This is a genomic window from Chloroflexaceae bacterium (assembly GCA_025057155.1).
Classification (GTDB): Bacteria; Chloroflexota; Chloroflexia; order Chloroflexales; family Chloroflexaceae; genus JACAEO01.
Map to the genome: position 1 here is coordinate 1 of JANWYD010000012.1, position 56,504 is coordinate 56,504.

At 63.7% G+C, this 56,504-nt stretch carries 56 protein-coding genes; 23 read left to right on the forward strand and 33 right to left on the reverse strand.

Features of this window, described 5'->3' with window-relative positions:
* From NZU74_12245 to NZU74_12285, 9 genes are all read right to left on the reverse strand, one after another.
* On the reverse strand, nt 1-227 hold a 227-nt coding region (locus NZU74_12245; GenBank protein MCS6882094.1), incomplete at its 3' end, for a GTP-binding protein.
* A gap of 102 nt (nt 228-329) precedes the next feature.
* Nucleotides 330-1,250: a class I SAM-dependent methyltransferase gene (locus tag NZU74_12250; GenBank protein ID MCS6882095.1), complete on the reverse strand. Its 921-nt coding sequence runs from the start codon at nt 1,248-1,250 to the stop codon at nt 330-332.
* 57 nt (nt 1,251-1,307) lie between these two features.
* Nucleotides 1,308-3,416 (reverse strand): elongation factor G, encoded by a 2,109-nt coding sequence (gene fusA, locus NZU74_12255; protein ID MCS6882096.1) that lies wholly within the window; start codon nt 3,414-3,416, stop codon nt 1,308-1,310.
* A gap of 106 nt (nt 3,417-3,522) precedes the next feature.
* Entirely contained in the window at nt 3,523-3,996 is a 474-nt protein-coding gene (gene rpsG / locus NZU74_12260; GenBank protein MCS6882097.1) for a 30S ribosomal protein S7, read from the reverse strand.
* A gap of 138 nt (nt 3,997-4,134) precedes the next feature.
* Nucleotides 4,135-4,569 carry a 30S ribosomal protein S12 gene (gene rpsL, locus NZU74_12265; protein MCS6882098.1) on the reverse strand — a complete coding sequence of 145 codons (435 nt, stop codon included), beginning with the start codon at nt 4,567-4,569 and terminating at the stop codon, nt 4,135-4,137.
* Between the two features lie 423 nt (nt 4,570-4,992).
* Nucleotides 4,993-5,682 (reverse strand): deoxyribonuclease V, encoded by a 690-nt coding sequence (gene nfi / locus NZU74_12270; GenBank protein MCS6882099.1) that lies wholly within the window; start codon nt 5,680-5,682, stop codon nt 4,993-4,995.
* The gene (locus NZU74_12275; GenBank protein ID MCS6882100.1) at nt 5,645-6,259 is read right to left on the reverse strand and encodes a sulfite oxidase-like oxidoreductase; all 615 of its coding nucleotides are present in this window, start codon (nt 6,257-6,259) and stop codon (nt 5,645-5,647) included. Before NZU74_12275 ends, nfi begins: the two co-directional genes overlap by 38 nt.
* A gap of 392 nt (nt 6,260-6,651) precedes the next feature.
* The gene (locus NZU74_12280; protein MCS6882101.1) at nt 6,652-9,741 is read right to left on the reverse strand and encodes a WD40 repeat domain-containing serine/threonine-protein kinase; all 3,090 of its coding nucleotides are present in this window, start codon (nt 9,739-9,741) and stop codon (nt 6,652-6,654) included.
* 187 nt (nt 9,742-9,928) lie between these two features.
* A complete protein-coding gene (locus NZU74_12285; GenBank protein ID MCS6882102.1) occupies nt 9,929-11,317 on the reverse strand; it encodes an FAD-dependent oxidoreductase in 1,389 nt (462 codons plus the stop codon).
* A gap of 317 nt (nt 11,318-11,634) precedes the next feature.
* On the opposite strand from NZU74_12285, the gene NZU74_12290 reads away from it, so the two are divergent.
* From NZU74_12290 to NZU74_12305, 4 genes are all read left to right on the forward strand, one after another.
* Entirely contained in the window at nt 11,635-12,762 is a 1,128-nt protein-coding gene (locus tag NZU74_12290) for a hypothetical protein (GenBank protein ID MCS6882103.1), read from the forward strand.
* Nucleotides 12,763-13,621: 859 nt separating this feature from the next.
* Nucleotides 13,622-14,248, forward strand: a complete 627-nt coding sequence (locus NZU74_12295) for a TlpA family protein disulfide reductase (GenBank protein MCS6882104.1) — start codon at nt 13,622-13,624, stop codon at nt 14,246-14,248.
* A gap of 186 nt (nt 14,249-14,434) precedes the next feature.
* Complete coding sequence (locus NZU74_12300) at nt 14,435-15,643, forward strand: pyridoxal phosphate-dependent aminotransferase (GenBank protein MCS6882105.1); 1,209 nt, start codon at nt 14,435-14,437, stop codon at nt 15,641-15,643.
* 100 nt (nt 15,644-15,743) lie between these two features.
* The gene (locus NZU74_12305) at nt 15,744-16,766 is read left to right on the forward strand and encodes a bifunctional ADP-heptose synthase (protein MCS6882106.1); all 1,023 of its coding nucleotides are present in this window, start codon (nt 15,744-15,746) and stop codon (nt 16,764-16,766) included.
* A gap of 215 nt (nt 16,767-16,981) precedes the next feature.
* Here NZU74_12305 and NZU74_12310 read toward each other — a convergent pair whose 3' ends face one another.
* The 5 genes from NZU74_12310 to NZU74_12330 form a co-directional block, all read right to left on the reverse strand.
* Nucleotides 16,982-17,344: an STAS domain-containing protein gene (locus tag NZU74_12310; GenBank protein ID MCS6882107.1), complete on the reverse strand. Its 363-nt coding sequence runs from the start codon at nt 17,342-17,344 to the stop codon at nt 16,982-16,984.
* Nucleotides 17,345-17,467: 123 nt separating this feature from the next.
* A complete protein-coding gene (locus tag NZU74_12315; GenBank protein ID MCS6882108.1) occupies nt 17,468-17,929 on the reverse strand; it encodes an ATP-binding protein in 462 nt (153 codons plus the stop codon).
* A complete protein-coding gene (locus tag NZU74_12320) occupies nt 17,926-18,384 on the reverse strand; it encodes an ATP-binding protein (GenBank protein MCS6882109.1) in 459 nt (152 codons plus the stop codon). Before NZU74_12320 ends, NZU74_12315 begins: the two co-directional genes overlap by 4 nt.
* 378 nt (nt 18,385-18,762) lie before the next feature.
* Nucleotides 18,763-20,316 carry an acyl-CoA carboxylase subunit beta gene (locus NZU74_12325; protein ID MCS6882110.1) on the reverse strand — a complete coding sequence of 518 codons (1,554 nt, stop codon included), beginning with the start codon at nt 20,314-20,316 and terminating at the stop codon, nt 18,763-18,765.
* A gap of 436 nt (nt 20,317-20,752) precedes the next feature.
* Complete coding sequence (locus NZU74_12330; GenBank protein ID MCS6882111.1) at nt 20,753-21,514, reverse strand: WecB/TagA/CpsF family glycosyltransferase; 762 nt, start codon at nt 21,512-21,514, stop codon at nt 20,753-20,755.
* Nucleotides 21,515-21,996: 482 nt separating this feature from the next.
* Here NZU74_12330 and aspS point away from each other — a divergent pair, with 482 nt between their 5' ends.
* The 5 genes from aspS to rpmE all read left to right on the forward strand — a co-directional run bounded on the left by aspS (nt 21,997) and on the right by rpmE (nt 26,462).
* On the forward strand, nt 21,997-23,760 hold the full coding sequence (gene aspS, locus NZU74_12335) for an aspartate--tRNA ligase (GenBank protein MCS6882112.1): 1,764 nt from the start codon (nt 21,997-21,999) through the stop codon (nt 23,758-23,760).
* A gap of 315 nt (nt 23,761-24,075) precedes the next feature.
* Nucleotides 24,076-25,035, forward strand: coding sequence for a response regulator (locus NZU74_12340; protein ID MCS6882113.1), 960 nt, complete (start codon nt 24,076-24,078; stop codon nt 25,033-25,035).
* 218 nt (nt 25,036-25,253) lie between these two features.
* The gene (gene rplU, locus NZU74_12345; protein MCS6882114.1) at nt 25,254-25,568 is read left to right on the forward strand and encodes a 50S ribosomal protein L21; all 315 of its coding nucleotides are present in this window, start codon (nt 25,254-25,256) and stop codon (nt 25,566-25,568) included.
* Nucleotides 25,569-25,717: 149 nt separating this feature from the next.
* A complete protein-coding gene (rpmA, locus tag NZU74_12350) occupies nt 25,718-26,002 on the forward strand; it encodes a 50S ribosomal protein L27 (protein ID MCS6882115.1) in 285 nt (94 codons plus the stop codon).
* Between the two features lie 160 nt (nt 26,003-26,162).
* The gene (gene rpmE / locus NZU74_12355; GenBank protein ID MCS6882116.1) at nt 26,163-26,462 is read left to right on the forward strand and encodes a 50S ribosomal protein L31; all 300 of its coding nucleotides are present in this window, start codon (nt 26,163-26,165) and stop codon (nt 26,460-26,462) included.
* A 127-nt stretch (nt 26,463-26,589) separates the two neighbouring features.
* On the opposite strand, the gene NZU74_12360 is transcribed toward rpmE, so the two are convergent.
* Entirely contained in the window at nt 26,590-26,784 is a 195-nt protein-coding gene (locus NZU74_12360) for a hypothetical protein (GenBank protein ID MCS6882117.1), read from the reverse strand.
* 194 nt (nt 26,785-26,978) lie between these two features.
* On the opposite strand from NZU74_12360, the gene purK reads away from it, so the two are divergent.
* From purK to rfbB, 3 genes are read left to right on the forward strand one after another with little or no spacing between them, the layout of a single operon-like run.
* A complete protein-coding gene (gene purK, locus NZU74_12365; protein MCS6882118.1) occupies nt 26,979-28,109 on the forward strand; it encodes a 5-(carboxyamino)imidazole ribonucleotide synthase in 1,131 nt (376 codons plus the stop codon).
* Nucleotides 28,110-28,145: 36 nt separating this feature from the next.
* Nucleotides 28,146-28,667: a 5-(carboxyamino)imidazole ribonucleotide mutase gene (purE, locus tag NZU74_12370; protein ID MCS6882119.1), complete on the forward strand. Its 522-nt coding sequence runs from the start codon at nt 28,146-28,148 to the stop codon at nt 28,665-28,667.
* Nucleotides 28,668-28,700: 33 nt separating this feature from the next.
* Entirely contained in the window at nt 28,701-29,717 is a 1,017-nt protein-coding gene (rfbB, locus tag NZU74_12375; GenBank protein ID MCS6882120.1) for a dTDP-glucose 4,6-dehydratase, read from the forward strand.
* Nucleotides 29,718-29,826: 109 nt separating this feature from the next.
* Here the strand turns inward: rfbB and NZU74_12380 are convergent, their stop codons facing one another.
* The gene (locus NZU74_12380) at nt 29,827-30,054 is read right to left on the reverse strand and encodes a hypothetical protein (protein MCS6882121.1); all 228 of its coding nucleotides are present in this window, start codon (nt 30,052-30,054) and stop codon (nt 29,827-29,829) included.
* A 109-nt stretch (nt 30,055-30,163) separates the two neighbouring features.
* On the opposite strand from NZU74_12380, the gene NZU74_12385 reads away from it, so the two are divergent.
* Nucleotides 30,164-30,745 (forward strand): thymidine kinase, encoded by a 582-nt coding sequence (locus tag NZU74_12385; GenBank protein ID MCS6882122.1) that lies wholly within the window; start codon nt 30,164-30,166, stop codon nt 30,743-30,745.
* Nucleotides 30,746-30,829: 84 nt separating this feature from the next.
* On the opposite strand, the gene NZU74_12390 is transcribed toward NZU74_12385, so the two are convergent.
* The 8 genes from NZU74_12390 to NZU74_12425 form a co-directional block, all read right to left on the reverse strand.
* Nucleotides 30,830-31,492 (reverse strand): PspA/IM30 family protein, encoded by a 663-nt coding sequence (locus tag NZU74_12390; GenBank protein ID MCS6882123.1) that lies wholly within the window; start codon nt 31,490-31,492, stop codon nt 30,830-30,832.
* Between the two features lie 211 nt (nt 31,493-31,703).
* Nucleotides 31,704-32,420, reverse strand: coding sequence for a 16S rRNA (guanine(527)-N(7))-methyltransferase RsmG (gene rsmG, locus NZU74_12395; GenBank protein ID MCS6882124.1), 717 nt, complete (start codon nt 32,418-32,420; stop codon nt 31,704-31,706).
* Nucleotides 32,413-33,063 (reverse strand): nicotinate-nucleotide adenylyltransferase, encoded by a 651-nt coding sequence (gene nadD / locus NZU74_12400; protein ID MCS6882125.1) that lies wholly within the window; start codon nt 33,061-33,063, stop codon nt 32,413-32,415. The genes rsmG and nadD overlap by 8 nt, the downstream gene beginning before the upstream one ends.
* Nucleotides 33,045-33,290 (reverse strand): hypothetical protein, encoded by a 246-nt coding sequence (locus NZU74_12405; GenBank protein MCS6882126.1) that lies wholly within the window; start codon nt 33,288-33,290, stop codon nt 33,045-33,047. The genes nadD and NZU74_12405 overlap by 19 nt, the downstream gene beginning before the upstream one ends.
* A 65-nt stretch (nt 33,291-33,355) precedes the next feature.
* The gene (locus tag NZU74_12410) at nt 33,356-34,243 is read right to left on the reverse strand and encodes a hypothetical protein (protein ID MCS6882127.1); all 888 of its coding nucleotides are present in this window, start codon (nt 34,241-34,243) and stop codon (nt 33,356-33,358) included.
* Nucleotides 34,244-34,305: 62 nt separating this feature from the next.
* Entirely contained in the window at nt 34,306-34,878 is a 573-nt protein-coding gene (locus NZU74_12415; protein MCS6882128.1) for a hypothetical protein, read from the reverse strand.
* 524 nt (nt 34,879-35,402) lie between these two features.
* Complete coding sequence (locus NZU74_12420; GenBank protein ID MCS6882129.1) at nt 35,403-36,191, reverse strand: DUF4397 domain-containing protein; 789 nt, start codon at nt 36,189-36,191, stop codon at nt 35,403-35,405.
* 202 nt (nt 36,192-36,393) lie between these two features.
* The gene (locus NZU74_12425; GenBank protein ID MCS6882130.1) at nt 36,394-37,068 is read right to left on the reverse strand and encodes a hypothetical protein; all 675 of its coding nucleotides are present in this window, start codon (nt 37,066-37,068) and stop codon (nt 36,394-36,396) included.
* 337 nt (nt 37,069-37,405) lie between these two features.
* On the opposite strand from NZU74_12425, the gene NZU74_12430 reads away from it, so the two are divergent.
* From NZU74_12430 to NZU74_12460, 7 genes are all read left to right on the forward strand, one after another.
* Nucleotides 37,406-38,227, forward strand: a complete 822-nt coding sequence (locus tag NZU74_12430) for an ABC transporter permease (protein ID MCS6882131.1) — start codon at nt 37,406-37,408, stop codon at nt 38,225-38,227.
* A 169-nt stretch (nt 38,228-38,396) separates the two neighbouring features.
* Nucleotides 38,397-39,194 carry an ABC transporter ATP-binding protein gene (locus NZU74_12435; protein ID MCS6882132.1) on the forward strand — a complete coding sequence of 266 codons (798 nt, stop codon included), beginning with the start codon at nt 38,397-38,399 and terminating at the stop codon, nt 39,192-39,194.
* Nucleotides 39,191-40,009: an ABC transporter permease gene (locus NZU74_12440; protein MCS6882133.1), complete on the forward strand. Its 819-nt coding sequence runs from the start codon at nt 39,191-39,193 to the stop codon at nt 40,007-40,009. The genes NZU74_12435 and NZU74_12440 overlap by 4 nt, the downstream gene beginning before the upstream one ends.
* Nucleotides 40,010-40,208: 199 nt before the next feature.
* A complete protein-coding gene (locus NZU74_12445) occupies nt 40,209-41,267 on the forward strand; it encodes an ABC transporter substrate-binding protein (protein MCS6882134.1) in 1,059 nt (352 codons plus the stop codon).
* Nucleotides 41,268-41,411: 144 nt separating this feature from the next.
* Nucleotides 41,412-42,407, forward strand: coding sequence for a TIGR03842 family LLM class F420-dependent oxidoreductase (locus NZU74_12450; GenBank protein MCS6882135.1), 996 nt, complete (start codon nt 41,412-41,414; stop codon nt 42,405-42,407).
* Nucleotides 42,408-42,613: 206 nt separating this feature from the next.
* A complete protein-coding gene (gene hydA / locus NZU74_12455; protein MCS6882136.1) occupies nt 42,614-44,014 on the forward strand; it encodes a dihydropyrimidinase in 1,401 nt (466 codons plus the stop codon).
* 195 nt (nt 44,015-44,209) lie between these two features.
* Entirely contained in the window at nt 44,210-45,460 is a 1,251-nt protein-coding gene (locus NZU74_12460; GenBank protein MCS6882137.1) for a Zn-dependent hydrolase, read from the forward strand.
* 209 nt (nt 45,461-45,669) lie between these two features.
* Here NZU74_12460 and NZU74_12465 read toward each other — a convergent pair whose 3' ends face one another.
* From NZU74_12465 to dnaX, 6 genes are all read right to left on the reverse strand, one after another.
* Nucleotides 45,670-47,208 carry an N-6 DNA methylase gene (locus tag NZU74_12465; GenBank protein ID MCS6882138.1) on the reverse strand — a complete coding sequence of 513 codons (1,539 nt, stop codon included), beginning with the start codon at nt 47,206-47,208 and terminating at the stop codon, nt 45,670-45,672.
* Entirely contained in the window at nt 47,195-48,151 is a 957-nt protein-coding gene (locus NZU74_12470; protein MCS6882139.1) for an AccI family restriction endonuclease, read from the reverse strand. Before NZU74_12470 ends, NZU74_12465 begins: the two co-directional genes overlap by 14 nt.
* A gap of 186 nt (nt 48,152-48,337) precedes the next feature.
* Nucleotides 48,338-48,700 carry a hypothetical protein gene (locus NZU74_12475; GenBank protein ID MCS6882140.1) on the reverse strand — a complete coding sequence of 121 codons (363 nt, stop codon included), beginning with the start codon at nt 48,698-48,700 and terminating at the stop codon, nt 48,338-48,340.
* A gap of 21 nt (nt 48,701-48,721) precedes the next feature.
* Nucleotides 48,722-49,339 carry a recombination mediator RecR gene (gene recR / locus NZU74_12480; protein MCS6882141.1) on the reverse strand — a complete coding sequence of 206 codons (618 nt, stop codon included), beginning with the start codon at nt 49,337-49,339 and terminating at the stop codon, nt 48,722-48,724.
* A gap of 84 nt (nt 49,340-49,423) precedes the next feature.
* Nucleotides 49,424-49,735: a YbaB/EbfC family nucleoid-associated protein gene (locus tag NZU74_12485; GenBank protein ID MCS6882142.1), complete on the reverse strand. Its 312-nt coding sequence runs from the start codon at nt 49,733-49,735 to the stop codon at nt 49,424-49,426.
* A 234-nt stretch (nt 49,736-49,969) separates the two neighbouring features.
* The gene (gene dnaX / locus NZU74_12490; GenBank protein ID MCS6882143.1) at nt 49,970-51,763 is read right to left on the reverse strand and encodes a DNA polymerase III subunit gamma/tau; all 1,794 of its coding nucleotides are present in this window, start codon (nt 51,761-51,763) and stop codon (nt 49,970-49,972) included.
* Between the two features lie 280 nt (nt 51,764-52,043).
* Between dnaX and NZU74_12495 the strand changes: the two genes are divergently transcribed.
* The 3 genes from NZU74_12495 to NZU74_12505 are packed head-to-tail and all read left to right on the forward strand — an operon-like array spanning nt 52,044 to nt 53,545.
* A complete protein-coding gene (locus tag NZU74_12495) occupies nt 52,044-52,364 on the forward strand; it encodes a hypothetical protein (protein MCS6882144.1) in 321 nt (106 codons plus the stop codon).
* Nucleotides 52,365-52,382: 18 nt separating this feature from the next.
* Nucleotides 52,383-52,808: a DsbA family protein gene (locus NZU74_12500; protein MCS6882145.1), complete on the forward strand. Its 426-nt coding sequence runs from the start codon at nt 52,383-52,385 to the stop codon at nt 52,806-52,808.
* Nucleotides 52,809-52,852: 44 nt separating this feature from the next.
* Nucleotides 52,853-53,545, forward strand: a complete 693-nt coding sequence (locus NZU74_12505) for a hypothetical protein (GenBank protein ID MCS6882146.1) — start codon at nt 52,853-52,855, stop codon at nt 53,543-53,545.
* 254 nt (nt 53,546-53,799) lie between these two features.
* Here the strand turns inward: NZU74_12505 and NZU74_12510 are convergent, their stop codons facing one another.
* The 3 genes from NZU74_12510 to NZU74_12520 all read right to left on the reverse strand — a co-directional run bounded on the left by NZU74_12510 (nt 53,800) and on the right by NZU74_12520 (nt 56,412).
* Nucleotides 53,800-54,456, reverse strand: coding sequence for a response regulator transcription factor (locus NZU74_12510; GenBank protein MCS6882147.1), 657 nt, complete (start codon nt 54,454-54,456; stop codon nt 53,800-53,802).
* Complete coding sequence (locus NZU74_12515) at nt 54,444-55,730, reverse strand: GAF domain-containing sensor histidine kinase (GenBank protein MCS6882148.1); 1,287 nt, start codon at nt 55,728-55,730, stop codon at nt 54,444-54,446. The genes NZU74_12510 and NZU74_12515 overlap by 13 nt, the downstream gene beginning before the upstream one ends.
* A gap of 244 nt (nt 55,731-55,974) precedes the next feature.
* On the reverse strand, nt 55,975-56,412 hold the full coding sequence (locus NZU74_12520) for a tetratricopeptide repeat protein (GenBank protein MCS6882149.1): 438 nt from the start codon (nt 56,410-56,412) through the stop codon (nt 55,975-55,977).
* Nucleotides 56,413-56,504 lie beyond the last annotated feature (92 nt).

Genomic DNA, 56,504 nt, shown 5'->3' on the forward strand with positions numbered 1-56,504 from the left:
TGGCGCGCGTCGGTCTGGTACTCGACGTGGCGAATGGCGATGGTGATGCCGCGGGCCCGCTCTTCGGGGGCGTTGTCGATCTGGTCGTAGGCCATAAACTGGGCCGCGCCCTTGAGCGCGAGCACCTTGGTGATCGCCGCCGTCAGGGTCGTCTTCCCGTGGTCCACGTGCCCGATCGTCCCGACGTTCACGTGCGGCTTGGTCCGCTCAAATTTCTGCTTGGCCATAATCTGTCCTTGTTTGCTTGCGGCTCGCGCCGTAGTCATTCTCAGGCACGAACCAGCGTATTCTCCGGAGGGGCATACCCTCGCAAACACCGAAATCTTCTATCAAGAATAGCCCTGATGACGCCTCTGATCCAGCGACGCATGGCTGGACCAGCAGGCATACAGGGCCGCCGGAAGCAGGCGCTGGCGCTGCCGTTCGGGCAGCACCAGTTCACCGACGCTGGTGGTTCCTCGGCGCCCGGCCAGGGCCGCGTCGAGGAGGTTCCCGAGGGTCAGCGCCGACATACTGGTGGCGTAGGCGCTGATAAGCACTCCAAGCGGCGCGTCGCTCAACAGGCTGGCGACCTGCGCCACCAGGGCGGGCAGGTGCTCGTGCAGGCGCCAGATCTCTCCTTTTGGCCCCCGCCCGAAGACGGGCGGATCCATCAAAACCAGGTCGTAGCGATGCCCGCGACGGATCTCGCGCGCCACGAACTTGCCCACATCATCAATCAGCCAGCGGATGGGCCGTTCACCTAGATCCGACAACTGCTGATTCTGCCGGGCCCAGAGAACGGCCGGTCGCGAGGCGTCTACGTGGGTCACACGGGCGCCGTGCGCGGCGGCATAGAGGCTGCTGAGCCCGGTATAGCCAAAGAGCGCCAGCACGGTCGCCTCAGGCCGTGAGGCGACCTGCGTTTTGAGCCAGGCCCAGTGGGCACTGTGCTCAGGGAAGACCCCGGTGTGGCGAAACGGGGTCAGGCGCACCCAGAACCGCAGGCAGTCATAGCGCATCTGCCACTGGTCGGGCAGGGGGCGGCGCTGCCGCCAGACGCCCGGCCCCTCGTCGCCGCCCCGGCTCTTTTCAAAGACCGCATCGGCGCGCTGCCACTCGCGCTCCGGCAACCCGCGGGGCCAGAGCGCCTGGGTCTCTGGCCGCACGAGGGTATACGGTCCAAAGCGTTCCAACTTTGCGCCGTCGCCCGTATCGAGCAATTCATAATCGCTCCATTCGGGCGGGGCCAGGAGGCGCAACTCCTGCATCACCTCACGTGAAGGAAGCGCGCTGCCGCACAGGAAGGCGTTCTCTTCACGCTCCTCTCAGTTGGCGCCGCGCTTCTCGATAATCTCTTTCGCGAGCGCCTCGGGCAGCGGTTCATAATGATCGAACTCCATAGACGACGTAGCCCGGCCCTGAGTAGCGGAGCGCAGATCGGTCGTATAGCCGAACATCGTGGCCAGGGGCACATAGGCGCGCACCACCTGGGCGTTACCCCGCGCTTCCATACCCTCGACGCGGCCACGGCGCGCGTTGAGATCGCCGAGCACAGTGCCGAGGAAGTCCTCGGGCGTGGTCGTCTCGACCTTCATAATCGGCTCGAGCAACTGGGGGCGGCCTTTGCGCACGGCGTCCTTCAGGGCCATCGAGGCGGCGATCTTGAAGGCCATTTCCGACGAGTCGACCTCGTGGTAGGAGCCGTCGTAGAGGGTCGCCTTGAGGTCTACCACCGGGTAGCCGGCGATGACGCCGGTCTGCATCGCTTCTTTAAGCCCCTGTTCCACCGCGGGGATATACTCCTTCGGAATGACGCCGCCCACGATGGCATTGGTGAACTCGAAGCCCGCGCCAGGGGCATTCGGCTCAAATTTGATCTTCACGTGGGCATACTGGCCCTTACCGCCGGTCTGTCGCACGAAGCGGGTCTCGACATCCACCGGCTGGGTCAGAGTCTCGCGATAGGAGACCTGCGGTTTGCCCTGGTTGGCCTCAACCTTATACTCGCGGCGCATACGGTCAACGATCACCTCCAGGTGGAGTTCACCCATGCCCTTGATGATCGTCTGACCCGTCTCCGGATCAGTATAAACTCGGAAGGTGGGATCCTCTTCCGAGAGGCGGTTGAGGGCAATGGCCATCTTATCCTGGTCGGCCTTAGTCTTGGGCTCAATCGCCAGTTCGACCACCGGCTCAGGGAAGCGAATGCTCTCGAGCACGATCGGGTGATCGGGATCGCAGATGGTATCGCCAGTAAAACTGTTCTTCGGGCCGACCATGGCGGCGATGTCGCCGGTGTAGACCTCTTCGATATCCTCGCGGTGATTGGCGTGCATTTGCAGGATACGACCAAGCCGCTCGCGCTGCCCGCGGGTGCTGTTGAGCACGTAGCTGCCCTTGGCGATCTTCCCGGAGTAGACCCGGAAGTAGGCCAGCTTGCCGACGTAGGGGTCAGCCACGATCTTGAAGACCAGGCCGGTAAACGGCGCATCGTCGCTCACTTCGCGGGTGATCACCTCCACGCCCTCATCGCCAAGGTTCTGGCCGGGGAGCGTCCCCTGGACAGCAGGGCGATCAAGGGGCGAGGGCAGGTACTCAACGACCGCATCGAGGAGCTTCTGCACGCCCTTGTTCTTCAGGGCGGCGCCGCAGAGCACCGGCACGAGCTTGCCTTCGATGGTAGCCTTGCGCAGGCCGCGCTTCAGTTCCTCGACGCTGAGTTCTTCTCCCTCAAGGTAGAGCAGGGTCAACTCATCATCAGTCTCAGCGATGGCCTCGACCAGTTCAGCGCGAGCCTTCTGGGCCGCTGCGACCAGATTGTCAGGAATCTCCACCTCGCGGATATCCTTGCCCAGATCATCAAGATAAACGGTGGCTTTCATGGTCAGCAAATCCACCGTGCCCTTAAAGCTATCTTCGGCGCCGATAGGCAACTGAATAACCGCAGGCTTCGCGCCGAGGCGGCTGACAATCATCTCCACGCAGCGCTCAAAGCTGGCGCCGGTGCGATCCATCTTGTTAACGAAGCAGATGCGCGGCACGTTATACTTGTCGGCCTGGCGCCACACCGTCTCAGACTGAGGCTCCACGCCAGCGACGCCGTCGAAGATCACCACGCCGCCGTCAAGGACGCGCAGGGAGCGCTCCACCTCGACCGTGAAATCCACGTGGCCGGGCGTATCAATAATGTTGATCCGGTACACCGTATTCCCCAGCCGCCACTGAGCCGTGGTCGCCGCCGCGGTGATGGTGATGCCGCGCTCCTGTTCCTGGGGCATCCAGTCCATCGTCGCGGTGCCCTCGTGGACCTCGCCGATCTTGTAGGTGCGCCCGGTGTAGAACAGGATGCGCTCGGTGGTCGTCGTCTTGCCCGCATCAATGTGGGCAATAATGCCGATATTGCGTACTTTGTCGAGTTCAAACTGGCGTGGCATACCCGTCACTTGCTCCTGGCAGTCGAGCAACCGGTGAAGGTTGCTTGCTGGTATCTCGCTTCTCTTCTCTCTCCCCGTCTGCGAGGGCGCGGCGGGCAGCCTGCCCTCACAGCCGACCGTAGTGGGCGAAGGCGCGATTGGCCTCCGCCATCTTATGCACATCTTCTTTGCGCTTGATGGTGCTGCCCGTGTTGTTATACGCGTCAACCAGTTCAGCGGCGAGGCGTTCGTACATCGGGCGGCCGGTGCGGCTGCGCGCCGACATGAGCAGCCAGCGCATCGCCAGAGCATAGCGACGGTCGCTTTTTACTTCGACCGGCACCTGGTAGGTGGCGCCGCCGACGCGCTTGGGCTTCACCTCAATCGAGGGACTGGCGTTACGCAACGCCTGTTCAAAGACCTCCAGCGGCGGCTTTTTGGTGCGCTCCGCGGCCAGGTCGAGCGCAGTGTAGACGATGCGCTCGGCCACGCTCTTCTTGCCCCGTTGCATGACCTTGTTGATAAACTTCTGCACCAGCACGCTATCATACCGCGGGTCGGGCGGAATGACGCGTTTTTCAATATTTCCACGGCGAGGCATAGCAACGTTCCTTCATGCGCCTGCGCCGGAGACCCGGACGCTCCGACGCGCTTCACTCAATGCCTATCTTACGAACCCGCCACCAGCATATACGCCGGGCCCCGCTTGCACGGATGCGTTCCCCCGGGCGGTCGCCCGTCAGCGCTTCTTGGCAACCGGCTGCGCGCTGCGCTTGGTGCCGTACTTCGAGCGGCCCTGCTTGCGCCCGCTGACCCCCTGGGTGTCGAGCGTTCCCCGAACGATGTGGTAGCGCACCCCGGGCAGGTCCTTGACGCGGCCGCCGCGAATGAGCACCACCGAGTGCTCCTGGAGGTTGTGCCCCTCGCCGGGAATGTACGCCGTGACCTCAATCTGGTTTGAAAGCCGAACGCGGGCGATCTTGCGCAGCGCCGAGTTGGGCTTCTTGGGCGTGACGGTGGAGACCTTTGTGCACACGCCACGCTTCTGGGGCGAGCCTTTGCCGCGCGTCAACTTCCCTTTGAGTGAATTGTACGTAAAACGCAACGCCGGGGCCTTGGTCTTTTTCTCTACTGGCTTGCGCGGCTTGCGCACGAGTTGATTAATGGTCGGCATCCAACACTCCTGGAGCTCAGGCGTCTCTCCCGTTAGACAAAATAATATCCGGGCCGCCCTCTGGTCGTAGCACTGGCTACGCCTTAGAGTGGGCCGGTAGAACACACACTAATACGGCACACGCGAGCAGCGCGGCGATACTGAAGTATAGCACTCGCCGGGAGGCTTGTCAAATTGCGCCGCGCGGGACGTACAGCAAATCCGGCTCCCATGGGGGTATGGGCCGGCTGAGCCGGCCCATACCCCCCGTAAAGCAGCAGCGCCTACCTCTGTAATTAGTCTGTAAAGTAAGTTTCCTGGCATTTCCGCTCCCCTCCCGGCCTCCCCCCGTTGGGAGGAGGAGCCGGCCGCCCTCCTCCAGCAGGGGGGAGGGTTGGGGAGGGGACGGGAGTTTAGCGAAAGACTTTGTTTACAGACGAATAATTATAATTTGCCGTGCGATGCCAGGTTGTGGGCGCAGCGGATGGGTTCGGGCAGGCGGTAGCGGGTGACCAGCCGCAGCGTCAGTTCGACGCTGCTGTCCAGGCCCACGCGGTGGCCAGGCGAGACGTAGACCGGCTTTACCCCAGGGCGCGTCCGCAGGACCCAGCCGATCTGTTCGCGCTGGTGCACCAGGGGCGTGCGAGCGCCGCGCGCATCGGGCACCGGGGCGTGCGTTCCAACCAGCAGCGACTTGGCGCAGCCGATGGCCGGCAGGCCGCTGAGCAATCCCAGGTGGCAGGCGATGCCGAAGCGCCGGGGATGGGCGATGCCCTGGCCATCGCAGATCAGCAGGTCGGGAGACGCGGGAAGACGGGCGAGAGCGTCGAGAATGGCCGGGGCCTCGCGGAAGGAGAGCAGCCCCGGCACGTAGGGAAAGGCGACGGGGCGCCGCGCCAGGGCATGGGCGATGGGGGCGAGAGTCTCGAAGTCAAGCGCCACAACGGCGGCGCGGGCGACTTCCCCGTTTTCCTCGAAGCCAACGTCTACGCCGGCAACCGTCCGCAAGGGGCCGAAATCGTCGGCAAGCAGCACCTGGCGGCGCAGGCGCTCCTGAAGAGCCACGGCTTCATCAATGGTTTCGGGCCAGAGGGGCTCAATCAGCGTAGCGCTCCTCTTTCCAGGGGTCAGCATTGTTATTGTAGCCGTAGCGTTCCCAGAAGCCGAGCTTGTCGTGGCTGAGGAACTCGATCCCGCGCAGCCACTTGGCGCTCTTCCAGAAGTACTTGCCGGGCGTGAGCAGCCGCAGCGGGTAGCCGTGCTCAGGCGTCAGTTCCTCGCCCTCGTACTTGTAGGCCAGGAGCGCGTCGGGATGCAACAGCACTTCGAGCGGCACGTTAGTGGTGAACCCTTGCTCGCAGTGCGCCAGCACATACTTCGCGGTCGGTTTCAGCGAGGGAATATGTTTGAGAAACTCGCTGAAGCGCACGCCTTCCCAGCGGGTGTCAAGCTTGCTCCAGCGGGTCACGCAATGAATATCGGTCACCACCTCGACGGTGGGCAGGGCGCGGAACTCGGCGAAGCTCAGCCGGGCGGGCTGTTCGATTTCACCCCACACCCGCAGATCCCAGGTGTTTTCAACGTCGTGGTAGTGAGGCACCGAGCCGTAGTGCAGCACCGGAAACTTGTCGGTGACATACTGGCCGGGGGGTACGCGCCCCTCTAACCCTCTGGGGGTGCGGTCGTGTTTCTGTTTAAAAATGTCAAACATTTCCGGGTTCCTTCTAGTTTGATGGCTGCCCAAGGGGAGGGTCCGGGAAGGCTGCGCCTTTCCAGTATAGTCCCTATTTTATCGCAGGTCGGAAAGAGATGCGAGGAAACCGGTTTTCTCCACGCCCCTGCCCGACGGTTCTCAGGTGCAGGGTGTTCCGAGCGAGAAGCGGTTTTCGGCATTCCAATGCGCTTACGATCCTCACCCCCCCGCCCCCCTCTCCCGCGCGCGGGAGAGGGGGGCGGGGGGCGTCCCAATGCCCCGGATGGCGCGTGCGACGCGAGGATGCGCCGGAACACCCTACACCTGAGAACTGCCCGACGGGGAACCGGCAGTCGCGCAACCCTCGTGGCTGCGCGCGGGATTCAGGAGAGCCGCGCCCTCCCTGGATCTCATTCGACCGGTTCGAGCAGGAACACGCCACGGTCGCGGGTGGCAACCGCCACCTGCGACCCGTCGGAGCGAAAGGCGATGGCGAAGACGGCGCCTCCGTCGGTTGCAAAGTGACTCAATCGCTCACCTGTGGCGGTGTTCCAGAACTCCACCTCGCCGCTCAGGGCGCCGGTTGCCAGGACCGAAGCGTCGGGTGAAAAGGCGAGGCTGAAATACGAGCCTTGTTCCGACCCCGCTTGCAGGCTGCGCACCTCTTCGCCGCTCGAGGCTCGCCAGAGCTTCAGAGCGCCATCGGTGCTGGCGCTGGCGACCAGGTCATCGCGGGCAGCTACGTCAATCGAAGTAACCGGCGCGCCGTGGCCGCTGAAGGTGGAGCGGCGCTGGCCGTTCTGCGTATCCCAGACGATGAGCAGGGGACGATCAGAGGGTTCGTTGGTGACCGCGACGAGCGAACTCCCGTCACGGTTGAAGGCCAGGGCGGCGACCGGCCCGCCGATGCCGCGCAGGGTGCGCAGGCGCTCAAAAGTGCGCGCGTCCCAGAGGGCCACGTCGCCGCGTTCGTTGCCCGCAGCGATCAGGCGCCGGTCGCGGCTGACGACGACGCTGAGGGCAAAGCCGTCGAGACCTTCCAGCGCGCGAGGTTCGACGCCGCCGGTCAGAGCGACGACCATCACCTTGCCGGAGTCGTTCACCACGACCAGTTGGGTATCGCTCAGAAAGCTGAGGTACTGGCTGGTCGGGGCGCCCCCGCTGAGGGCGATGGCGCGCCCATCTTCGAGCAGGTGCACCCGAATGGAGCCATTGATCCCGCCGGTAGCCAGGGCCTGGCCCGAGTCGGAGTAGCTCAGAGCGGTGACGCTGCCCTGGGCGAGCAAGGCCATCTGCAACATCTCCTGGCTATTCACGTCCCACAGGGTGACGCTGCCGCTCATATCGCTGCTCGTAGCGATCCGCTGGCTATCGGCGCTCCAGCTCAGGCCGAGGAGGCGCAGGCCCTGCCGCTGCAAGACGCCGCGTTCCGCGCCCGAGGCGGGGTTCCACAGGTGCACGGTGCCATCAAGACTGGCGCTGGCGAGCAGCCGCCCGTCGGGGCTGAAACTTACGCCGCGGATGACCACCCAGCCTTCGTGACCCTGCAACTCACGCTCGAGCTTGCCGGTGCGGGCGTCGAGCATGTAGACGCTGCCGCTGACCGAGCCGACGGCCAGTTGCTGCCCGTCGGGGCTGAAGGCGATGCCCGTGAGCCAGTAGGGAGCGCCGGTTGCGGGATTGGTCGGCGCGGTGTAGGCGAAGCCATCGCGGGGGGCGCCGCTGTCCACGTCCCAGAGACGAGCCGTACCATCGCGGGAGGCCGAGACCAGGCTGGACCCGTCCGGGCTGAAGGCGATGTTGCCGAGAAAATCGGTGTGGCCCTCAAGGGTGCGCAAACGCCGGCCGCTGGACACATCCCACAGCATGATTGTCGTATCAGTGCTGCCAGAGGCGAGGATGCGCCCGTCGGGGGAGAAGGCCAGACTGCGGATCCAGCCGCTGTGGCCGCGCAGGCGGCGCAGTTCCTGGCCGGTGCTTAGATCCCAGAGGATGATCTCGTTCTCGTCCTGAGCGCCGGAGGCGAGAAGTTGCCCGTCGGGGGAGAAGGCCAGGGCGCTGATGTCGCCGTTGTGGCCGGTAAGGGTGCGCCGGGCTTCGAGGCTCTCAGGATCGCGCAGGTGGATGGCGCCGCCAACGCCGACGGCGAGGGGGCCATCTCCGGGGGCGAACTGCACAGCGCCAACCGAGGCGTCTTCAAGCTGCGCGGTCTGGGTAAAGACGGCGCTCTCGGCCAGGAGCGGACCGGACGGCGCGGTGGGGGCCGCGGCGCCCTGGGCCCCGGTCCCGCTGGAGGCGGAACCGGCGTTCCCGGCGGGAGAGGTGGCGATTGTGCCGCCGCTGGAAAAGAATGGCAGTGATGCGCCGGGGTTGGCGAGCAACCAGGCCAGGGCGGCGCCGACCAGGCAGACGCCCAGCGCCAGCACCGTAAGCAGGGCGACGATAGCCACCAGACATCCCGTGCTCAAACGTGGAGCGGTTCGCGGCGGAGCGGCAGCGGGCGCGGCCTGCCAGCCAGCGACCTGGCCCTGCGGCGTCACCGGCTGGCCAGGTTGGGGCGCGCCCGTCCAGATCGGAGGGGGCGCAGGCGGCGGCGGCCCTGCGGGCGCGATCGGACCGGCAGGGCTTCCCGCCGCAGGCGCACTCACGCTTGCGGAAGCCGAGCCAGGCGGCACGACCCTGTAGGACTCAGCCGGCTCGCTGGCGCCGAGGGGTCGCCCGGCCATCAGGCGCACTGTATCGAGTGCCCGGCGCATCTCGCGGGCCTGCTGATAACGATTGGCCGGTTTCATCTCCAGGGCGCGCAGCACCAGTTGTTCGGCGAGCGCCGAAATGCGCGCATTGAGAATGCGGGGGGCGTTTAGCGGCGCACCTGCCTGGCGCTGCGCCGACGTGGGCGGCGCCCAGCCGCACAACAACTGGTAGAGAACCGCGCCCATGGCGTACAGATCGCTCGAAGTCGTCAACTCAGCGCGGGGGTCGTTCAACTCAGGGGCGCGGTAGGGTGAGGGTTCGGCGCCGAGGGGACGCACCAGAGGAAAGGGGGCCAGAAACAGCCCGCCGTCGAGCGAGGACCATAGATCGGTGGGGCGCAGATCGCCGATGAGCAGCGGCGGAGCGTGCCCATGCAGCACCTCCAGCGTGCCCAGCAGCCGGTCGAGGTAGTTAAGCACCTCGTTTTCGGGCAATGGTCCGCCCCGGTCACGGGCGACGCGGTCGAGATCCTGGCCGCCAGGATCGTCGGCAACCAGGTAGTAGGTCAGATCACGGGCGAAGTGATCGCGCAGGCTGAGTAAACCGGGGGCGACAACGCGGGCGACCTGCTCGGCAAGGGCCCGGGCGTCGGCGAGGGCGCTCTCTGAAGGTTGGGGCAGTTCAGCAATCATGACGCGCAGCGATCCCTGCGCGTCGATGGCGCGGTAGAGCACGCAGTCGGGACGCTCTTCGACCACGTAGGTGATACGATAGCGGTCGTTGAGGATGGTCTCAGGAGCGAGCATGAACACCTCGGAAACGGTATGGCGCCTGTTCGAACACCTCCTGGGAGAGGGTCCGGGCGGGCCTGGCCCTCCTGGAAATCCCGCTGGAGGAGGACATGGAAACCCGGTTTCCCCACGCTCCTGCCTGATGCGAAGGGCCTGACCCTCCCGGAACGAAGTCGAATAACCAGGCTATGCAAACAGGCGTTTAATCGGCGGCGACCACCTCACGAGCAGGGGTAATGACCCCGCGGGCCACCGCGTCGGTGATACGCTCCACGCACTGCTTCGCGCTGATGGTAGCGCCTTCGATGGAAGCCAGGAAGTGCTGCCGGGTGTAATCGCCGGCCAGAAAAAAATTGCTCACCGGACTGGCCTGGTCAGGACGATACTTATCCACGCCGGGCAGGGCCTGGTAGACCGAATTGGGAATGCGCACAATGGTGTGCTTGAGCAGGCGCGCCTCGCGGGCCACCGGGTGCAGACGCACGAACTCCTGCATCACGCATTGTACCAGTTCATCGTCGGGCAGGGTGATCAACTTCTCGGCAGGAGCGACGACGAACTGCATAATGCTTTTACCACCCCGATGATACTCCGGCGCAACCATGGCCATGTCGGCGTAGACGCTCAGATGGGTGCCCGCGCTGAAGAGCAGGTTATCCACTCCGGCAATCTGCCGGTCAAAGAAGAGTTGCATGGTAATAACCGGCGCGCCCTTCAGGTGCTTGAGGTTGTCGAAGTAAGGAAACTTACGCCAGGCAGCGGGAAGCACCTTACGCAGACTGTGCACCGGCATCGCCGAGACGTAGATGTCGCCAGTGACCAGGCTGCCATCGTCCATCTGGAAGCCGGTGACGCGATTGGCGGCTTCATCATACTCGATGCCGACCACCTTGCGCCCGAGTTCCACGCGGCTCCCATGGGCCTCGATCTGCCGCATCAGCGGGCGCCAGATATTTACGTCGGGCGAGCCTTTGACCAGGGCCATCATCGGGGCCTGCTTTTCGTGAGCAAAGTGGAGCATAGCCGTCAGGGGCAGCTTGGCCGAGACCTTATCGGCGGGCAGAAAGTTCAGCGCCAGGCACATCGTGTGCATGACCTCATCGAGGGAACGCTGGCCCATCCCGTGGCGCAGGTGCCATGAAGCATACGTCTCATCGTCCTGCTGGTCAACGTACTGTTGATCGCCGAAGATCGGGCGCAACAGCCCCAGGCCCATGCGCAGCTTGTCGCCGAGGGATAGCGGCTTGAACCTCGCTACTCCAGCCAGCCCGTTGAACGGCGGAGGCAGCCAGGGCACAAAACGGATAGCGGCCAGACCGTGCCGCTCCGAGGCGAAGATCATCTCGGCGGGCTTCCAGTTAAAGGTATCGCCCAGACCGTAGCGGTTCAGAAAATCAAGCAAATGGTGATAGGCGCCAAAGAACACGTGCAGACCCGACTCGATCCAGTCGCCGTCGGCGTCCTGCCATGCCGAGACCTTCCCGCCGGGCACATCGCGCTTCTCAAGCAAGACAACTTCGTGGCCCCGTTCGACCAGCGTGCGGGCCGCAACGAATCCCGCCGGGCCGGCGCCAGCAATAACCACACGCATTGCAGGTGCTCTTTCGCATACAATATGAATCCGACCTGTACCGTTATAGCACGGGTTGAACAAACGGCGCAAGGCAGGGGTGGGGAAACCGGGTTTCCCCACGCCCTTCCAACCGGCGCCGGACCGCCCCGGCGCCATCCCCTGGGCGCAGGCGCCGTGAACCTGGGGGACTCTGCGCCCCTATGACCTTGCCGCATCAAAATGGGACAAAGAGTTTTCCTGGGAGGGTCTCGACCTCCCAAAGCCTCCGATAATCGGATAAAGTAGCGTTTGTCTCAGGAGGGCCTTGACCTCTCAAACCCTCTAATGCGGAGCTTATGTTCACCTCGCGCCAGATCCCGCTACTTCTGATCATCGCGCTCATCCCGCTCCTGGGCCTGCAATTCTTCGGCCCGCGGCTGCCCCGGCCCATGAACCTGCCCGCGCCGCAGACGGTGGAGACCCGTAACCCGCTGATCGGCGTGCACACGCGCCTGACCGGGGTCGGCGACGAGGCCTACATCCGGCGCACCCTGGAGCAGGTGCGCGAGATGGGCGCCCCCTGGATCGTCGAACTGTTCCCCTGGGCCTATGTGCAGCCCCGCTCGCGCTACGGCTACGACTGGGCCGGCGCCGACATGGTCATCGCCCACGCCCGGCGGCAGGGGCTGACCGTCGTGGCCCGCCTCGACCTGGTCCCTGCCTGGGCGCGCCCCCCGCGCACCACCGACCGTTACCTGGACCCCGAGCACTACGCCGACTACGCCGCCTATGCGGCCGCCTTCGCCGAACGCTACCGCCCGCTTGGCGTGCGCCACTTGATCATCTGGAACGAGCCGAACCTGCGCTTCGAGTGGGGCGAGCGCCCGCCCGACCCGGGGGCCTACGCCGCGCTGCTCAAGGCGGTCTACCCGGCGGTCAAGGCGGTCGTGCCCGACGCGATCGTGATCGCCGGCGCCCTCTCGCCGGGCGGCGCCCTCGATGGCGGGCAGACACGCATGGACGATATGCAGTACCTGGCCTCGCTCTACGACGCCGAGGCCGGCCCCTTCTTCGATATGTGGGCCGTCCACGCCTACGGCGGCCAGGAACCACCCGACGCGCCGCCGGCCCCCGAGAAGGTCAACTTTCGCCGCATCGAACTGGTGCGCGCGCTGATGGACCGCTTTGGCGACGCGGCGAAGCCGATCATCGTCACCGAGGGGGGCTACAACGACCATCCGCGCTGGCAGGCCGCCGTGCGCCCCGCTGACCGCATCCGCTGGACGATCGCCACTTACGAGCAGGCGCGCAGCTACCCCTGGCTCGAAGCCGTGGCCCTCTGGCAGTTCTCCGCCCCCTACGCCACCCGCTCCTACCCGGACGCCTGGAACTTTGTGGCCCCCGATGGCACACCGCGGGCGATCTACGACGCCGTGCGCGAGTATGCGCGGGGGAGGCAGGGGATTGGGAATTTTGGATTTTAGATTTTGGATTTTAGATTTTGGATTTTGGGTTTGATGGGGCTGGTGCGGATGCTATGATTTTTAGCGTGGAGGGGGGAGGGGTTTGACTTGCCGCCTGTCCTCGGCATTCTCTGCGTTCTCGGCGGTGATTTCCAGTACACTTGACTTGTTGGCATATGCGAAACAGCTATGTGTCAGGTAATCGGATTTTCACTTCCCCTTGTCGCCGATGGTATGGCTGCGGTGCTATACTTTCGCTTAGCAACACTATACCCAACCCACTTCAAGTTCCAGAGCCTGGCCCAGTGTCAGGAAACATGTTCGGGCATCAGTGCTCTGGTCTTCTCCTCCCTTTCCCGCCAGGCGGGAGAGGGGGTTCTCAGGTGCAGGGTTTTTCGAGCGAGAAGGGGTTTTCGGCATTCCAATGCGCTTGCGATCCTCACCCCCCGCCCCCCTCTCCCGCGCGCGAGAGAGGGGGGAGTTGGACGTCCCATTGCCCCGGATGGCGCATGCGAGGCGAGCAGGCACCGGAAAACCCTTCACCTGAGAAGCGTGGGAAACCGGGTTTCCCCACACCCCTGCTCGAGGGAAGGGTCGGGGCAGAGTCGCGCCCGGCAGCGACCGCCATGCCGTCGCGCCCGGGCGCGACGAATGGTATAATCTCGTACTGGTTGGGGCGAAAAACCTCGCGGCCCCCCGTTGGGCCGAAAAATCTCTCACCTACCGGACAACCCGGTCTTCCCGGCGCGCCGTGAGCCGGAGGGTTTCCGCCCCCCGACCTCGCCGGTCCGGCACACCTGTGGGGTTCGGGTTATCTGCAAAACGAGCATGATATTTCGTGCGAGGGCTTCGCCCTCCCAGCTCCTCCTGTGAGGAACGTATGCGCCCGATCTCCAGTGTTGCATTGATCACGCTGATGACCGCACTGCTTGTGACGGGTTGTAGCGCGGGGTCCGGCAATACGAGCCGCGGGGTCGCCATTGGCCAGCCGCTGCCCCACGCCGAGTTCACCACCGGGCGCGGCGAGCGGGTCAGTGTGGCCGATCTGCGGGGCAATCCCGCAGTGATCAACTTCTGGGCCACTTGGTGCGCGCCGTGCCGCGAGGAGATCCCCGTGTTGCAGGCCGCGCACGCCGCGTATGGCCAGAAGGGGGTGGCCTTCCTCGCCGTCACCGATGAACTGCCCACCACTGTGCGCCCGTTTATGGAGCAGATCAATATGACCCTCCCGGTCTGGTACGATCCCGGCGGTCGCGCCGGACAGCGCTACGCCATTCAGAGCATTCCCACCACCTTCTTTCTCGATGCCGAGGGACGACTGGTGGCGCGCCATATCGGCGCGTTGACCCGCCGCCAGCTCGAAGCCTACCTGCAGCAACTCATGGCGGAGCGCCAGGAGCAGCGGGAGACCCCTCCCGGCGATCCCCCTCTGCCGACGCGCATCCCCGCCCCCGGCGGCGCCGATACGGTTGGCTGGCGGCGCGCCGAACCGTCCGCCACATGGTAAGGCCCATCGGAGATATGGGGAAACCAGGTTTCCCCATACTCCTGCAGACGGCAGCCAGGCGCCGCTCCTCACCCTCCCCCGCCTCGCTGCGCTCGGCGCCCCTCTCCTGCTCCACCGTTGGTGGAGCGGGAGGGGGAAGGGGGAGGGTGAGGACCTCAAACCTGAGAAGCAAGAGGAGACTCCGGCATGTCCTCCCAACCGCAGTACCGCCTGGCCCGGCGCCTGGCCCAGCTCGAACCGTCGGCCACCACCGCGATGAACGCCCGCGTGCAGCAGTTGCGCGCCGAAGGCGTCAAGGTGATCTCGTTCAGCGTCGGCGAACCCGACTTCAACACTCCCGAGCCGATCAAGGCCGCCGCGATTGAGGCGATCCACAAGAACTACACCCACTACACCCCGGCCGGCGGCATCGCCGAGTTGCGTAAAGCCGTGGCCGCCCGCGTCAGCGAGGACCAGGGGCTGACTTACGGCGTCAACCAGGTGACGGTGACGACCGGAGCCAAGGAGGCGCTCTACCTGGCCTTCCAGGCCCTCTGCGACGACGGCGATGAGGCGATCATCCCCGCCCCGTACTGGGTTAGCTACGTTGAGCAGGCCAAACTGGCGGGCGCGGTTCCCGTCACGCCCATGGCGACCGAGGCTACCGGCTTCAAGCTCACCCCCGAGCAGTTGCGGGCGGCGCTCACCCCCCGCACGCGGCTGATCGTCCTCAACTCGCCCTCGAACCCCACCGGAGCGGTGTACAGCGCCGAAGAACTCCAGGCCCTCGCCGAGGTGATCCGGGACAGCGAGGCGCTGGTGATCACCGACGAGATCTACGACGCCATCAGCTACGTGCCCTACGCCAGGCTCCTGCGGGTGGCCCCCGACCTGGCCGACCGCACCCTGGTGGTAAATGGCGCCTCCAAGGCCTACGCGATGACCGGCTGGCGCGTCGGCTATGTGGCCGGGCCGCAGGCGATCATTACGGCGATCAAGGATATTCAGAGCCATTCCAGCACCCATACCGCCTCGATCTCGCAGTACGCGGCCCTGGCGGCCTACACGCCCAACCCCGAGCTTGACGAGACGGTGCGCGAGATGGTCGCCGCGTTCCGCCGGCGCCGCGATTTGATTCTGGAACTGCTCGCCGAGATCCCCGGCGTCACCTGCAATGTGCCCGATGGGGCCTTCTACGTCTTCCCCAATGTCAGCGCTCTCCTGGGGCGGCCGCTCACGAACGGCATCGTGTGCGACAGTAGCGACGCCTTCAACAATTACCTGCTCGACCACGCCCACATCGCCTGCGTGAGCGGCGAGTCGTTCGGCGCGCCGGGCTTTCTGCGGCTCTCCTACGCTACCAGCGAGGAGGAAATCGTTGAGGGCATGCGGCGCTTCCGCGCCAGCCTGGGGTGAAGGAGGGCCATAGCGCTGGCTGCGCTAATGCTTCGGTCTTACAGGGCGAGGGCCTGCTCATCACGTGCGCCTGGACCGGTCATGTGACAACCTGGTTGTAATGGACAGTCTTTCGCGGAGAGAACCGCGCCCTCCCACCGCCCTCTCTCTGGCCGCGCTGGTCCCGCGCCTGGCGGGGCGGCGCGTGCTGGTTATCGGCGATCTGACCCTCGACGAGTACCTGTACGGACGGGCCACGCGGCTCTCGCGGGAGGCGCCGATTCCGGTGCTGGAGTTCCTGCGGCGCGAGGTGATCCTGGGCGGGGCGGCCAATCCGGCCCGCAACATCGTGGCCCTGGGCGGTTTCGCCACCCAGGTGGGGATCGTCGGCGCGGACAGCGAGGGCGAGCAGGTGCGCGCGCTCTGCGAAGCAGCGGGCATTGACGCCGCCGGGCTGATCGTCGTTCCCGAACGGCCCACGACGCGCAAGACGCGCATCCTGGCCGATGAGGCGCCGCGCCTGCCGCAGCAGGTGGCGCGCCTTGATCGGCTGGAACGCGCTCCGCTGGGGCCGGAGGACGAGGCGCGAGTGGTGGAGATGCTCCACGCCCTTGTGCCCGGGCACGCGGCGGTGCTGTGCTCTGACTACCAACTGGGGTTGTTGACGCCGCGGGTGGTGCGAGCGGTCCGGACGCTCTGCCAGGCGCATGGGGCGCTCTTCTGCGTGGATGCCCAGGGCAACTCGCACTACTACGCCGGGGCCGACCTGTTTCGCTGTAACAACCGCGAAGCCGAGGCGGCTCTGAACCAACCGCTGCGCAGCGAAGCCGACTTCCAGCGCGGGGTTGGCCGGCTGCGCGCCGAGTTGAACGCGCGGCTGATCATGGTGACCCGCGGACCTGAGGGTTTATCGCTGGAAGGTGATGAAGTGGCTTACACTCGCGTGCCGGCGCTGCAGATCAGCGAAGTGTACGACACGACCGGGGCGGGCGATACGTTTGTGGCCGTAGCGACCCTGGCGCTGGCCGCCGGCATTGCGGCGCTTCCGGCGGCGCAACTGGCCAATGCCGCCGCAGCGCTCGTCGTGCGGCGATTCGGCAACGCCGTGGTTACGCCCGAAGAGTTGCGCGACGCGCTGGGGTGAACTCAGACCCTCACGGGTTTAACCGGTCACCGCAGAGGGCGCGGAGAAGCGCGGAAGGTTTGGTAACGTTCATCCTCTGCATGCTCCGCGGTAAACCTGAACAAGCACACCCGATTTCCTTCCATTCACATCGGTCCCGACGGAAGAGCAAGTTATACCAATCCTTGTCACTACACATCAACCGCTATAAATCCAAAATCCAAAATCCAAAATCCTCATGACCGGGCTTTAAACGCCGCCAGGGCCTCCTGCTCATCCTGATAAATCTCGGCGTACTGGGCCAGCCCGACCATGCGGAAGATTTTCTGGAAATGCTGTGAGAGACCGCTGACGGCGAGTTTCTGATCGTTCCGGGTGACCTCGGTTACAATCCCGATCAAAATAGCGATCCCGGCGCTATTAATGTAATCATTCTGGCGAAAGTTCAACAGCACGTTGCGCGCGCCCTTGCTCGTCACCTCGCGATAGGCGTTATTGATCTTCTCCTCGGCAAAGGTAGTGACATCACCGGAGAGATCAATAATGGCCACCCCATCGCGCTCACGGGTGCTGACCGTCAACTCATCTTCAAGCATCATAACGCCTGTCCTCCCTCCCCTGGCCGCCAGCAACTCAGTGGCGTCCACTTGTCCGACATCAACGGCCGGGGCTACGCATCGCTCCCTTCACGGACTGCGCAGCGCTCCGCTCCGCGTCGCGCATCAGCCGGGCAGGCTGTGCCCTGCCTGGCGATGAAACGCGAAACGAAACCGGTTACCCGGCCCGGACCATGGCACAAAACCGGCCTCGTCACACAACTGGCTGATGAGGATCAGACCCATACCGCGCAACGACCCCCGGCCGGCCACCTTCTCGCCGATGCTGAGCGGCGTAGCGCCAGCGGTATACTGGCGCACTCCCTGGTCAAGCACTTCAACCACCAGACGCTCATCCTCGACCCGGCAAAAAATCTCCACGCGCAGGCCCGGATCGAGCGAGTTGCCGTGCTCCATCGCATTGATGCAGGCCTCGCACAGGACCGTCTTGAGATCCTCAATACGGTCAGAGGGGAGGCCGAGACGACGGGCAAATGCAGCAACCGCATCGCGAGCGATCACTTCATAGCCAAGCTCGCTGGGCAGAGAAAGTTCAAGACTGGCGTAAGAGCAGGCAGAAGCGCTCATTGCTCGAGATGGATCACCATACGTATCTGGTTGCCCCCGCTTGGCGCGGTAGAAAACTCGACTTCGTCCATCAGTTCGCGGATCAGCCATATACCCCAGCCGCCCTTATCGTTTTGTTCCAGGACCTCTTCAATAATCGGGCGGCGGATGGCCCGACTCTGGTCGAAGGGCTTACGCCCCTGGTCGGACACATCAACAATCAGCTCCTCGGCGCGCGCAGTGAGCAGAACGACGACCTTCGTGGCCGCATCGTATTCGTTGCCATGCTCAATGGCATTCGTTACTGCCTCGCTGACCGCGGTTTTCAGGGACTCGACGCGATCAGGCTGAAACCCCATCCGGCGGGCCAGCGAGGAGGCGGTATCCATTGCGACACGCTCGTAACCGAGCTTACTCGGCAGTCGCAGTTCGATCACTCGTTCGACTGGCTCGCGCAGAGGAGTTTCGCCACTCATGCGTCTAAGTTCTACTGCTGAATAGCAGCTCAGATGGCCAACTGCCGGGGCGCAGATGTAAGGGGGCTGTGCGGGCCTGTGGCCCTGGCAAGTCTCCTGGTTCTGGCACGAGGCCAGTGTTGCTGCAATACCGGTGAGAGCCGAGGACCATCCCGCACCGAAAGGCGGGCAGACGAACAACAAATAGCGTGTAAGATACACGCGATCTGTTGGGAATCATAGCACAGGGAACGAAGGCGACGCAATAGGACGGACGTTCGAAATGTTGCGTTGATGGAACGTCTCCGAGGCAAGTCCCGGAGACGTTCCATCAGCCCTGAGATTGAACGACGATGGAGGAAGAAGTCTGCAAGCGCCGGCCCCTCCCGCTTCTCCAGGTTACAGCGGAATGTTCCCGTGTTTGCGCGCAGGCATGCTCTGGCGCTTGGTGCGAGCGATGCGGAGGGCGCGGATCAGGGCCGAGCGCGTCTCCCTGGGTTCGATCACGGCGTCAATATAGCCACGCTCGGCGGCGACATAGGGATTGGCAAAGCGGTTCTGGTAATCCTCGACCAGTTCAGCCAGGCGCTGCTGCGGGTCGGCGGCCTCGGCAAGCTCTTTGCGGAAGATGATGCGCACGGCGGCGTCCACACCCATCACGGCAATCTCGGCAGTAGGCCAGGCGAAGTTAAAATCGGCGCGGATATGTTTGGAGGCCATCACATCGTAGGCCCCGCCGTAGGCCTTGCGGGTAATCACGGTGAGCTTGGGCACGGTGGCCTCGCAGTAGGCGTAGAGCAGCTTGGCCCCGTGACGAATGATGCCGCCGTACTCCTGCTGCGTGCCCGGCAGGAAGCCCGGCACGTCCACGAAGGTCACCAGGGGGATGTTGAAGGCGTCGCAGAAGCGCACAAAACGCGCCCCCTTGACCGAACTGTCAATATCCAGCGTGCCGGCGAGATGCATCGGCTGGTTGGCGACCACGCCGACGGCATGGCCATCGAGCCGGGCGAAGCCGATGACAATGTTGCGCGCCCAGAAGGGCTGCACCTCGAAGAACTCGCCGTGATCCACTACCGCCTCGATGACCTGAACCATATCGTAAGCCTTGCGCGGGTTATCGGGGATCAGGGTCTGCAGATCCTCCTCGGCGCGTTCGGGATCATCGGTGGGGGGGATGGAGGGCGGGTCGTCCATGTTATTCGACGGAATGAACGAGAGCAGGGTGCGCAACTGGTCGAAGCATTCGTCCTCGCTATCGGCGGCGAAGTGAGCGACGCCGCTGCGGGTGTTGTGGGTCATCGCTCCGCCCAGTTCTTCAAACCCCACTTCTTCTCCGGTAACCGTTTTGATCACGTCCGGGCCGGTAATGAACATCTGGCTGGAACCCTTAACCATGAGGATAAAATCGGTCATGGCCGGAGAGTACACGGCTCCGCCAGCGCAGGGGCCGGCAATAATCGAGAGTTGCGGGATTACGCCGCTGCTGATCACGTTACGGTAGAAGATCTCGGCATAGCCGCCAAGACTGACGACCCCTTCCTGAATGCGCGCGCCGCCCGAGTCGTTGATGCCGATGCAGGGCACGCCCATCCGAAGGGCCAGATCCATCACTTTGCAGATCTTCTCGGCAAAGACCTCGCCCAGACTGCCGCCAAAGATGGTGAAATCCTGGGAGAACAGGCAGACCGGACGCCCATCAATGGTGCCGTGACCGGTAATCACGCCGTCGCCGAGGGGTTTGCGCCGTTCCATGCCAAAGGCGGACGTGCGATGGACGGCGAAGGCATCCAGTTCGACAAACGATCCGGGGTCGAGCAACCGGTCAATCCGCTCCCGCGCAGTGAGCTTGCCGCGTTCGTGTTGCTTCTGAATGGCCTGGGGATCGCCGGTCAGCACCTGCTGGCGGCGGCGGCGCAACTCTTCGATCTTCTCGGCAGTCGTCTGGGACATAGAACTGCTCCTTAGCAGAGACTACGAACCTATCCAGATAACCAGGTTATCAGATGACGTTCTGGAAGGGCGTAGCCCTCCCAGACCCACCCCTTTCCATTCCCCACGATGCTCATCTGGCGATTGAAACCGCGCCTGCCCAGGCTGAAGCCGGCTATTCGCACCGATGAATAACGGCGACTACACAGCAAGATGACCGGCCCTCCGCCCCCCATGCGCGACCTATGGTTAAGAAATAAACCCGGTATAGCCCGCGCAGGCGGGCTTCCCATCGGCAGCCCGCGGCTTCGGCCGCCGGGCTGCCGGGAGAATGCCCGTTCATATGCTTCTTCGTCATCAGTCGCCAGCCGCGGCTGCCCTTACAACCTGATGCGACACGCGGGTAATGCATAGGACCCTCACGGAGGGTCAGGAGTCATCGGGCGCGCAGGCAAGTTTATCCTCGGCGCCCCCGCGTCACCACGGCCCAGGCAAAGCGGGGCACGGCATCAACAATGCGCGGCCAGCGCTGAGGCTGTTGCAGAAGACGATAGAACCACTCCAGCCCCGCGCGGCGCATCCACGCCGGGGCGCGCGGCACGCGCCCGGACAAATAATCGAACACGCCGCCCACGCCAATCGCCAGCGGAACGTTCAGATAGGGCTGGTTGCGGGCGATCCAGATGTCCTGGCGCGGATGCCCGTAGGCCACCAGCAGAATATGGGGTTGCGCCGCGACGATCAATTGGCGCAGGAACGGCTCGTGACGCGGATCAGGCGAGCCGTCGAAGGTTCCCGCGATGATCAGCCCCGGATAGCGGCGCTGGAGGGCCAGCGCTGCAGCCTGCGCCACGCCGGGGGCCGCCCCGAGCAGAAAAAGCCGGTAGCCGCGTTGCGCGCTCAGGGCGGCGAGGCGGTGCGTCAGCTCCACCCCCGTGACGCGGCCTCGCAGCGGCGCACCCAGGTAGCGTGCCGCCAGCAACAACCCCACCCCGTCGGGCGTGGCCAGGTCGGCATCCTCCAGCGCCGCGGCAAAGACCGGATTGCGCTGCGCCTCGATGACGAACTCCGGGTTCACGGTGACGACCTGATGCCGCCCGCCGGCGCGGATCAGCGCGTCGGCGAAGAGCACCGCTTCATCTTCGGTGACATCGTCAATGCGCACCCCGAGAATACGCACCGAGCGCCTCACGCCGGCCGGCGCTGCTGTTGTCGCCATGATGCACCGTCCAGTTACAACCGCTAAGACATGGCTTCAGCAGACCAACACCTGCATTACGGTCGCGTTCCGCTTGCCCTCCCTGACCCTCCTCCGCCTGGGGCGGGATCAGGCGGAGGCCGGGGGAGGGGCGGAACCCTGCAAGCGGGACCGTACCCGTGCAACCGCTCTCTCAAACCCGAAACACCTCCGAGCCGCCGCGCGGCGCTTACGCTGATTATCCAAGACGTGCAAGGTCGCCGGGTCTGCCCCGGACCCCAGGTTTTTCGCTGGTTCTGGCGGCTACGCCGGCCCGATCTCCTCCCCGGGGCGGACTTCGCACTAGTGTTACGCTGATTATAGCGTAAGAACGGCGTCAGGGCTGCGCCGTGTTATAATGCCAGGGATTGCGCATCCTCGAGCTGCTCGGGCCTGCAAAGGTTGCGTACGCCCAGAACTATCTCGAAGTGGATTAAGGTTTTTTCAGACTGTCAGGAGAGCGTATGTTCCGCTCGCACACCTGCGGCGAGCTGCGGCAGGAGCACATTGGCGCCACGGTCACCCTGGCGGGATGGGTGCACCGCCGCCGCGACCATGGCGAACTGATCTTTATTGACCTGCGCGACCGCTACGGCATTACCCAGGTCGTCTTTGACAGCGCCGTTGCCGCGGCCCACCGGGTCGCCGATGAGGCGCGTTCCGAGTATGTGTTGCAGGTGCGAGGGGTGGTACGCCCACGGCCCTCTGAAGCCATCAACCCCGAACTGCCCACCGGGACGATTGAGCTTGAGGCGCTTGAGGCCAGGGTGCTCAACCCGTCCCGCACGCCGCCGATCTACATCGCCAAAGAGGGCGGCGAGGACGAGGCGCTGCGCCTCAAGTATCGCTACCTCGATCTGCGGCGCGAACGCATGCAGCGGAACCTTATCCTGCGCCATCGGGTCGTCAAGTTTATGCGCGATTTTCTTGATCGCGAGGGCTTTCTTGAGATCGAGACGCCCATTCTCATCAAATCAACTCCCGAGGGCGCGCGCGACTACCTGGTGCCCTCGCGCCTGCATCCGGGCAAGTTCTACGCCCTGCCGCAGAGTCCGCAGCAACTCAAGCAGTTGCTGATGGTGGCAGGCTTTGACAAGTACTTCCAGATCGCCCGCTGTTTCCGCGATGAAGATCAGCGCGCCGACCGGCAACCCGAGTTTACCCAGCTCGATCTCGAAATGAGTTTCGTGGAGCAGGAGGACGTGCTCAACCTGATTGAGCGGCTGTTCATCGCCCTGTGCCAGACGATCACCCCGCACAAGGCCCTCCCCACGCCGTTTCGGCGCCTGACGTATGCTGAGGCGATGGAACGCTACGGCTCCGACAAGCCCGATTTGCGCTATGACCTCGAGCTGGTCAACCTGGGTGATGTGCTTGCCAACACGCCCTTCCAGATGTTCCAGGGCGCCCTCGAGCGCGGCGGGCAGGTCAAGGGCCTGCGAGCGCCAGGGTGCGCAGGCTTCTCGCGCAAGCAGATTGACGAACTGGCTGAACTGGCCCGTGTGGGCGGCGCGCGCGGCCTGGCCTGGGCGGCCCTGCCCGCCGACGGCGGCGAGGTGCGCTCGTCGTTCGCAAAGAACCTGGCGCCAGGCGAGCTTGAAGCGATCATCGAGCGTATGGGCGCTCGCCCTGGCGATTTGCTCTTGATCGTGGCTGATACGCCCTCCGTCGTGGCCGCGGCCCTTGACCGGTTGCGCCGTGAACTGGCCGCGCGCCTCGGGCTGATTGATCCCAACATTCTCAGCTTCGCCTGGATCGTTGATTTCCCCATGTTCGAGTGGAATCCCGAAGAAGAACGCTGGGACGCCGTCCACCACCCCTTCACCTCGCCCCGCGACGAGGACCTGCCGTTGCTCGACAGTGATCCCGGCAAGGTGCGCGCCAAAGCCTACGATCTGGTGCTCAACGGCTATGAGGTCGGCGGCGGCTCGATCCGTATTCATCGCCGCGAGGTGCAACAGAAGGTCTTTGACCTGCTCGGCATCAGCCGTGAGGCGGCCATGGCCCAGTTCGGGCACATGCTCGAAGCCTTTGAGTACGGCGCCCCGCCCCACGGCGGCATCGCTCCCGGCGTTGATCGCATCGTCATGATCCTGGCCGATGAAAGCACCATTCGCGAGGTCATGGCTTTCCCCAAGACCCAGCAGGCCGTCGATCTGATGACCAACGCCCCTTCGCCCGTAGACGAACGGCAACTCAAGGAATTGCATATCCAGTTGCGCCCATAACATCGGGCTGGCGGGGCAGGGGCGCGAGTTTCGTCCTGCCAGCTCCTTCCCTTCCCCTGCGGATAACAATAAGTAAACCCGGAAGTCCGCGGTTGTCGTTGGTTCTGGCGGCTACGCCGCCAGAACCAACGAAACCCCGCCTGTGGTCGGGCGGCTGCGCCCCCCACTTCCCGCCGCTGAATGCGGACGCCGCACCAGGCTCGGAGATAATCAGGGCGCAGACCTCCCTTCGTACCAGGAATAGGGTATACTACAGCAACCGCCAGTGATCAGCGGCGGCAGGCGTAACCGACATCCCGCAACAGGGAGCTGATCATGGAGAAACGCATTCTGGTCGTAGATGACGACCCGAACGTTCGGCGCGTTGTCAGCCTGGCCCTGAGCCACGACTCACCGTATATCGTTCACGCTGTTCCCTCGGCGGAGGCGGCGTTGCTGCAGATCGCGCGCCAACCGGTTGATCTGCTCTTTACCGACATTCGCATGCCGGGTATGAGCGGCCTGGAACTGGTGCAGCGGGTGCGCGAACTGGACCCGAAGACGGCGGTGATCGTCTTTACAGTTGGCCCCGAAGATCTGACCCCTGAACGGGCCGCTGAATTGAAGATCGACTGTCTGCTGGAGAAGCCGGCTTCGCCTGAACGGTTACGCCTGGCCGTTGATCTGCTGCTCGACCCGATCAAACTGCTGCCGCGCCCCTCACAGCGTAGCGAACCGCCACCTCCTTCCGCGCCAGCGCCAGCCCAGACCACCCCCCTGTCGCCGCAGACGGGACCGCTGGGGCAGCGCCTGGCGGCAGCCAGGGCCCGCCGGCAGACGATGCCGCTGCAAGGCGCCCCTGTGGCTGTTCGGCTGACATCCGGCCCCGCGGGGCGAGGCAGTCGCACCTACACCGAAGGGCAGATCGAGGCCATGCGCCAGGCGCTCAAGGAACTGGCCCTCGAACCTGACGTCCACTGCGCCGTGCTGGCCGATATCAGCGGCATCGTCCTCACGCACTGGAGCCGCCGGCGCGATATCAATGTCACGGTCATTGCCGCTCTGGCAGCGGGCAATACCATGGCCCTGGCAGAGATAGGGCGCAACCTGGGGCAGCAACAGCCGGGCTACCTGGTGATCCAGGAGGGTCACGACCAGAGCATCATTATGGCCACGATGGACGACCTGCTGCTGCTCGTGGCCATCGGGCCAAATGCCTCCCTCGGCTGGGCGCGCATCGCCACCCTGCGCGCCTGTGAAGAGGTGTTGCGCATCGCCCAGGGGCCAGCCGCCTAGTTTGACACTGCCCCCTCGCTCTGCTATAATCACCAGAGTTAAGGGCGGTTCAGCCGCTCTGTTTTCTTGTTGTCTTTGGTATGGTCGGGGAGGGTATGCAGGAGGGCCAATGCCCGCCACACGCTCCCTGAGGTGCTGCAACATGATTTTTCCGGGAGAGCTGCGTCCTCCCGGCTCCTCCTGCGAGAGCGGGGGTGTGGAGCATAAGGAGCACGTTCGTGTATGCGATTATCCGTGACCGCGGGATGCAGTACCGCGTCGAGCAGGGTCAGGTCCTGCTGCTCGATCTGATCGAACAGGCCGCGCCTGGCAGCCAGATTGAAATTGGCGAGGTCCTGCTGATTGGCGATGGGGATAACGTACAGGTCGGTTCGCCTACCCTGGCCGGGGCCAGGGTGCGCGCCGAGGTGCTCGGCGAAATGAAGGGCGAGAAGATCGTGGTGTTCCGCTATCGCAATAAGAAGCGCTATCGCCGCCGGACCGGGCATCGCCAGCGCTACACCCAGGTCAAGATCACGGAGATCCTTGCCTGATGTTAGTTCTCGCTATGGGGAGAGGGCGAGCAATCTGCACTCCCTGCGAAAATGCTTTGCCGGGGCCGGGCGAAACCGGATGCGGTCCGGTGTGAAACAAAATGTGGCATTGGCGCGCCGAGCGTGCGCCGTGAGAGGAGATAGCGACAATGGCACATAAAAAGGGTGTTGGCAGTTCACGCAATGGTCGCGACAGCAACCCGAAGATGCGCGGGGTCAAGGTGTACGGCGGCCAGCGCGTCGTGCCTGGTAATATTATCGTCCGTCAGTGCGGCACAAAGATCCGTCCGGGCATGAATGTCGGCCTGGGCCGCGACTACACTATCTACGCCCTGGTGGAGGGTACAGTCAAGTTCCAACCGTACTCGCGGACCCAGAAGATGGTCAGCGTCATTCCCCTTGAGCCTTCGGTCGAGGGCGCTGCCGGCAACTGAGAGCCTGTTCGGATAATCCGGTTATCGGGTTGCCCGGCGGGAGGACTACGCTTCCCCTCAAATCTGCAGTCAACCCGGAGGTTTGCGCGCACATCAGGCTCGGTACGCAGCGTATTTGTCAGTCCGCGCACGCTCGCGGCTTCACACGAGGAGCACGCAGGTGAAAAAGGGTATTCACCCCCAGTACCATATGGACGGGATCGTCTGCACGACGTGCGGCACGCGCTGGGCCATTGGTTCGACGCGCCGCAATCTGCGGGTCGAGATCTGCTCCAATTGCCACCCGTTTTACACGGGCGAACAACGGATCGTGGACACCGCCGGGCAGGTTGATCGCTTCATGCGGCGGTTGAGCACCGCCCAGGCGCATCAGGCCGACAGGGAGAAGCGCCGCGAGGCCCGCAACCAGCAGCCGAAGAAGCCGAGCCTGCTTAAAGAACTGTACGGGGAAGACGCGTAGTTCGCCGACCGTGGTGATCAGAAGGGGGCGCCGTCGCCGGTCGCCCCCTTCGTGCTTGCCGAAAGGCGAAGTTCTCTCCCCTCGCCCGGTCTTCGTGATCTCCGGGTCGCAGTGATGGATGCACGCTTCAAAGGACGAACGAGGCGCCGACCATGAGCGCCAGGAGGATGCCGCCAATAATCGCGATACGGATCAGATCCTGTTGCACATAGGCATAGTCGCGCGAATAATCCGGCGGCTCGATGGCGCGCGTTACTGCAGGACGGCGCTGGAGGCTGCGAACGGGTTGACGGCGACGGGCGCCGCGCGAGGAACTGGCCATACCGAACCCTTCTGATCAGGCCGCTCTGAGCAGCCCACGTCGCTAACGCGCATAAAGACGGCTGGAAGTGGCGGGACCCGCTTTTCCTGCCTGCCCGCTGGCAAGGCTATACTCTCCGGCGCACAGGCTGTCTCACTCAACCGTTGCGCCATAGTGACAACTACAGTGATTATACCATTCCTTCCTGCATAGTTATGAAGCGCATTGGAATCTTTGGCGGGGGCCAGCTTGCCCAGATGCTCACCCAGGCGGCCATTTCACTGGGCGTGGAAACGACGATCTTCGAGCGCGCCGCCGATAGTCCTGCCGGGCGGCTGACCCAGCGCGAGATCGTCGGCGCATGGGACGACCCTGCGGCCCTCGAGCGTTTTGCCGCTCTGAGCGATCTGGTAACCCTGGAGAACGAGTTCGTTGACGCGGCCATTCTTGCTCGCCTTGAACAGCAGGGGATGGCCGTAAGGCCTTCGTCGGCGACTGTGGCAGTGGTGCAGGACAAGCTGCTTCAGAAAGAGCGTATCGCCGCAGCCGGACTTGCCCTGCCGCCCTTCCGCGCCGTGTCCAGTCCGGAGGAAGTGGTGGAGGCAGGAGCAGCTTTCGGCTGGCCAATGGTGCTGAAGGCGCGCCGCAATGGGTATGATGGCTATGGCAACGCGACGGTGCGCCATGCCGACGAGGTGGCCCCGGCGTGGGAACGCCTGACCCGTGGCGGCAGCCCGTTGCTGGTGGAGTCCTGGGTGCCATTTGCCCGCGAACTGGCCGTGATGGTGGTGCGCGCCCGTGACGGCGAGATGCGCGCCTATCCCGTCGTCGAGACGGTGCAGCTCAATCACATCTGCCACATCGTGCGGGCGCCGGCCCCCGTGCCCGCTGCAGCTTCGGCGGCGGCCACGGAACTGGCCCTGCGCGCAGTGCAAGCCGTAGACGGCGTCGGCATCTTTGGCGTCGAGTTGTTTGAACTGCCCGATGGGCGCGTGCTCTACAATGAAATGGCCCCACGCCCCCACAACTCCGGCCACTATACCATTGAAGGGTGCGTCACCTCGCAGTTTGAAAATCACCTGCGCGCAGTGCTAGGCTGGCCCCTCGGTCCGACTGACATGCGCGCCCCCGCGGCAGTGATGGTCAACCTCCTGGGCCGGTACCACGGTCCGGTGCGCGGCGACGTGCTGCGCCAGGCGCTGGCGGTGCCGGGGGCGCATGTGCACCTGTACGGCAAGCGTGAAAATCGTATCGGCCGCAAGATGGGTCACATCACCGCGCTTGGCGCCACCCTGGCCGAGGCGGAGGCGGTGGCGCGCCGCGCCGCCGAGAGTGTGGAGCTTTGACAGGGCGATCCGGCAGGCAACTTCGTGGAGCAAGCTATGACGCCAGTAGTCGGCATCGTGATGGGGAGCGACAGCGATCTGCCTACGTTGCAGGGCGCTATCGAGGTGTGCGCGGAGTTTGGCGTGCCCTGCGAGGTGCGAGTGGTCTCGGCGCATCGCACCCCGCATGATATGATTGAGTACGGACGCAGCGCCCACGAGCGCGGCCTGCGCGTGATCATTGCCGGAGCGGGAGGTGCAGCGCACCTGCCGGGCATGCTCGCCGCCTGCTCGCCACTGCCGGTGATCGGCGTGCCCGTGCCGAGCAAGGCCCTTAACGGGCTAGACTCGCTCCTCTCCATCGTGCAGATGCCCGCTGGCGTGCCGGTTGCCACAGTGGCCATCGGCGGCGGGCGTAACGCTGGCCTGCTGGCGGTCCAGATCCTCGCCACGAGTGACCCGGCCTTGCTGGCCCGATTGCTCGAATACAAGGCCCGTCTGGCCGAGGAGTCGCGGGCGAAGAATATCAACCTTCTCCGGCCTTTGGATGGAGATCTTACTCCCGGCGACCGTTCATGATCAACGACGCTTTACTTTCGCTATGGAGCAACTATGCGCAATCTACTCATCACCGGCGGCGCGGGCTTTATCGGTTCGAATTTCGTCCACTACATGCTTGAGACCCATCCCGACTACCGGATTGTGGTCTTCGATAAGCTAACCTATGCGGGACGTCGCGAGAATCTGGAACGGGTTGCGAACAACCCGCAGTTTCATTTCATTCAGGGGGACATCTGCGACATGCAGGCGGTGCGCGCAGCGGTGCGCGAGCACAAGATTGACACCATCGTCAATTTTGCGGCCGAGACCCACGTGGATCGCTCGATCATGGCCCCGGATGCAGTCATAACTACGAATGTCAATGGCGCCTGGACACTGCTCGAGGTGGCGCGCGAAGCTGGTCTGGAGCGCTTTCACCAGATCAGCACCGATGAGGTTTACGGAGCGATCCCCGCCCCGCGGCGCTCGCGCGAGGGCGATCCGCTGGAACCACGCAGCCCGTACTCGGCGAGCAAAGCCGGAGCGGAACATCTGGTCTACGCTTACTTTATTACCTACGGCCTGCCGGTAACAACGACGCGCGGCTCGAACAACATTGGTCCCTATCACTACCCCGAGAAGGCGGTGCCTCTCTTCACGACGAATGCGATTGACGACCTCCCGCTGCCCATCTACGGCGATGGCTTGCAGGTGCGCGACTACCAGTACGTGCTGGACCACTGCGAGGCGATTGATGTCGTCCTGCACCGCGGGCAGATCGGCGAGGTCTATAACGTCGGCACCGAGGTCGAAACGCCAAATATCGAAATGGCCCACAAGATCCTTGACCTGCTGGGCAAGCCGCGCAGCCTGATCAAGCACGTGACCGATCGCGCCGGTCACGACCGGCGCTACGCGCTCGACTGCTCGAAGCTGCGCGCCCTGGGGTGGCGGTCGCGACACACCTTTGACGAGGCGCTGGAGAAGACCGTGCGCTGGTTCGTCGAGAATGAAGCCTGGTGGCGGCCCATCAAGTCGGGAGAGTATCTGGAGTACTACCGCCGACAGTACGAGGAGCGCGGGGCATAGCAAGGCAGCGCCATGGTTATGGGGGGAGCGGGGAGGACCACCCCGCTCCCTGCCCCTGATGGCTTGACGCCGTGGTTCGCCAGCGAGCGGGATGACCGCACCGGATGCCCTAGAGGCCCGTCAGGTACTCCTCGGCGTCCTCGATGATAACCTCATAACCGCTCTCGATGCGGCGAAAGCGCAGGTGGCGCGGGACGACGGCCAACCCGCGGTCCATGAGTTCCCGATGAACGATGGTTTGCACCTCGCCCCAGAGTTCAGCCTCACCATCGTAGTAGCGCCGCAACAGCGCGGCCAGTTCCGGGCTGGCGCTCCAGCGGATCTGCCTGGTGCTCATGAGGGTCTCCTGCCCGCAATGAAGGTTTCACAGATCGTGGGGGCTTGTGTCTGGCTCGACCAGGAGTATAACACGGCAGTGGACTTCTGCAAGCAAGGACAGAACGGTAATGACACGACCCAGTAGCAGTGGCCGGATCGAAGTAATATGCGGGTGCATGTTCAGCGGAAAGACGGAGGAGCTGATCCGGCGCATGCGCCAGGTGATGATTGCCCGCCAGCCCTGCCGCATCTTCACACCACGGCTGGATACCCGTTACAGCGCGCGGCACGTCGCCAGCCATGCCGGCGCGCGTCTGGAGGCCGTGGCGGTCAGCTCGATCCGCGAGGTGCTTGCCGCAGCCGATGACGTACAGGTGATCGCCATTGATGAACTGCACTTTCTGAGCGACGAACCAGAGGCGATAGTTGGCGCCTGCCAGGGACTAGCCGATCGCGGCTTACGGGTGATTGTCGCCGGCCTGGATCAGAATTACCGGGCCGAGCCGTTTCCCGCGATGATGCATCTGATGGCGATCGCCGAGCAGGTGGACAAGCTATATGCGATTTGCGCCCGCTGCGGAGCCTATGCCACTCGTTCGCAACGGCTGATTAACGGCAAGCCGGCGCCTGCCGACGCGCCAACGATCGTCGTTGGCGGCCTGGAGTTGTACGAGGCCCGCTGCCGCGCGTGCTACGAGCCGGCACGTTAGCGGCACGAACAGCAGAGGGTGGGGAAACTGCGGTTCCCCACCCTCTATTATGGTTATGGTGTTGACCATAGGGCCGGCGACTGATCAGGACATGCCCAGCTTGCGCTTGAGTTCGGCCAGTTCGGAGTCGACCGCGGTCTGCTGCTCAAGGTTCTGGAAGCGGGCCTCGAGGGAGCCCTGCTCGAGTTTGGCCATCGCCTCGGCGCGGGCAAGCCGGTCGTCCACCTTCTCCTCGAGCTGCTCGAGCTTCTCAATGCTCGAGATGCGGCCCACGCTCTGGGCGGTGCGCTGCAGGGCCTCCTGGGTCTGGGCGCGGTTCTTCTTGGCAATGATCAACTCCTTCTTGGCCCGCACCTCGGCAATGCGGGTTTCGAGCTGCACCAGCGCCTCTTGCATGGCATTAACTTGCTCCTCCTGGGCCTTCTCCTGGGCCAGGTACTGTTCGGCGAGCTTCTGGGCGTGAACCTTGCGGGCCAGGGCGGCCCTGGCGAGTTCTTCGTCGCCAGCGCGAAGGGCGGCCTCAGCTTTCGCTTCCCACTGGGTCACCTCGGCCTGGGCGGCAATGCGGCGCTGCTCCAGTTTGGTCTCATCGGCCATCGCCGCGGCCACGCCGGTGCGCACCTCGTACAGTTCATTAGTGAGCTGGCGCAGGTATTCATTGGCCATCTTCTCCGGATCCTCGGCCTTGTCGAGCATCGCATTGACGTTGGCGCTAATGAGATCGCTGATGCGGCTCAGGATGGACATGGTCGACTCCTTCTTGCGACTAGGTCATATCAAATGCCATTGTTGAAACCTGCTGTGGACCTTCGCGCTGCACCCGCAGAGCCTGGACGGGCCGGCGAGGGACGCCTCGCTTCCGCAACCTCTAAAGCGTTGACGACGCTGCGGAAGGGATCACGTAGAACGCCCAGGACATTCTATCACGCCTCCCGTACCGCATGCCAACCAGCGGCGATTACAACGGACGACGAGCGGGTATGCCGACGGCGCGGGGGTAGCGCGGGTCGGTGGGCGCCACTTTGCGCGCCACCACCAGGGTGCGCGGTTCGACGCCCGGCAGTTCAATGGGGACGACCCGTTCGATGGTTCCGCCGAGGAGCGCCATGGCGCGCCGCGCCTCTTCGACTTCTCCGGCTACATCGGCGCCCTTGGGCGCCAGCAACAGGCCGCCGACACGCAGGAGCGGCATGGCGTATTCCGCCAGCACGCGCAGGTCGGCCACCGCCCGAGCGGTGACCACATCGTAGCGTTCACGTTCGCCCGGATCGCGCCCAAGGGCTTCCGCGCGACCGGTAACGACCCGTACCTGCGTGAGTCCCAGCGTGGTGATCAGGTGGGTCAGAAAGGCGGTCTTTTTGCCCACCGACTCGATCAGGGTCAGGGCCAGCGGAGGATGCAGGATCTTGAGGGGCACACCAGGAAATCCGGCCCCCGTGCCGATATCGGCCAGGGTTGCGGGAGGCGGGCCCCAGAAGCGGGCCAGCGCCAGGGAGTCGAGAAAATGGCGCACGTAGATAGCCGGGCGGTCGGTGATGGCGGTGAGGTTGGTACGGGCGTTCCAGGCCAGCAATTCGTCGGCGTAGCGCGCGAACTGGCGGAGCTGGTCGGCATTGAGGGGCAACCCCCAGGCTGTGGCGGTATCGGCCAGGAGCCGTTCGGCGGGGTCAGCCATAGGCGGGGTCCTCGCGGTACAGCCCCTGGTCGGCGATGTAGCGGCGAACGGCTTCAGGCAGCAGGTAGCGCACCGGCCGACCGGCCGCGATACGGCGGCGGATCTCAGTGCTGGAGAGGTCGAGGCGCGGGCCGTCGAGAAGGACATAGCGCCCGGCGACTTTCGGCACTGCCTGCTCGAAGGCGCCGGGATCAAAGGCATGGCCCGGACGTGCAACGATTGCCAGACGGGCCAGAGTCACCAGCTCGGTCACACGGCGCCAGCGTGGCAGATCGCGGGCGGCATCGGCGCCGATGATGAACCAGAGTTCAGCGGCGGAACCAAACCGCGCGCGCAGGTGTTCGAGCGTCTCGACCGTATACGAAGGCGGCGGGCGGCGCAGTTCGAGGTCATCGGGGACGAAGGCGGGATTATCGGCGCAGGCCAGGTTGAGCATCGCCAGGCGCTGGGCGGGGGTGGCGCCGGGAGAGACGTCCTTGAGCGGCTGGCGAGCAGCGGGAACGAAGCGCACCTGCTGAAGATCGAGGGCCCAGCGCGCCTCTTCGGCAATTGCCAGGTGGGCAATGTGGACCGGATCGAATGTGCCGCCATAGACGCCCACGCGGATAGGTTCATCAGCGGCGTCTACCCGCGCAGCTCCCACTCGCAGCCCTCCTGGAAGAGATGCCAGACCATCCAGGCGACATCCTGCTGATCCTCCAGCAGCAGATCATCAACAAACGGCTCCACAAGCTGGGCGACATCGGCGCGCGTGAGCAGGTAGACGCGCGCGCCGAGCGTCTCGTAGAGATGCAGCGCCAGCGCATCGGACAGTTCGAACAGGTCACGCTCGGAGAGGCGCCGATCAGCGCTGAAGTGGAAGCCGTTCATGACGATGACCTCTGGCCTGGCGACGGCTGGCGTATGCTTTGATCAAACAGGCGCGCCGCTGACGATCACCACGAGCGGCCAGGACGGAGACGCTGGCCTTCATGGCCGGGATCATCAAAGCGCTCATCATCATAGGAATGAACCGAATGCGGCTCGGCCTGGTTGGTCAGGAGGGCGCTTTCGGTGAGGCTTTCGCTGATATACTCCAGATACCCGCGGATATCCTCATTATCTTCCAACGAATTGAAGGGGATCGTCGCGCCGCTGACCGTTTTGACCGAATCCCGAATATCACGGAGCGTCTGATCAATGCCCCTTACCAGACCGCGCATCACGCCGGCCAGTTCTTCGCGTTCCTGGATGGTGAGATTGGCGAAGCCGCGAAGGGCCTTTTCCTGCGCGCGAAGCAGCGTGGCGCGCAGAATGGCGATATCGGCCTGGGTTTGCAATTCATAGCGGCGCACCAGATGGGCCTGGCGCACCTGCTCGAACAACTCCTCGCTGGTCACGGGCGTCCACAGCAAGGCGGGAATGATAATGAAACCGATAATGCCGATGATCACCTGTTGCAGGATCAGCCCGGTTTCGGCGACGGCGGCCTGAGCCGCCCACCAGGAATACTGGATTTCGAACGAGTAGTACAGGAGATAGAGGGCCGCGCCGATAATGACCGTATAGCCGATCGTTCGCGCATTAATGCGCTGCAACAACATGCCCCCGGGCGACCAGGGGATCAGAAACGATGTCAGGCTAGGGGGGGCCAGCACGAGAATAGCGGTAAAAGCCGCGGCGACGATCCAGTTGCTGGTCAGTTGGCTCTGGACGCCCCACCAGTAGACCGCCGAGCCTATCATGGCGATGAAGGCGAGGATGGCCAGCAGCGTTTTGGCGGAGAACTGCCAGCCGCTGCGGCGGCGTTGACCGCGCACAAGATCAAGGTATCTGCTGCTCACGTTCGGGCGACCCTTTCAGGCGAATCGCAACCAGACCTGCCGCTCGCCGATTAAGCAGGGCTTTAGCGGGGATGCACATCGGGAGAAGCGAGCACATATGTTTCGACCCAGTCAACGTACCCGGCAGCCTTGAGGCGCTCGATATACGCTGGCGAGAGGGCGGTCAGCCCATAACTGACATTGATGCGATAGGGAACCTCCAGGGCCGGCAAGCCCCTATCGCGGAGCACAAACGTCGCCTGAACCAGAAAATCGCCCCCGATACGCCCCAGCACGACGTGTTGCTGGTTAAGCGGGTCATACCAGCATAGCTCTGCATTCCGGGTAGTATACAGACGCGGCGCAGGGAACACCTGGCGATCAAGTTGCTGCTCGCGCCATCTTTGCTCGTTCGAGCGTTCGGGCGCCGGTGCGATGAGCAGCGGCGGCGCTTCAGCGGCCGCAGACGTCGCCAGGGGCAACACCGAAACTGCTGGCATAGTCGGCGTGGGGGCGATTGTTGCCGGGTCGAGCGCCATACTACCAGCGGTCGTTGGAGTGGCCGGCACGTCTGGCGCCCCGAACGGCTGCGGGGAGGCTACGGAAGCTACGAGCGGCGCCTGAACAGGGCGATGCTCGCTTTGAAGGGCCTCCATACATCCGCCGAGGGCCACAACCAGCACCACGCTGACCGCTATGCGTATAAACCGACTTTCACCTCCACGCTGGCAGTGGCTCGCACGCGGCGAACCTGTCTCAACACGCGTCCGATGCACGGTTGCTCACTTCGCGCCGCCGTTTCGATACCCTATAGCTCACATAGCGCGCCGCTCAGGTCGTAAGAAAGAGCAACGCCTATAGCCTCTCCGCCCGCCAGGTATATGAATGTGCACTAACGGTGCGACACCGGTCAAGTAACAGTAAAGTTAAAAATCTATCCACAAAATAGTATCACGCTGTCGAACATGTGTCAAGATTAATCCTTTACCGGCAGGGCCTGCGCGCCGTCTGTCTGGCGCAATCAGATGCGCCAGGGCGGGTCATGAGACATCGGGATTACAGCTAGCGCCGGGGAACAGTTTAGCAGGCTGGAGACCAGGCGGGCGTGAGAACGGCCTGGAAAAACGGCCGGGAGGGCCTGGCCCTCCCGGCGATGGTCAGACGATCCAGCGCGCCGATTTCAGAGAGCGGCGCGGCGGCGCAGCAGCACGGCCGCGCCGAGAAACACGGCCGCCACGACCGCCAGCAGGGCCAGGGGCGCAGTTGGACCCTCAGAGGTGGCGGGCAGCGTGCCAGGCGTGGCGACGGGAGTGGTCACCGCCACCTGCGGGGTAATGCTGGCGACGACGTTGGTGGCGAAAACGCTGTAGATCTTGCCGGCCTCGAGAGTGGTGTTGGCAAGGTCAATCACCACGGCGCTCCCGCCAGCAGGGGTGACCTGCAAATTGTAGGTTCCGGCGGGAACATTGAGGTAGGCGCTCGCGTCGGGGAAGGCCAGGCTCGAAATCAGCGTGGCGCCATTGGCGACTTTGACGTCAACCGCGGGCGCGTCGGGCGAGAAGTGATACACGCGCACCTTGGCGTTGCCGCTCGCTGGCGCGCTCAGATCGTCTTCGATCACCGTCGGCTTGATCTGAGCGACCAGGCCGGTTGCAGCGACGCTGTACGCCTTGCCCGCCTGGAAGGTCGCCGTGGCGTCAATCACCGCCGCGCTGACGGGCTGGCCGGTCGGAGCGATCTGCAGGCGGTACCTGCCAGGGGCGAGATCCAGGTAATCACTGGCGGTGAAGAAGGGGACATTGGTCAGCGTGCGGTTGCCGTTGACAAACACGTCAACTGCCGGGGCGTCGGGCGAGGCGTGAATCACCCGCACCTTCGCCGTGCCACTCTGGGCGAATACGGATGGAACGAGCGCCAGCGCCAGCGTCAACGCCGCCAGCGAGCGCCAGATCAGGCTCAGAACGTTCACAGCGTACCTCCTTAGCATCGATCCGTCGGGTACTGCGTGTATGCAAAGGTCATTAAAAGATTTTGCACACACTTTTCTTACGCAGCAGCGCCGATCGTGGATGTGTGCCAGCGGCCTCTGTTGCGCTCCGACGCTACGGAAAAAAAAGTTGGGGAGAACCGAGTTCTCCCCAACCCTCCCGTGAGACTGGCGCTGACGGATATTACCCGGCGCTGCGCGCGCCGAAGATCGGCGGGCGCACCTTGAGCATCAGCCCGATGTCAACCAGGACGTGGAGGAAGACCACCGTCCACACATCGCGTGTCAGCCAGAAGCACAGGCTCCAGCCGATCACCAGCGCCACCTCGGCGAATGGGCGGAGCTGGCGGATCTTGCGCGAACGGGGCGAGTCGTCGAGGTGTGGAGGCAGCATTGACAACCAGAAGAGGCTGTGGATCAGGCCGCCATACCCGATGAAAAAGAGCACCCCCAGCAGGAAGCCGGCAAAGCTGGCGATTGACGGGGCGAACAGGCCCGCCAGGCCCGCGCCTATCAACTCTCCGATACGATAGACGACGCCAAAGGCCAGCGCCTCGGCTATGCCGTTGCCAAGCGCGAACACCACCGTCGCGCCCCAGTGGATCGGTCGCCCATCGTAGCGCGCGACCAGCATGTAGAGCACCTGGCTGAGCGCGAAGGTGACCACGAGATAGAGAGGCAGACCAGGAAGCTGCAACGTAGCGGGCACATTCCAGGCGCTGATCCAGTCCCAAAGAACCAGAAGGCCGAGCGTCGCAGCGATCGCCCAGTAGGTCAGGAGCATGCGCTCCACCTTGAGCGAGCCCTCCCTGGCGGCTTTCCTGGTTGCGGCAAGGCGCTCGTTGAGCTTGAGATCCACGGGTGGCTCCGGGTACAGATGGGCGCCCAACCTGAAGCAATTACTTCTTGTCAAAAAGAACAAGAGATTTGTTTATAAGCAATAGAAGTATACCATAAAGCCTCCTCCGGTGCAAGGGAGGATGTACCTGTCAGCCTGGCATTGACAAACGTATCGCTCCAAGCTACACTTTTTATAACCCAGAGTTCCTGACAACCCCCGTTGTGGAGTGATGCTGCTACGAAAGCAGCCTCTCCGGTAGCCTATCCCGTCGGTCGTGTGACACTGCCGTCTGCGACCCCCGTTCCAGCGTTAACTCAGACGGTTGTCGTCGCGCCTCAACTGATGGAGGCCTGATTTGACGCACCCTGCTCAAGGCGCTCCCGAAGCTCTCGTTCGGCGCGCCCTGCCGATTATTGGCGTGATCGCCACCCTGCTGCTGCTCTGGGAAGGGGCCCGGCTGCTGTTTGGCCTCTCCGAGCAACGTCTGCCGTCGCTCGGCTCGATCATCGAGACGATGTTCACCCCCACTCGCGGGGGCGCAGGGCCGCTATTGATCGTGCAGATGCTGGCTAATGGCTGGGCCACCTTTCGCGTGGCCCTGGGGGGCTTTGTCATTGGCGGCTTGCTGGGCTTTGGTCTGGCGGTGCTGTTTATGCGCCTGCCGATACTGGAACGGGGCCTGATGCCCTACGTCATCGGCTCGCAGACCGTCCCTATTCTCGCTATTGCGCCTATGGTCGTTGTTGGCTTCGGGCGCATGGGCGCGCCGGCCTGGCTGGCCAAGATGGTGGTCGCCGCCTATCTGACGTTCTTTCCTGTAACGATCGGCATGTTGCGCGGGCTGCGCGCGGCCTCCCCCCAGAGCCTTGACCTGATGCACTCCTACGCCGCCACGCCGTTCCAGTACTTCTGGAAGCTACGGCTGCCGGTTTCGCTGCCCTACCTGTTTACCGCGCTCAAAATCGCCGCCTCGGCAGCGGTGATCGGGGCGATTGTGGCCGAGTTGCCCTCAGGCGCCCAGGAGGGCATCGGGGTGATGATCCTTAACGCTGCTCAATACTACAACTCGCGACCACAGGCCCTCTACCTGGCGATCCTGGTCGCCGGCCTGGTGGGGGTCAGTTTCTATGGTCTGGTAGTGCTGGCCGAGCACCTGATCGTGAAACGGCGCGCGTAGCCACGGCACCACTCTGTCAGTTGCCCGTGGGCGCAACCCTCCGGGTTGCGCGCAACCCTCCGGGTTGCGCCCATGCCTGTTCCCGGCAGGCAGAGACCTGGGGAACTCTGGTTTTTCCATAGTTCGGTTGGCGTCAAAGGTTTCCCCCGATACGGGTTCGAGGTTTTTGATGAACACTGCGCCCATCATCGAATTCGATCGCGTCAGCAAAGTCTACCAGAGCGGCGGCGGGCCGGTAACCGCCCTGCTCGATGTCAGCCTGAATATTGCCGCTGGCGAATTTATCGCCCTGATCGGTCCAAGCGGCTGTGGCAAAAGCACCCTGATGCGCCTGATCGGCGACCTCGAGCGCCCCAGTTCGGGCACGGTGCGGGTGAAAGGGAAAACACCGGAACAGGCCCGTCTCGATCGCGACTACGGCATCGTGTTCCAGGCGCCCGTGCTCTACGAGTGGCGCACCGTGCGCCGGAACGTGGAACTGCCGCTGGAGATCATGGGGCGCCCCCCGGCGGAGCGCCGGGAACGCGCTATGAGCCTGCTGCGCATGGTCGGCCTGGGCGATTTCGGCGACGCCTATCCGCACCAGCTTTCGGGCGGCATGCAACAGCGGGCGGCGATCGCTCGCGCCCTCTCCTTCGAGCCGTCCATTCTCCTGATGGACGAGCCGTTCGGCGCGCTCGACGAGATCACCCGCGAGCGCATGCAGACCGAGCTGCTCGGCCTCTGGTCGAGCGCCGATCCCCGCCCCACGGTCATCTTTGTCACCCACAGCATCCCCGAAGCGGTGTTTCTGGCCGACCGGGTGGTGGTTATGTCGCCCCGACCGGGCCGCGTTCAGCGCATCGTGCCGATTGATCTACCGCGCCCGCGGGTCTTCGAGACCCGCGAGTCGCCCGCATTCTTCAGTCTGGTGACCGAGGTGCGCGAGGCCCTTCGCGCCACCGAGAACGAACGGGTGCAGGTATGAGCGCGCCGGTACGGGCAGCCGCCGCAGCGCCTCAGGCGGGTCGGGCGGAGCGCAGGGGCTTCAGTGTGCACGACCTGTGGCCGCCGCTGCTCACCTTCGCGCTGGTGATCGGGCTATGGGAACTGGCAGTGCGGCTGTTCCAGATCCCCATCTACCTGCTGCCCGCCCCGAGCCAGATCCTGGAAACCTTCCTGGCCCGCCCGGCTTTCCTGCTGCGTATCGGGCTGGTCACATTCACCAATGCGGTGGTTGGATGCGCCATCGGGGTGAGCCTGGGCTGCCTGGCGGCGGCGCTGTGCGTGCGCTGGCGCGTGGTCGCTGACGGATTGGTGCCGCTGGCGGTGGCGGCCAGCGCGGTCCCCATCATCGCTCTCTCGCCGCTGATGGGCATCTGGCTGGGAAGCGTCAGCCCGCTCTCGAAGATCGCCGTGGTGGCGGTGATGACCTTTTTCCCGACCCTGGTGAGCGTCTACCGCGGCCTGGTCTCACCCGCCGCCGACGCGCTGATGCTGATGCGCTCCTACGCCGCGCCGCAGCGGGCGGTGTTCGCCAAACTGCGGGCGCCGGCGGCGCTGCCATTCCTCTTTGGCGCGCTGCGGGTCTGCGCCACGCTCAGCATGATCGGCGCCGTGGTGGCCGAGTTCTTCGGCGGCCCGCAGAACGCTCTGGGGGTGTACATCAAAACCCAGGCCGGCATTCTGCACACCCGTGAGGCCTGGTCGGCCATCCTGGTCGCCTGCCTCTTCGGGCTGGCCTTCTACCTGGCAGTGGTGCTCGCCGAGCGCGCCGCCATGCCCTGGAAACGGAGTCGCTAACGCGATAACGCTGAAGGAGGATCTGACGCCAGGCGTTCTCTTTTCTCCCGACACCCCCGCCGCGCAGAAGGGTTCGGGAGGGCAAAGCCCTGCCGGGAAAATCTTTTCCATCGCAGCCGGGCAGCGCCGCCCGCCGGCAACGGGGCAAGGGTTGATCGTTCGTGTTCGGGATGGTTGACTAAGGAGGATGACCGTGCAGATGTTCAGACGCTTCGGATGGATCGCCGCCCTGCTGCTGATCGGCGCCTTGCTGAGCGCCTGCGGCCAGGCCCCCGCCACCGCGCCCACTGCCGCCCCCGCCGCGCCCACCACCGCCCCGGCTGCCCTCGTTCCCGTGCGGCTACAGTTGAAGTGGGTGACACAGGCCCAGTTTGCCGGCTACTACGCCGCCCTCGACCAGGGCTTCTACGCCGAAGAGGGACTCGATGTGACCATTCTGCCCGGCGGTCCTGACATTGTGCCGGAGCAGGTGGTCGCCGCCGGCCAGGCCGAGTTCGGCATCAACTGGATGGCCAGCCTGCTCGCCACTCGTGAGCAGGGCGTCCCGCTGATCAACATCGCCCAGGTCTTCACTCGCGCCGGGATGCGCCAGCTCTCCTGGAAGGACAGCAACATCACTTCGCCCGCCGACCTCAAGGGGCGCAAGGTGGCGGTCTGGTTCGGGGGGAACGAGTACAACCTGCTGGCAACCCTCAGCAAGTATAATATTAATAAGGATACCGATCTGACCCTGGTGCAACAGCCGTTTGATATGAACCTGCTGCTCAACCGCGAGGTTGACTCGGCCGCGGCGATGACCTACAACGAGCTGTACCAGGTGCTCAGCGCAGGCCACACCATCGAAGAATTGAACATCCTCGATTACAACGCTGAAGGCACCGCTATGCCCGAAGATGGCATCTTCGTGACCGAGGACTGGCTTAATGCCGATCCGCAGCACAAGGACATCGCCGCCCGCTTCCTGCGGGCCTCGTTCAAGGGTTGGGCTTACTGCCGCGATAATCCCGAGAGCTGCGTTGACATCGTGCTGAAGCAGGATAGCGGCGGCGTGATGACCAGAGAGGCCCAGACCTGGCAGATGAACGAGGTCAATAAGCTGATCTGGGGCGATCCGATTGATCCGAACACGAAGATCGGCTACCTGGAGCCATCGCTGTTCAAATTTGCGGCGGATACCGCCCTGCAGTTCGGGGTAATTAAGCAACCTGCCGATGAGTCGGCATATACTCACGAAATCTGGGAAATGGCAACGAAGTAGGGCCGAAGCATTGGCTGCGCCAATGCCTTGGCCTGGTTCCGGTGCAGTAGTAGCCAAGATCCCGGTATGGGGGAACCGGGTTCCCCCATACCGCCACCGGCAGGCGACGCCGTGGGCGCCTGAAAAGGTCGTGAAAGGTGCTTTATGGATTTTGCCATCACCCTGAAACTGGATATGCCGCCGGCTCGCAGCGTGGCCCTGACCCGCCAGGCCGAGGCGGCCGGCTTTAGCTACGGCTGGGTCTTCGACTCCCACGTGCTCTGGCAGGAACCCTATCCGCTGCTCACGCTCATGGCCGCCAACACCGAGCGCATGCGCCTGGGCACCTGTGTCACCAATCCCGCGGTGCGCGATGTCACCGTGACTGCCAGCGCTCTGGCGACCCTCAACCTGATCTCCGGCGGGCGCATGGATCTTGGCATCGGGCGCGGCGATAGTTCCCGCCGCGTCCTCGGCAAAAAGCCCGCCACCCTGGAACACCTGGAGATCGCCACCCGCAAGATCCAGGCTCTGGCGACCGGCGTCGAGGTCGAACACGAGGGCGCGCCGGTGCGCCTGACGTGGGCCAATCCGGCCTATCAACTGCCGGTCTGGGTGGCGGCCTATGGCCCGAAGGCCCTGCGCCTCACCGGCCGCATCGCCGACGGGGTGATCCTGCAGTTCGCCGATCCCGACCTGATCCGCTGGTGCCTGACCTTCGTCCACGAAGGCGCCCGCGCTGCCGGGCGCGATCCTGCTTCAATCAAGGTGATGGCCGCGGCGCCCGTATGGGTTTCCGACGATCTGGCCCTGGCCCGTGACCGGGTGCGCTGGTTCCCCGCCCTCGTGTCCAACCACGTGGTCGATCTGCTGTCACGCTACGATCCCGCCGAACTGCCTCCGGCGCTGACCGCCTACGTCCAGAACCGCGCGGGCTACGACTACCGCCAGCACGCCGAGGTAGGCTCGTCCAACGCCGCCTTTGTGAGCGATGAGGTGGTGGACCGGTTCTGTATCGTCGGCCCGCTGGAGGAACACCGCCAGCGTCTGGAGGAACTGGCGGCAATTGGCGTCAATCAGTTTAATATCTATCTCATGTCCGGCGATGAGGAGGGATGTCTGGAGCAGTACGCGCGTCTGACGCCGGAGTTCTGCGCGTAGAGTCAATACCTTCGAGACGCCGCTCACGGCAGGGCCCCCCTCCCAGCCTCCCCCCGCTGGGGGGAGGCTCATGGTTCCCTCCCCCACTGGGGGAGGGTCAGGAAGGGGGCGAGTCGGCACGGTAGTGCAACCCTCCGGGTTGCGCGCCGGGGTTGGGAGGGCTCACCCCCCCCAGAACATCATCGAATTATCAAAGGAGCTAACCCGTGTCAACGCTGATCAAAGGTGGAACCATCGTCACGGCCAGCGACACCTTCGCTGCCGATGTCTTGATCGAAGGCGAGCAGATCGTCGCCGTGGGCCAGGGTTTGAGCGGAAACACGGTGATTGACGCCAGCGGCGCCTACGTCATTCCCGGCGGCATTGATGTGCATACGCACCTGGATATGCCCTTCGGAGGCACAGTCTCGTCGGACGATTTCTTCACCGGCCAGCGCGCAGCCGCGTTTGGCGGCACCACCATGCACATTGACTTCGCCATCCAGCCTCGCGGCGCCACCCTGCGCGAAACGCTCGACCTGTGGCACGCCAAAGCCGAGGGCAAGGCGGTGATTGACTATGGCTTCCACGTAGCCATCACCGATCTGCCCGACAGCGTGCTCGAGGAGATGCCCCGCTGCGTTGAGTACGGGGCCACGAGCATGAAGCTCTTCATGGCCTACAAGGGCGCGCTGCAGGTTGACGATATGACCCTCTTCCGCGCCATGCAGCAGGCGGCGCGGCACCGCCTGCTGATCATGGTCCACGCCGAGAATGGCGACGCGATTGACGTGCTCATTCGCGAGGCAGTGGCCGCCGGGCAGCTTGCCCCGAAGTACCACGCCCTGACGCGCCCCCCTGAGCTTGAAGCTGAGGCTACTGCTCGCGCCGTGCGTCTGGCCGAAGTGGCCGGCGCGCCGCTCTACGTGGTGCACCTGACCAACGCCGGGGCGCTGGAAGCGGTGCGCCTGGCCCGCGCGCGAGGCAGGGCGGGGCAGATCTTCGCTGAGACCTGCACCCAGTACTTCTTCTTCACCAAAGACGACCTGGCGCGCGAGGGCTTCGAGGGGGCCAAGTGGGTCTGCTCGCCGCCTTTCCGCTCGCCTCACGACCAGGAGGCCCTCTGGCAGGGGGTGGCCGACAATTCGCTCCAGGTGGTCTCCACCGACCACTGCCCATTCTGGTTCCAGGGGGGCATTGAGGGGCGCCCTGCCGGCAAGGAACTGGGTCGCGAGAGCTTCGCCAAGATCCCTAACGGCTGCCCGGGCATCGAGGAGCGGATGATGCTCCTCTACACCTACGGCGTGCGCGCGGGCCGCATCTCCCTCAACCGCTGGGTGGAACTGTGCTGCACCAACCCCGCCAGGCTCTTCGGCTGCTACCCCCGCAAGGGCACCCTCACTCCCGGCGCTGACGCCGATATTGTAGTGTGGGACCCGGAGGCCCGACGCACCCTCAGCGCCGCCACCCTGCACCAGCGCACCGACTATACGCTCTACGAAGGCTGGGAGGTCACCGGCGCGCCACGGGTGGTGCTCTCGCGGGGCCGGGTGATCGTCGAGGGCGACGCCTGGACCGGCGAGGCCGGCACGGGGCGCTTCGTGCATCGTGCGCCGTTCAGCGTGTGAGGTGCGTTTCAGACCTGGGCGTTTCAGTCTGACCGTTGCTCCATACGTTCACGTAACCAATCCGTGGAGGCGGGGAGGTGGAGCAGACAAGCAGCGTGCGACCAGCCTTGCCGTTGCTCTACAACTCCACACCTCTACACCTCCACACCTCCACCAAGACGAAGTCTCGTCGCAGCACCATCAAAGGGCATGGCCATGACAACCTCAACCCTCAACCCGGCCCGCACCATCGCCGAACTGAAAGAGTTGCGGGCCCTGACGGGCAACGCCGATGGCGCGCAACGGGTGGCCTGGACCGACACCTGGGCGGCGGCGCGGGACTGGTACCGCGGGAAACTGGCCGACCTGCCGGTGCGCGTTGAGACCGACGAGGCCGGCAACCTCTGGGCCACCCTGCCGGGCGCCTCGGAACGGGCCCTGCTGATCGGCGGCCATCTGGACTCGGTGCCGAACGGCGGCTGGCTCGACGGCTGCCTGAACGTGCTCGCCGGCCTCGAAGTGCTGCGCCGGGTCGCCGCCGAAGGCACGCCGCCGGTAACGCTGCGCCTGGTAGACTGGGCCGACGAAGAGGGGGCCCGTTTCGGGCGCAGCCTGCTCGGCTCCAGCGCCTTCTCGGGCACGCTCGACCCTGCGAGCGTCGCCGATCTGCGCGACCGCGATGGCGTTCTGTTGCCCGAGGCCCTGGCCGCCCACGGCGTGAACCTGGAAGGCATGCTGGCCGCCCGGCGCCAGCAGGCCAATGCCGCAGCCTACCTGGAACTGCACATCGAGCAGGGGCCAGTGCTTGAGGATCTGGGCCTGCCCCTGGGCGTGGTGATTGGCACCTTCGGCGTGGAGCGCCATCGCATTACCTTCACCGGCCAGGCGGCCCACGCTGGCTCAACGCCAATGAACCGGCGCCGCGACGCCTTCGCCGCCGCGGCGAAACTGGGCCTGGAGATCCGCGCGATCGCCGCGGGGCACGGGGGGGTCTGCACCATCGGAAGCTGCATTACCCGCCCGGGGATTGTGACGGCAGTGGTGGGAGAGTGCACCGTCACGCTGGATCAGCGCCATATGGACGCGGCGGCGCTGGCGGCAATGCTCCAGGAGGCCCGGGAGGCGGCGGGGCGCTTCGCCGCCGAGGAGGGCTGCACGGTGGCCTGGGCGCCGATCTGGAGGATCGATCCCATTCCCTTCCACCCCGACCTGATCGCCATGGGCGAAGCGGCGATCCGCGAAGTGGCCGGCGCGGCGCATCGCCTGCCGAGCGGCCCCCTGCACGACGCGGCTGAGGTGGCCCGGGCGGGCATCCCCACTGTGATGCTCTTCGTGCAGAGCCTGGGAGGCATTTCGCACAACAAGATCGAAGACACTCGCGAAGAGCACATCGCCCTGTCGGTGCAGGCCCTCGACCGTCTCGCCGATAAGGCGATGGCGTGGATCCAGGGGGCGACGGGGGTGTAGCGCCCATCCGCCCTCTCCTCGGAGAGGGGCGTGGGGAAACCAGGCTTCCCCACGTGTTTCAATGCAGCGCGGCGATGGCGCACTGCACCAGGAAGGGAAGATCTTCGGGGACCTGCAGTCCACGCCAGGGGCAAAGTGACAAAGTAGAGGTAAAGCCGTTTGTCGAGTTTGTTGAGACAGCGAAGGGCTTGTCATTCAACAAACAGAGTTCAAATCTTGTAACAGGATTCGCTTTCAAATAAGCGCATTTGCAGTTGCAATACTGAACGTTCAATCAGATATTCAGGGATCGGCAACTTTTCTAGAGCGCGCGGTTCGACTTTCACGGCGCCATCACCATACGACTTTCCGATCATTGCGAGATTGGCAACCACATCACTATGATTCAAAATCCGCCAAAGATGATCCATATACTCATCTGTATTTATTTTAGGATAGACGCACAGAAAGCTTGTCAGAGGGACAACCTTTGCCGTATTACGGATAAATCTCAAATTTCGACGTCCTAGATATGCAAATAAGAAAGGCGGAGGGATCCGTGACTCCATTTTATACCAGGGCTTCCGCTGAGAGATGAGCGGTTTTTGTGGCAATCCAAGAGCCTCGCCTTTTCGCAGATAATCCCTTAAACTGTCAGGATACTCCTCTAAGGACTCGGCATCCAGGGAAAGCAGATAGGTGGGTCTCCCTTTAGCTTCAAGTGAGTCCAAGGTTTCCTGAATAATTTCACTACCGGGCACATCTCTTGTGCGTCCAATCGCTCTTACGAAGTAATGAACCGGGATACGAGTACGTCGGACCTGTTCAGCGGTCATAAAAAAGAAATCATTAGCTCCAGTCGCGACTCCGCGGATTATCTGCGCGAAATCGCCAAGAACATACTTGCTTACACTCCCTGTTACTGGTGGTCGTGATAGACCTGTAGTCAAAGCCTCAGAAAGTTCGCGTTGAGTTACGCTCAAACCGTCGAAAGGCTGAATTGCAAACCCCGAACGAACCCACGTTTTCAGAATATCAGGCCGAGGCTCGTAGCACTTTGCCCAAAAACAACTTTTTTTAGGCGGCGCATTGCGAATAAAGAATACGATCGGATTCGTGTCCACACTTGGAAAAGGAGAAGCATCCGGAGAGAAGGTGAGAACGGCATCCAGAGCATAACTTGATAAAATCCAACGCCATAGATCATATGCAAATTTACCTTCGCAAGTGTCAGCAGGCATAATAAAAGCCAAACGACCGTCTTCATTAAGCAAAGTCAAAGCGCGAATCAAGAAATATACATGCAAACCGGCACGACCGTCCAAGATTTTACCCAGAGTTCTCAAACTCAACTGCTTAAGAGACTCTTTGGTTTCATTTGACAGGCGATGATGCCGAATGTAAGGAGGATTAGCCACTATAGCAGACAACTTCTCAAGGGGGGGATGAAAAATAAAATCACCAATCCTAACACCTCTAAGGTCATTATGACTTAATCCCTGCTCTATCGCCTGATGTAGCGCCATCGGATCAATATCCATTCCCATCAGGATGACAGATAATTGTTTTTCTTTTTCGATGGCTTTTGCCGCCCGAAAGAAGGCTCCTGCTCCCACAGCAGGATCAAACAATGTGCGGCTCTGGTCAGCGAGCACATATTCAACCATCGCTTCAGCAACCCAATCGGGCGTCCAGAACTGCCCTTTCTGGCGCAGCAATTCTCTAGCCGCACCTGACGAAGGAATTTTATAGTAGTTAATCTTTTGCATTCGCCAACTCCCTTAGAATATGCAGCGCTTCTTGGGTTAAAGACATTGCCCCACCCTCGAAGTGAATGTATGGCAATATATGACCGTTTTTATCTATGATATATTTGGCGATAAGATTTGGCTCATCATGAGCATCACTGACCTGATAACCATAGTGGTAATAAAATTTATAAATCATCTTTCTAGTTATTGCGCCTCCAGGAGCTTGAAAAGTCTGTTCTACCGGCTGGATATAACCTTCCTCTATTAATCTTTGACCTTCATCGAAAGCAATTCCAAATGCCATATCGTAGAACACATGCCAAATGTGAACAGGGACATTATTCGTATCTTGCCAGATCTGTAACTGTTTACGGTCCTCTTCTTTCAAGATAATCGTAGGCAGAACTGCATTCTTTCTCAAGCCTTTTTTACCGCCTAATCTTTTTTGCGGCTTCAAATCAGCTCCATAATCCGGCATGAGCTTCGCCTTCCAGAGGCTATTCTCGCATTCTACTGCAACAATAGCTTTCTGCAATAACATTTGCATATCCTTGCCGTCTTCCGTAGTAAAAGGCAACTCAGAAACGCCGCCAAGATGCTCAACCACTTTCTCGATGAATCGTTGGTCTGCTTTGTTGAAAACTAACAGGTCCGGGCGCTTTATTTCACCTAGTCCGGCCTTTTCTAAACGCTCAAAATAGAGTTCGAACTCCCTGACATCATTATCCGGCGCGGTCCCGCTGGGACCATATCGTATTGCAAAGAAATCATTGGTTTCATTGACTGCCTGAACGATACGTTCTTCACTCCATAAACCTTGTGACCACCGCATAAGAAAATCACTGCCTCGCAAGCGACGAGGATTGAGCAGAAAACTTGACCACTCGACAGAGGCATGTCCCTTGAGTTCAAACTCGATATCCTCAACGCATGCACTAAATATGTCATCAAAGAGGCGCATCCGGTGTAGATCTGGATCTGTCTCTCTGAGGAACAGTCGTTATTAAGGAGATCTTGAAAGCGGGCTGGCGCTGGGAACGCCGGCAGCAGCGTCTCACTGGTCCGAAGGCGACCAGTTCAAATCCGCACAGCGTTTGCGGCGCAAAGCAGCATAGCCTAAGCAAAGAATCCTGGATACGCCCTACAACTACAACTCCGCGCGCATGCGCTCAACCATCTGCTCCAGCACGCTGCGGGCGTGGGCCGCATCGGCGCCGGCGGGGAGGCCGAGGACGGCGAAGTAATCGGGAGTAATCAGCAGGGCCAGGAAGGTAAAGGCATCGGTTTCCAGAGTCAGCGCGCGCGCCAGACCGGCGCCCATGCGGCCCGAGGCAGAGGTGGCCAGCGCGGCCAGACTGGACAGTTCGATCTCCGCGAGTTCCAGATCGTAGGCCGCGGCCTCGTCCACAAAGACCATCTCAATGCCCAGCCCATCGGTGCCGACCACACCCGCGAACTTCGCCTGGTTTACCAGATCGAGGGTGTTATTGAGGATCGTCGTCAGGCTCATTGGGCGAAGCTCCTTCCAGCTCTACAACTCGCGGCGTCCTTCCAGCGCCGCTCCAAGGGTGTCAGGGTCGGCCCATTCCAGATCGCCGCCCGTTGGCAAGCCGCGGGAGAGGCGCGTCACACGCACTCCCAGCGGCGCCAGGTCACGCAGGAGCAAAAATGCGGTCGCTTCGCCCTCGGTGTTGGGATTGGTAGCCAGGATCACCTCGTCCACCGGTTCGGCGCGCACGCGGGCAAGCAACTCATCAATCTTGAGGTTCTCGCGGTAGACGCCTTCAAGAGGCGCCAGATGGCCGTGAAGCACGTGGTACAACCCGCGATACACGCCGGTGCGCTCGATGGCCAGCACATCAAGCGGCTCTTCCACCACGCAGATCTTGGTCTGATCACGGGCAGGATCGGCGCAGACAGGGCACAGTTCGCCGACAGTGATGTTGTAACACCGGGTACAGAGGGTGACACGCTCACGCAGATCGAGGAGGGCCTGCGCGAGGGCGCGCGCCTGTTCTTCCTCGGCGCGCAAGAGATAGAAGGTCAGCCTTGAGGCCGTCTTCGGTCCAATGCCCGGCAGCTTGCTGAACTCTTCGATGAGCCGCGCCACTGGCCCGGCAATCAGGCTTTCACTGCGCGAAAAGGTCATAACAGCAAAGGTTGCCGCTGGCAACCAGAAAACAACGCGCCAGGGCCTCGCAGGCGGTCTGGCGGCCCGGAGGGCGTCAGGACGTCAAAACAGACCGGGCATGCCTTTTATCCCGCCCATGAGCGGCCCCATACGCTGTTCGGCGAGATCCTGGGCCTTCTTCGTCGCGTCGTGGATGGCGGCCAGCAGCAGATCCTGCAACATCTCGACATCGTCGGGGTCCACCACTTCGGGAGAGATGGTAATACTCTGCACCTCGCGATGGCCATTCATCTGCACCGTAATGGCGCCTCCGCCGGCCGTTCCTTCAACCGTCGCGGCGGCCAGTTCCTCCTGGATCTTCTGCATCTGGCGCTGCATCTGCTGGGCCATCTGCTGTAGCTGGCGCGGGTTCATGGATGCTCCTTAGTTTGATGCGCGCGGCGCGCGCCCTTGCAAAGGGGGAATACTCGCTGCTAGCTTACCACACAGCCAGTGTTGGCGCAAAGGAAAGCTGCGCTTTCTCCAGGGCTAGTGCAAAATCCGCCTCCACCGGGGGATGGGAGCGGCTGCGCCGCCTGATGCCGCCAGAACCAGCAAAAAACCCCCATACCTACATCCAAAATCCGAAATCCAAAATCCAAAATCGCCTTACTCCGGCGGTTCAATATCCACAATATGGGCCTCGAAGATATTCATCGCCGCACGGACGAGTTCGTCTTTGCGCGCTTCGCGGATCTGGCTGCGCAGATCGCGCGACTCGGCGCGGGCCTCGATAGTGCAGCGCAGCGCCACCGTGACGCCCAGGCGCCGCTGGATGACCTCCTCGACGATGCGGCGGTTCTGCGCCTTCTCCAGATTCTCCTTGTGGAAGGGCGAGGCGGCCAGCAGCACCACCGTGTTGCCCTCCACATCAATCGGGCGCACGCTGTGGAGCAGCGCCTGCACCGTCGGGCTGCGGGGCCGCACATCGCGCTTGATCTCCTCCCAGTGGGCCTCCACCAGTTCGAGCAGCGAGAAGTCGGCGTTGGCGGCCGCCGCCGCCTCGGGCGAACGGGCCACCGGCGCGGCGGGAACGGGACGACTTATCCGATCATCAGAGCTGGCCGGGGCGGCCTCTGCTGCCAAGGCAGGCTCGGAGCCGCCCGGCGGCGACGAGAAGCTCATCGGCGGCGCAGCCTCCTCTGGAGGGGGCGCCGGGGCGGTCGGAAGCGTCGTAGGTGAAGAGTCCAGACGAGGAGCGGGGGCCTCGGTCTGGACCGGAGCGGGGGCGCGGCGCGCGGGTGCGGCGGCCTGGCTCGGCGGGACCCGCGCGCCGGAGGCTTCAGGACGCCGCGCGGGGGCGAGGGGCTGCGCGGGCTGCTCCAGCAGCGCCTCGACAACCGCCAGTTCGAGCGGCAACTGGCCGTAGGGCGTGGCGCGCAACTGGTGATCCAGGGCGCTGAACAGCTTCACCCAGTGCAGCAGGCGCCCGGTCTCGGCTCGTCGCGCCCAGGCCGTCATCATCTCACGCTCATCATCGCCGATATCGGCGAGCGCATGGTCGCCGGCGGCCAGCAGCAGCAGCAGCGAGCGCAGGCGCTCCACCAGGTCGCGGGTGAACTGGCGTAGATCGGCGCCCTGATCGGCTACGGCGTTAACCGCCCGCAGCGCCGCCGCCGCGTCGCCATCGAGGAGCGCCTCGATCAGCGCGGCCACCTCGGCGGACGAGGTCATTCCCAGCAGGCTCTGCACCTGGGCCACACTGATGCGGCCGCTGGTATAGGAGGCCAGTTGTTCCAGCACCCCCAGAGCATCGCGCAGGCTGCCTGTGGCGGCGCGGGCGATGGCCTCCGCCGCCCCCGGCTCCAGTTCCAACCCTTCGGACGCGGCGACACGGCGCAGGTGCGCGGCAGTGCTGGCGACGCCGTGGCGCGTAAAGGTGAAACGCTGGCAGCGCGACAGAATGGTGGCCGGAACCTTGTGCACCTCGGTGGTCGCCAGGACGAAGATGGCGTGCTCGGGAGGCTCTTCCAGGGTCTTGAGCAGGGCGTTGAAGGCGGCGGTGGAAAGCATGTGCGCCTCGTCAATGATGTAGACGCGGTAGCGCCCGCGGGTTGGCCGCGTCATCACGCCGCTGATCAGGGTGCGGGCATCCTCGACGCTGGTATTCGAGGCGGCGTCCATTTCGATCACATCCACCGCGCGGCCCTCGGCAATCTCCAGGCACATCTCACACTGGCCGCAGGGCCGGGCTGCACGTTCGGCGGCCAGACAATTCACCGCCTTGGCCAGCAGGCGGGCCACACTCGTCTTGCCTACTCCCCGCGGCCCGGTGAACAGGTAGGCATGGGCCACGCGCTCCTCGACAATGGCATTGCGCAGCGTCCGCACCACATGCTCCTGGCCGACGAGTTCGGCGAACGTCTGGGAGCGCCATTTGCGATACAGAGACAGTGAAGCCATGCCTCGACCTCCAGTACCCGATTTTGCCATTATACCTGACAGAACACCTGGTCGCAAAGACGGTGTCCGGGGGATAGCGTTCGCATCTCCCGGACACGTTCGCACCGCCGAGGGCGCGGAGGGTGCAGGGAGCCTCAAAAAGCTCATTCTTCACGTCTTCTGCGCGCTCTGCGGCAGATCTAAACACATACAGTCGGGGAGGCGGCGCACAACGCTTAACCGCTCGCCTTCTGCCTTGTAGTGGTTGCGCACATGTGGTACAGTGGTCGAGGCGTCTATCATGGGACGGGGGACTCTCTTGACGCGGCGTTACGCAATCGCCGGTATTGTCGCGACAATGTTCATCTGGCTGGCCGCCTGCGGCGGCCAGGCGGTCCGCGACCCGACAGCCCCGGCGCCGCCGATGGTCGCAGCGACTACTACGCCTCTGCCCACAGCCTCACCGTCGCGTGCGGCATCTACTGTGACGCCCGGCGCGCCGGTCAGCGCACCTGATGAGGTCTACCCCGGCGTACCTCGCTCGCGCACTGCCGAGGGCTACCATCAACTCGGCGATCCCGAATCGCCGGTCGCCCTCGTGATGTATTCCGACTTTCTCTGAACGGCCTGCGCGCTCCACGTGCTGGAGACCGAGCCACGCATCGTTGATGAGTATGTACAACCTGGCAAGGCGCGTCTGATCTATCGCCATTTGCTGCAACTGGGCGAGCGCTCCGAACTCCTGGCGGAAGCCGCCGAGTGCGCTGCCGACCAGGGGCGCTTCTGGGATATGCGTCAGGCCATCTATCGGCGCTACAATCAACTGTATACCGAGACGCAGGCCGGCGTCGCCGCCGCCGCCGTGGAAGCCGGCGTTGACGTAGAGGCATTACGGGCCTGTCTCGCCGCCGGAACTCACGAGGCCGCCGTTCGGGCCGATTATGAGGCTGCCGTGTCCGAGGGCATCCGCTCCCGTCCGGTCTTTGTCATCGGTGAGCGGCGCATCGTCGGGGCGCAGCCGTTCAACGTCTTTCAGGAACTGCTTGACCGCGCTTCCGGCGCCTGACGGAATACGTTCCGCGTGCGTCGGACGCGAAGCCTTCTAAGCCTATGCCACATCGTAGCATCGCCCTGCCGCTCAGTCTGGTGGTTGTGTTCACAGGGTTAACCCTGGCCCTGCTTGTCGGCGCACTGCCCGCAACAGCACCTGTCTCAATCGCTCAGAATACGAATTGCCCGTATCCCGGGGCGAGCACCTGCGTTGAAAACCAGCAAGACACCTCCTATCCTGCCCAGACGCAGACCGCCCAGGTCCAGCAGACGCAGACCGTCCAGCCTCAGGCAACGCCTACGGCCACGAGCACCTTCACCGCCACTCCGACCGGCACCGCGCAGACCCCGACAACCCGCCCGCAGACACCAACGCTTACCGCTACTGCGGCTCCTACGCGCACGCGCCCTCCGGCCCCGACCGGCCCCACGCCGACCCCGACCAGCCCCCTGCCCCCAGGGGTCGAGGTCCTGACGTGCATTCCCGGCGAAACCATCACGCTGGCAGGCTCGGGGCCGCCCAGCACCGCGCTGCTGGTCTACTTCAACGGGCGACCCGTGGGTGGCGGCTTTAGCCGGGCCGACGGGAGCTTCAGCATTGACCTGGTGATCGGCGCCGAGCGGCCGGGGCAGTACCTGGTGGAGGTGCGCAAGCGCGACGATCGCGAGCGCGTGAGCCAGTGGGGCTGCGAGGTGCCCGGCGCGACGCCTACACCGACCCTGGTCGGGCCGTCGCCTACCGGGAGCGGCTAACTCTCCAACACAGCACGTTCCCTGACCAAAAGCAGCCGGAGGGTCGGCGCCGTTGCCGACCCTCCGGCTTTGCTTCAAAGGATAACCGCTGATCACTGAAAAAGCAATACGTAGCTGTACTGAACGGCAACCTGTAGGTTTGCGGAGGCTCCTGGTCTGGGAAGAGAACGACAAGCCTTACCGGCGAGCCTGGAGGGTGCGCGCACCAATCCTCAGCATCACATGGCGCGACCTCGCGGGAACGCCACGGCGCGTCACCCGTCCAGGGTGACAATCCCGCGCCGCACGGCATAGCGAATCAGATCCAGAGGGGTATGTAGACCCAGTTTGCGCATCATGCTCGCCCGGTGGGTATCCACCGTCCGCACGCCGATCATCAGATGCTCGGCGATTTCGGCGCTGGTAAGGCCCTGGGCCGCCAGGTAGAGGATCTCGCGCTCACGGGCGGTAAGAGTCTCGTAGAGATCCAGGTTGGTCTCCGCAGTCTGGCTGGCGTAGGCGTCAATCGCGCGGTCGGAGAGCGGCGGGCTCAGGTAGCGGCGTCCCTGGGCCGCCTGCTGGATGGCGTAGAGGAACTCCGTCGAGAGCGTTTCTTTGAGCACGTAGGCAGTAACGCCGGCGCGCAGGGCCTCGCGCACATACGACTCATCGGCGTGCATGGAGAGGATGACAATCCGGGTGTTGGGGGAAACGACCCGGGTCTGGCGCGCCACCTCCAGGCCGCTCAACCCTGGCATAATCAGGTCGGCGATCAGCAGGTCGGGCTGGAGCCGCTCAACCATGGCCAGCGCTTCGGGACCATTGCCGGCCTCGCCAACCACTGTACAATTCATCTCGTTCTCCAGCAAGACCCGCAGGCCGCTGCGTACAACATGGTGATCGTCGGCCAGTACGATCGTCAGTGGTCGCATCGGTCGCTTTCCTTCCAGGCCGGCAACGGCAGTTCGGCAAGAATGCGCGTTCCGGCATTCGGGGCCGTTTCGATGGTCAGCGTGCCTCCAGCCAGCCGCACACGTTCGGCCATACCCGCCAGGCCGAGCGAGTCGCTGGCAGAGAGTTCATTGATCTCGAACCCGCGGCCCTCGTCCACCACCTGCACCGCCAGCATATCATCGGTGGCCCAGACCTGGGCGCGGGCATGGTCCACCCCGGCGTGACGCGCCACATTGGTCAGAGCCTCCTGCAACACACGGTAGGCCGTATTGGCCACTGACTGCGGAATGGGCCGGTCGAGACCGGCGTGCTGCAACTGCACCTGGATTCCTGTCTGGTCGGTGTACCGTCGCGTGAACCAGAACAGGGCGGGGAGCAGGCCGAGATCATCGAGCATAGCCGGGCGGAGATTCAAGGAGAGGGCGCGCACCTGGGCGGTCAACTGGTTCACCTGGCGCTGCGCCTGGACCATGCGTTCGCGCAGCGTCTCAGGACTAGTGCGGGGGCCAACTGTCAGGGCCAGGCTCAGGCCGGTAAGCATCTGGCCAATCTCGTCGTGCAACTCGCGAGCCAGGTGCGCCCGTTCGGCTTCCTGCACCTCCACCAGGCGTTCGGAGAGGGCCTGGAGGCGCGCCTGGCCAGCCTGCACCTGGGCGAAGAGTCGCGCGTTCTGGAGAGCAATGGCCGCGGGAATGGCGAGCAATTCCGCCGTGTTGACGTGCTCGGGAGTAAAGAAGGCCGGAACCGTCTTATCGGCGCAGAAGAACCCGATCACCTCCTTACCGGCGACCAGGGGCACGGCAAACCAGTTGCGAACATGTTCAAGACCGGGCCGCGTGCGCCAACTGGCCGTGCGCGCCGTGTCAAGCACGACAAAACTGCGCCGGCGGGCGATTAACTGTTGGAAGAGCGGATCCTCTACCGGATTAATGCTCAATCCTTCCACCAGCGCCGGATCGGTGAACGCCTCGTATCCGCGGGTGGCGCGAACGCGCAGCATCTCATCGCTCTCCAGCAGCATAACACAGGCGCTGTCGTAAGGCACGAGCTGGGCCATGTGCGCCAGGAGGGTCGTCGTGACGACCTGCGGATCGAGGCTGCGGGAGAGGGCGATATGCGACGCATGGAGCACCTCGGCCACCTGGCGCGCGCGCCGTTCGGCGGCCAGGGCCTGGCGCAAAGCCTCGACCGATGCCGCTCCGCTGGCTAGAGATGATATGGGGGCAGATGAAGTATCCGATGACACAGGCATACCCTTCAGCGCAGGGGGTTATCTGTGACTCTACCTCACAGTATACGCAGTCCGGGCGCGCCTGTACAGGTAGTCGGAGCCGTTGGACCCCAGACGACAGGCAGAGGGTATGGGGCGTGCACGGTTGCCCGGGACTCTCCAACCGGCACGTTCACACCAGGCGCCGATCCGGGTTCGCCGCACAACAAAAAGCGAGGGTCTGGGAGGAGCGGACCTCCCAGCCCCTCGCGTCCAGGGCCTGCGTTCAGGCTCCCGCCAATCGCCGCAGATTGGCCCGCGCCGCCGCCGCTGCGTCACGGCGCCCGATGACGTTATAAACGTTGATTGCAGCAATGATCATGCTGCGGGCCGTTTCAAAGTCGCCCCGGCAGGCCGCGACCAGGCCCAGATTGTGCAGCGACGACGCCACACCAACGTCCAGTCGCAGGGCGCGGCACTCGCTGAGAACGGCGCTGTGCAGTTCGTAACTCTCCTCCAGATCACCGCGCGCAAACGCCAGACCAGCGAGCAGTTGCATTGCGCCGAGACGCCCGGCGGCACAGCCGATCTTTTCGGCAACTTCAAATGCTCGCTCCAGATGCGCCTTCGCGGCGCTCAGCGCGCCTTCGAGCCACAACTGCGCGCCTTCGTTGAGGAGCAACGCCACCATAGCGGGCATACCCATGCTGAACTGGTTATCCACGGGACCCTCCGCGGCTCGGAAGATTGTCTGATTATTAAGGAGCGTTAGTGGGGCAAGGGCTTACACTTTCCCGTTGCGGCAAATCATTCGTA

Excerpts from the sequence above, each read along its gene's own strand:
- NZU74_12250 (MCS6882095.1), bottom strand. The coding sequence starts at position 1,250 with ATGCAGGAGTTGCGCCTCCTGGCCCCGCCCGAATGGAGCGATTATGAA.
- fusA (MCS6882096.1), bottom strand. The coding sequence starts at position 3,416 with ATGCCACGCCAGTTTGAACTCGACAAAGTACGCAATATCGGCATTATT.
- rpsG (MCS6882097.1), bottom strand. The coding sequence starts at position 3,996 with ATGCCTCGCCGTGGAAATATTGAAAAACGCGTCATTCCGCCCGACCCG.
- rpsL (MCS6882098.1), bottom strand. The coding sequence starts at position 4,569 with ATGCCGACCATTAATCAACTCGTGCGCAAGCCGCGCAAGCCAGTAGAG.
- nfi (MCS6882099.1), bottom strand. The coding sequence starts at position 5,682 with ATGCTGACCCCTGGAAAGAGGAGCGCTACGCTGATTGAGCCCCTCTGG.
- NZU74_12275 (MCS6882100.1), bottom strand. The coding sequence starts at position 6,259 with ATGTTTGACATTTTTAAACAGAAACACGACCGCACCCCCAGAGGGTTA.
- NZU74_12280 (MCS6882101.1), bottom strand. The coding sequence starts at position 9,741 with ATGCTCGCTCCTGAGACCATCCTCAACGACCGCTATCGTATCACCTAC.
- NZU74_12285 (MCS6882102.1), bottom strand. The coding sequence starts at position 11,317 with ATGCGTGTGGTTATTGCTGGCGCCGGCCCGGCGGGATTCGTTGCGGCC.
- NZU74_12290 (MCS6882103.1), top strand. The coding sequence starts at position 11,635 with ATGTTCACCTCGCGCCAGATCCCGCTACTTCTGATCATCGCGCTCATC.
- NZU74_12295 (MCS6882104.1), top strand. The coding sequence starts at position 13,622 with ATGCGCCCGATCTCCAGTGTTGCATTGATCACGCTGATGACCGCACTG.
- NZU74_12300 (MCS6882105.1), top strand. The coding sequence starts at position 14,435 with ATGTCCTCCCAACCGCAGTACCGCCTGGCCCGGCGCCTGGCCCAGCTC.
- NZU74_12305 (MCS6882106.1), top strand. The coding sequence starts at position 15,744 with ATGGACAGTCTTTCGCGGAGAGAACCGCGCCCTCCCACCGCCCTCTCT.
- NZU74_12310 (MCS6882107.1), bottom strand. The coding sequence starts at position 17,344 with ATGATGCTTGAAGATGAGTTGACGGTCAGCACCCGTGAGCGCGATGGG.
- NZU74_12315 (MCS6882108.1), bottom strand. The coding sequence starts at position 17,929 with ATGAGCGCTTCTGCCTGCTCTTACGCCAGTCTTGAACTTTCTCTGCCC.
- NZU74_12320 (MCS6882109.1), bottom strand. The coding sequence starts at position 18,384 with ATGAGTGGCGAAACTCCTCTGCGCGAGCCAGTCGAACGAGTGATCGAA.
- NZU74_12325 (MCS6882110.1), bottom strand. The coding sequence starts at position 20,316 with ATGTCCCAGACGACTGCCGAGAAGATCGAAGAGTTGCGCCGCCGCCGC.
- NZU74_12330 (MCS6882111.1), bottom strand. The coding sequence starts at position 21,514 with ATGGCGACAACAGCAGCGCCGGCCGGCGTGAGGCGCTCGGTGCGTATT.
- aspS (MCS6882112.1), top strand. The coding sequence starts at position 21,997 with ATGTTCCGCTCGCACACCTGCGGCGAGCTGCGGCAGGAGCACATTGGC.
- NZU74_12340 (MCS6882113.1), top strand. The coding sequence starts at position 24,076 with ATGGAGAAACGCATTCTGGTCGTAGATGACGACCCGAACGTTCGGCGC.
- rpmA (MCS6882115.1), top strand. The coding sequence starts at position 25,718 with ATGGCACATAAAAAGGGTGTTGGCAGTTCACGCAATGGTCGCGACAGC.
- NZU74_12360 (MCS6882117.1), bottom strand. The coding sequence starts at position 26,784 with ATGGCCAGTTCCTCGCGCGGCGCCCGTCGCCGTCAACCCGTTCGCAGC.
- purK (MCS6882118.1), top strand. The coding sequence starts at position 26,979 with ATGAAGCGCATTGGAATCTTTGGCGGGGGCCAGCTTGCCCAGATGCTC.
- purE (MCS6882119.1), top strand. The coding sequence starts at position 28,146 with ATGACGCCAGTAGTCGGCATCGTGATGGGGAGCGACAGCGATCTGCCT.
- rfbB (MCS6882120.1), top strand. The coding sequence starts at position 28,701 with ATGCGCAATCTACTCATCACCGGCGGCGCGGGCTTTATCGGTTCGAAT.
- NZU74_12380 (MCS6882121.1), bottom strand. The coding sequence starts at position 30,054 with ATGAGCACCAGGCAGATCCGCTGGAGCGCCAGCCCGGAACTGGCCGCG.
- NZU74_12385 (MCS6882122.1), top strand. The coding sequence starts at position 30,164 with ATGACACGACCCAGTAGCAGTGGCCGGATCGAAGTAATATGCGGGTGC.
- NZU74_12390 (MCS6882123.1), bottom strand. The coding sequence starts at position 31,492 with ATGTCCATCCTGAGCCGCATCAGCGATCTCATTAGCGCCAACGTCAAT.
- rsmG (MCS6882124.1), bottom strand. The coding sequence starts at position 32,420 with ATGGCTGACCCCGCCGAACGGCTCCTGGCCGATACCGCCACAGCCTGG.
- NZU74_12405 (MCS6882126.1), bottom strand. The coding sequence starts at position 33,290 with ATGAACGGCTTCCACTTCAGCGCTGATCGGCGCCTCTCCGAGCGTGAC.
- NZU74_12415 (MCS6882128.1), bottom strand. The coding sequence starts at position 34,878 with ATGGAGGCCCTTCAAAGCGAGCATCGCCCTGTTCAGGCGCCGCTCGTA.
- NZU74_12435 (MCS6882132.1), top strand. The coding sequence starts at position 38,397 with ATGAACACTGCGCCCATCATCGAATTCGATCGCGTCAGCAAAGTCTAC.
- NZU74_12440 (MCS6882133.1), top strand. The coding sequence starts at position 39,191 with ATGAGCGCGCCGGTACGGGCAGCCGCCGCAGCGCCTCAGGCGGGTCGG.
- NZU74_12445 (MCS6882134.1), top strand. The coding sequence starts at position 40,209 with ATGTTCAGACGCTTCGGATGGATCGCCGCCCTGCTGCTGATCGGCGCC.
- NZU74_12450 (MCS6882135.1), top strand. The coding sequence starts at position 41,412 with ATGGATTTTGCCATCACCCTGAAACTGGATATGCCGCCGGCTCGCAGC.
- NZU74_12460 (MCS6882137.1), top strand. The coding sequence starts at position 44,210 with ATGACAACCTCAACCCTCAACCCGGCCCGCACCATCGCCGAACTGAAA.
- NZU74_12465 (MCS6882138.1), bottom strand. The coding sequence starts at position 47,208 with ATGCAAAAGATTAACTACTATAAAATTCCTTCGTCAGGTGCGGCTAGA.
- NZU74_12470 (MCS6882139.1), bottom strand. The coding sequence starts at position 48,151 with ATGCGCCTCTTTGATGACATATTTAGTGCATGCGTTGAGGATATCGAG.
- NZU74_12475 (MCS6882140.1), bottom strand. The coding sequence starts at position 48,700 with ATGAGCCTGACGACGATCCTCAATAACACCCTCGATCTGGTAAACCAG.
- recR (MCS6882141.1), bottom strand. The coding sequence starts at position 49,339 with ATGACCTTTTCGCGCAGTGAAAGCCTGATTGCCGGGCCAGTGGCGCGG.
- NZU74_12485 (MCS6882142.1), bottom strand. The coding sequence starts at position 49,735 with ATGAACCCGCGCCAGCTACAGCAGATGGCCCAGCAGATGCAGCGCCAG.
- dnaX (MCS6882143.1), bottom strand. The coding sequence starts at position 51,763 with ATGGCTTCACTGTCTCTGTATCGCAAATGGCGCTCCCAGACGTTCGCC.
- NZU74_12495 (MCS6882144.1), top strand. The coding sequence starts at position 52,044 with ATGGGACGGGGGACTCTCTTGACGCGGCGTTACGCAATCGCCGGTATT.
- NZU74_12505 (MCS6882146.1), top strand. The coding sequence starts at position 52,853 with ATGCCACATCGTAGCATCGCCCTGCCGCTCAGTCTGGTGGTTGTGTTC.
- NZU74_12510 (MCS6882147.1), bottom strand. The coding sequence starts at position 54,456 with ATGCGACCACTGACGATCGTACTGGCCGACGATCACCATGTTGTACGC.
- NZU74_12515 (MCS6882148.1), bottom strand. The coding sequence starts at position 55,730 with ATGCCTGTGTCATCGGATACTTCATCTGCCCCCATATCATCTCTAGCC.